The organism is Mycobacterium sp. MAC_080597_8934, from assembly GCF_000523975.1.
In the GTDB taxonomy this organism is placed as follows: domain Bacteria; phylum Actinomycetota; class Actinomycetes; order Mycobacteriales; family Mycobacteriaceae; genus Mycobacterium; species Mycobacterium avium.
Genome location: NZ_JAOS01000022.1, coordinates 56639 through 114309, shown reverse-complemented (window position 1 = coordinate 114309; position 57671 = coordinate 56639). Strand labels below are relative to the sequence as shown.

At 70.5% G+C, this 57671-nt stretch carries 51 protein-coding genes and 3 pseudogenes (1 of these 54 cut by a window edge); 30 read left to right on the top strand and 24 right to left on the bottom strand.

Annotation, left to right across the window (positions count from 1 at the left end; genetic code table 11):
• Positions 1-1024, bottom strand: the 5' portion of a protein-coding gene (locus NF20_RS12240; protein WP_033717295.1) for an iron-siderophore ABC transporter substrate-binding protein. It extends 41 nt beyond the left edge of the window; the window shows 1024 of its 1065 coding nt (coding positions 1-1024); its start codon is at positions 1022-1024; its stop codon lies beyond the left edge, outside the window.
• Positions 1025-1229: 205 nt separating this feature from the next.
• On the opposite strand from NF20_RS12240, the gene ctaD reads away from it, so the two are divergent.
• The 8 genes from ctaD (at position 1230) to NF20_RS12200 (ending at position 9645) form a co-directional block, all read left to right on the top strand.
• On the top strand, positions 1230-2975 hold the full coding sequence (ctaD, locus tag NF20_RS12235) for a cytochrome c oxidase subunit I (protein WP_003878775.1): 1746 nt from the start codon (positions 1230-1232) through the stop codon (positions 2973-2975).
• 24 nt (positions 2976-2999) lie between these two features.
• Positions 3000-4235, top strand: coding sequence for a phosphoserine phosphatase SerB (gene serB, locus NF20_RS12230; protein ID WP_003878774.1), 1236 nt, complete (start codon positions 3000-3002; stop codon positions 4233-4235).
• Between the two features lie 64 nt (positions 4236-4299).
• A complete protein-coding gene (locus NF20_RS12225) occupies positions 4300-5142 on the top strand; it encodes an ABC transporter ATP-binding protein (RefSeq protein ID WP_023896004.1) in 843 nt (280 codons plus the stop codon).
• Complete coding sequence (locus tag NF20_RS12220; protein ID WP_011725745.1) at positions 5139-5969, top strand: NUDIX hydrolase; 831 nt, start codon at positions 5139-5141, stop codon at positions 5967-5969. The genes NF20_RS12225 and NF20_RS12220 overlap by 4 nt, the downstream gene beginning before the upstream one ends.
• Positions 5966-6730 (top strand): enoyl-CoA hydratase, encoded by a 765-nt coding sequence (locus NF20_RS12215; RefSeq protein ID WP_042632829.1) that lies wholly within the window; start codon positions 5966-5968, stop codon positions 6728-6730. The genes NF20_RS12220 and NF20_RS12215 overlap by 4 nt, the downstream gene beginning before the upstream one ends.
• 11 nt (positions 6731-6741) lie before the next feature.
• Positions 6742-7713 (top strand): class I SAM-dependent methyltransferase, encoded by a 972-nt coding sequence (locus NF20_RS12210; protein ID WP_003874949.1) that lies wholly within the window; start codon positions 6742-6744, stop codon positions 7711-7713.
• Positions 7714-8889 carry a THUMP-like domain-containing protein gene (locus tag NF20_RS12205; protein ID WP_019732514.1) on the top strand — a complete coding sequence of 392 codons (1176 nt, stop codon included), beginning with the start codon at positions 7714-7716 and terminating at the stop codon, positions 8887-8889. It begins immediately after the preceding gene.
• Positions 8890-8961: 72 nt separating this feature from the next.
• Complete coding sequence (locus NF20_RS12200; protein WP_019732513.1) at positions 8962-9645, top strand: esterase; 684 nt, start codon at positions 8962-8964, stop codon at positions 9643-9645.
• 5 nt (positions 9646-9650) lie between these two features.
• Here the strand turns inward: NF20_RS12200 and NF20_RS12195 are convergent, their stop codons facing one another.
• Both NF20_RS12195 and NF20_RS12190 read right to left on the bottom strand, forming a co-directional pair.
• The gene (locus tag NF20_RS12195; RefSeq protein ID WP_019732512.1) at positions 9651-10028 is read right to left on the bottom strand and encodes a hypothetical protein; all 378 of its coding nucleotides are present in this window, start codon (positions 10026-10028) and stop codon (positions 9651-9653) included.
• 18 nt (positions 10029-10046) lie between these two features.
• Positions 10047-11317, bottom strand: a pseudogene (locus NF20_RS12190) (PQQ-binding-like beta-propeller repeat protein).
• 152 nt (positions 11318-11469) lie between these two features.
• On the opposite strand from NF20_RS12190, the gene NF20_RS12185 reads away from it, so the two are divergent.
• Positions 11470-12207 (top strand): acyltransferase, encoded by a 738-nt coding sequence (locus NF20_RS12185; RefSeq protein WP_003874955.1) that lies wholly within the window; start codon positions 11470-11472, stop codon positions 12205-12207.
• 86 nt (positions 12208-12293) lie between these two features.
• On the opposite strand, the gene NF20_RS12180 is transcribed toward NF20_RS12185, so the two are convergent.
• The 3 genes from NF20_RS12180 to NF20_RS12170 are packed head-to-tail and all read right to left on the bottom strand — an operon-like array spanning position 12294 to position 15967.
• Complete coding sequence (locus tag NF20_RS12180) at positions 12294-13622, bottom strand: cryptochrome/photolyase family protein (RefSeq protein WP_019732510.1); 1329 nt, start codon at positions 13620-13622, stop codon at positions 12294-12296.
• 12 nt (positions 13623-13634) lie between these two features.
• On the bottom strand, positions 13635-13907 hold the full coding sequence (locus NF20_RS12175) for a tryptophan-rich sensory protein (RefSeq protein ID WP_019732509.1): 273 nt from the start codon (positions 13905-13907) through the stop codon (positions 13635-13637).
• Positions 13904-15967 (bottom strand): MMPL family transporter, encoded by a 2064-nt coding sequence (locus NF20_RS12170; RefSeq protein WP_033712615.1) that lies wholly within the window; start codon positions 15965-15967, stop codon positions 13904-13906. The genes NF20_RS12175 and NF20_RS12170 overlap by 4 nt, the downstream gene beginning before the upstream one ends.
• A 121-nt stretch (positions 15968-16088) precedes the next feature.
• Between NF20_RS12170 and fni the strand changes: the two genes are divergently transcribed.
• The gene (gene fni, locus NF20_RS12165) at positions 16089-17123 is read left to right on the top strand and encodes a type 2 isopentenyl-diphosphate Delta-isomerase (protein WP_019732078.1); all 1035 of its coding nucleotides are present in this window, start codon (positions 16089-16091) and stop codon (positions 17121-17123) included.
• A gap of 41 nt (positions 17124-17164) precedes the next feature.
• On the opposite strand, the gene NF20_RS12160 is transcribed toward fni, so the two are convergent.
• From NF20_RS12160 to NF20_RS12115, 10 genes and pseudogenes are all read right to left on the bottom strand, one after another.
• A complete protein-coding gene (locus NF20_RS12160) occupies positions 17165-17731 on the bottom strand; it encodes a MarR family winged helix-turn-helix transcriptional regulator (RefSeq protein WP_009978296.1) in 567 nt (188 codons plus the stop codon).
• A gap of 394 nt (positions 17732-18125) precedes the next feature.
• On the bottom strand, positions 18126-19136 hold the full coding sequence (locus NF20_RS12155; RefSeq protein WP_019732079.1) for a DUF5914 domain-containing protein: 1011 nt from the start codon (positions 19134-19136) through the stop codon (positions 18126-18128).
• Positions 19133-20661 (bottom strand): annotated as a pseudogene (locus NF20_RS12150) (hydroxysqualene dehydroxylase). The gene NF20_RS12155 and the pseudogene NF20_RS12150 overlap by 4 nt, the downstream one beginning before the upstream one ends.
• Positions 20658-21383 (bottom strand): class I SAM-dependent methyltransferase, encoded by a 726-nt coding sequence (locus NF20_RS12145; protein ID WP_009978290.1) that lies wholly within the window; start codon positions 21381-21383, stop codon positions 20658-20660. The pseudogene NF20_RS12150 and the gene NF20_RS12145 overlap by 4 nt, the downstream one beginning before the upstream one ends.
• Entirely contained in the window at positions 21370-21681 is a 312-nt protein-coding gene (locus NF20_RS12140) for a lycopene cyclase domain-containing protein (RefSeq protein ID WP_003874966.1), read from the bottom strand. Before NF20_RS12140 ends, NF20_RS12145 begins: the two co-directional genes overlap by 14 nt.
• Positions 21678-22001, bottom strand: a complete 324-nt coding sequence (locus NF20_RS12135; protein ID WP_019732082.1) for a lycopene cyclase domain-containing protein — start codon at positions 21999-22001, stop codon at positions 21678-21680. The genes NF20_RS12140 and NF20_RS12135 overlap by 4 nt, the downstream gene beginning before the upstream one ends.
• A complete protein-coding gene (locus NF20_RS12130; protein ID WP_033712616.1) occupies positions 21998-22948 on the bottom strand; it encodes a phytoene/squalene synthase family protein in 951 nt (316 codons plus the stop codon). Before NF20_RS12130 ends, NF20_RS12135 begins: the two co-directional genes overlap by 4 nt.
• Positions 22945-24465: a phytoene desaturase family protein gene (gene crtI / locus NF20_RS12125; RefSeq protein WP_033712617.1), complete on the bottom strand. Its 1521-nt coding sequence runs from the start codon at positions 24463-24465 to the stop codon at positions 22945-22947. Before crtI ends, NF20_RS12130 begins: the two co-directional genes overlap by 4 nt.
• A 28-nt stretch (positions 24466-24493) precedes the next feature.
• Positions 24494-25672: a polyprenyl synthetase family protein gene (locus NF20_RS12120; protein ID WP_023896041.1), complete on the bottom strand. Its 1179-nt coding sequence runs from the start codon at positions 25670-25672 to the stop codon at positions 24494-24496.
• A 235-nt stretch (positions 25673-25907) separates the two neighbouring features.
• On the bottom strand, positions 25908-26339 hold the full coding sequence (locus NF20_RS12115; protein WP_033712619.1) for an STAS domain-containing protein: 432 nt from the start codon (positions 26337-26339) through the stop codon (positions 25908-25910).
• 367 nt (positions 26340-26706) lie between these two features.
• On the opposite strand from NF20_RS12115, the gene NF20_RS12110 reads away from it, so the two are divergent.
• A complete protein-coding gene (locus tag NF20_RS12110) occupies positions 26707-27441 on the top strand; it encodes a hypothetical protein (RefSeq protein WP_033712621.1) in 735 nt (244 codons plus the stop codon).
• 76 nt (positions 27442-27517) lie between these two features.
• Positions 27518-28189, top strand: coding sequence for a hypothetical protein (locus tag NF20_RS12105; RefSeq protein WP_033712622.1), 672 nt, complete (start codon positions 27518-27520; stop codon positions 28187-28189).
• Between the two features lie 51 nt (positions 28190-28240).
• Here NF20_RS12105 and NF20_RS12100 read toward each other — a convergent pair.
• The 4 genes and pseudogenes from NF20_RS12100 to NF20_RS12085 all read right to left on the bottom strand — a co-directional run bounded on the left by NF20_RS12100 (position 28241) and on the right by NF20_RS12085 (position 33314).
• Positions 28241-29595: pseudogene (locus NF20_RS12100) on the bottom strand (TIGR01777 family oxidoreductase).
• A gap of 20 nt (positions 29596-29615) precedes the next feature.
• Positions 29616-30872, bottom strand: coding sequence for a glycosyltransferase family 4 protein (locus NF20_RS12095; RefSeq protein ID WP_023884023.1), 1257 nt, complete (start codon positions 30870-30872; stop codon positions 29616-29618).
• A gap of 16 nt (positions 30873-30888) precedes the next feature.
• Entirely contained in the window at positions 30889-32493 is a 1605-nt protein-coding gene (locus tag NF20_RS12090) for a glycoside hydrolase family 57 protein (RefSeq protein WP_033712624.1), read from the bottom strand.
• Positions 32490-33314 carry a class I SAM-dependent methyltransferase gene (locus NF20_RS12085; RefSeq protein WP_023896088.1) on the bottom strand — a complete coding sequence of 275 codons (825 nt, stop codon included), beginning with the start codon at positions 33312-33314 and terminating at the stop codon, positions 32490-32492. The genes NF20_RS12090 and NF20_RS12085 overlap by 4 nt, the downstream gene beginning before the upstream one ends.
• Before the next feature lie 227 nt (positions 33315-33541).
• Between NF20_RS12085 and NF20_RS12080 the strand changes: the two genes are divergently transcribed.
• From NF20_RS12080 to mnmA, 6 genes are all read left to right on the top strand, one after another.
• Positions 33542-34333 (top strand): electron transfer flavoprotein subunit beta/FixA family protein, encoded by a 792-nt coding sequence (locus tag NF20_RS12080; protein ID WP_003878760.1) that lies wholly within the window; start codon positions 33542-33544, stop codon positions 34331-34333.
• 39 nt (positions 34334-34372) lie between these two features.
• Positions 34373-35329, top strand: a complete 957-nt coding sequence (locus NF20_RS12075; protein WP_003874979.1) for an electron transfer flavoprotein subunit alpha/FixB family protein — start codon at positions 34373-34375, stop codon at positions 35327-35329.
• 176 nt (positions 35330-35505) lie between these two features.
• Complete coding sequence (locus tag NF20_RS12070) at positions 35506-36351, top strand: GNAT family N-acetyltransferase (RefSeq protein WP_033717294.1); 846 nt, start codon at positions 35506-35508, stop codon at positions 36349-36351.
• The gene (locus NF20_RS12065; RefSeq protein WP_033712625.1) at positions 36351-37253 is read left to right on the top strand and encodes a lysophospholipid acyltransferase family protein; all 903 of its coding nucleotides are present in this window, start codon (positions 36351-36353) and stop codon (positions 37251-37253) included. Before NF20_RS12070 ends, NF20_RS12065 begins: the two co-directional genes overlap by 1 nt.
• Positions 37254-37286: 33 nt before the next feature.
• Entirely contained in the window at positions 37287-38465 is a 1179-nt protein-coding gene (locus NF20_RS12060; protein WP_033712627.1) for a cysteine desulfurase family protein, read from the top strand.
• Positions 38466-39542: a tRNA 2-thiouridine(34) synthase MnmA gene (gene mnmA / locus NF20_RS12055; protein WP_023896132.1), complete on the top strand. Its 1077-nt coding sequence runs from the start codon at positions 38466-38468 to the stop codon at positions 39540-39542.
• A gap of 7 nt (positions 39543-39549) precedes the next feature.
• On the opposite strand, the gene NF20_RS12050 is transcribed toward mnmA, so the two are convergent.
• Positions 39550-40194: a sensor domain-containing protein gene (locus NF20_RS12050; RefSeq protein ID WP_003874984.1), complete on the bottom strand. Its 645-nt coding sequence runs from the start codon at positions 40192-40194 to the stop codon at positions 39550-39552.
• Between the two features lie 98 nt (positions 40195-40292).
• Between NF20_RS12050 and NF20_RS12045 the strand changes: the two genes are divergently transcribed.
• The 4 genes from NF20_RS12045 (at position 40293) to NF20_RS12030 (ending at position 45250) form a co-directional block, all read left to right on the top strand.
• Positions 40293-41321 (top strand): methionine synthase, encoded by a 1029-nt coding sequence (locus tag NF20_RS12045; RefSeq protein ID WP_033712630.1) that lies wholly within the window; start codon positions 40293-40295, stop codon positions 41319-41321.
• A gap of 54 nt (positions 41322-41375) precedes the next feature.
• Positions 41376-43457, top strand: a complete 2082-nt coding sequence (gene ligA, locus NF20_RS12040; RefSeq protein ID WP_023900029.1) for an NAD-dependent DNA ligase LigA — start codon at positions 41376-41378, stop codon at positions 43455-43457.
• A gap of 4 nt (positions 43458-43461) precedes the next feature.
• Positions 43462-44574, top strand: coding sequence for a cystathionine gamma-lyase (locus tag NF20_RS12035; protein ID WP_033712633.1), 1113 nt, complete (start codon positions 43462-43464; stop codon positions 44572-44574).
• A 73-nt stretch (positions 44575-44647) separates the two neighbouring features.
• A complete protein-coding gene (locus NF20_RS12030) occupies positions 44648-45250 on the top strand; it encodes a TetR/AcrR family transcriptional regulator (protein ID WP_003874988.1) in 603 nt (200 codons plus the stop codon).
• Positions 45251-45260: 10 nt separating this feature from the next.
• Here the strand turns inward: NF20_RS12030 and NF20_RS12025 are convergent, their stop codons facing one another.
• Positions 45261-45779, bottom strand: a complete 519-nt coding sequence (locus tag NF20_RS12025) for a pyridoxamine 5'-phosphate oxidase family protein (protein ID WP_033712648.1) — start codon at positions 45777-45779, stop codon at positions 45261-45263.
• Positions 45780-45982: 203 nt separating this feature from the next.
• Between NF20_RS12025 and NF20_RS12020 the strand changes: the two genes are divergently transcribed.
• The 3 genes from NF20_RS12020 to NF20_RS12010 are packed head-to-tail and all read left to right on the top strand — an operon-like array spanning position 45983 to position 49827.
• Complete coding sequence (locus tag NF20_RS12020) at positions 45983-46429, top strand: MmpS family transport accessory protein (RefSeq protein ID WP_011725713.1); 447 nt, start codon at positions 45983-45985, stop codon at positions 46427-46429.
• On the top strand, positions 46426-49344 hold the full coding sequence (locus NF20_RS12015) for an RND family transporter (RefSeq protein WP_033712634.1): 2919 nt from the start codon (positions 46426-46428) through the stop codon (positions 49342-49344). The genes NF20_RS12020 and NF20_RS12015 overlap by 4 nt, the downstream gene beginning before the upstream one ends.
• A 48-nt stretch (positions 49345-49392) precedes the next feature.
• Positions 49393-49827 (top strand): hypothetical protein, encoded by a 435-nt coding sequence (locus NF20_RS12010; protein ID WP_023896143.1) that lies wholly within the window; start codon positions 49393-49395, stop codon positions 49825-49827.
• A gap of 32 nt (positions 49828-49859) precedes the next feature.
• Here the strand turns inward: NF20_RS12010 and NF20_RS12005 are convergent, their stop codons facing one another.
• On the bottom strand, positions 49860-50516 hold the full coding sequence (locus NF20_RS12005) for an amino acid-binding protein (protein WP_088294940.1): 657 nt from the start codon (positions 50514-50516) through the stop codon (positions 49860-49862).
• 126 nt (positions 50517-50642) lie between these two features.
• Here NF20_RS12005 and gatC point away from each other — a divergent pair, with 126 nt between their 5' ends.
• The 5 genes from gatC to gatB all read left to right on the top strand — a co-directional run bounded on the left by gatC (position 50643) and on the right by gatB (position 56280).
• Positions 50643-50939, top strand: coding sequence for an Asp-tRNA(Asn)/Glu-tRNA(Gln) amidotransferase subunit GatC (gene gatC, locus NF20_RS12000; protein WP_003874995.1), 297 nt, complete (start codon positions 50643-50645; stop codon positions 50937-50939).
• Positions 50936-52417 carry an Asp-tRNA(Asn)/Glu-tRNA(Gln) amidotransferase subunit GatA gene (gene gatA / locus NF20_RS11995; protein ID WP_033712638.1) on the top strand — a complete coding sequence of 494 codons (1482 nt, stop codon included), beginning with the start codon at positions 50936-50938 and terminating at the stop codon, positions 52415-52417. The genes gatC and gatA overlap by 4 nt, the downstream gene beginning before the upstream one ends.
• Positions 52418-52458: 41 nt before the next feature.
• The gene (locus NF20_RS11990; RefSeq protein WP_003874997.1) at positions 52459-53490 is read left to right on the top strand and encodes an ATP-dependent 6-phosphofructokinase; all 1032 of its coding nucleotides are present in this window, start codon (positions 52459-52461) and stop codon (positions 53488-53490) included.
• A 413-nt stretch (positions 53491-53903) separates the two neighbouring features.
• Positions 53904-54758 (top strand): MinD/ParA family ATP-binding protein, encoded by an 855-nt coding sequence (locus NF20_RS11985; RefSeq protein WP_255343459.1) that lies wholly within the window; start codon positions 53904-53906, stop codon positions 54756-54758.
• 10 nt (positions 54759-54768) lie between these two features.
• Positions 54769-56280 (top strand): Asp-tRNA(Asn)/Glu-tRNA(Gln) amidotransferase subunit GatB, encoded by a 1512-nt coding sequence (gene gatB / locus NF20_RS11980; RefSeq protein ID WP_023865123.1) that lies wholly within the window; start codon positions 54769-54771, stop codon positions 56278-56280.
• A gap of 90 nt (positions 56281-56370) precedes the next feature.
• On the opposite strand, the gene NF20_RS11975 is transcribed toward gatB, so the two are convergent.
• Positions 56371-57501 carry a PQQ-dependent sugar dehydrogenase gene (locus tag NF20_RS11975; protein ID WP_081231498.1) on the bottom strand — a complete coding sequence of 377 codons (1131 nt, stop codon included), beginning with the start codon at positions 57499-57501 and terminating at the stop codon, positions 56371-56373.
• Positions 57502-57671 lie beyond the last annotated feature (170 nt).

The window sequence follows — 57671 nt, the reverse complement described above, 5'->3', positions numbered from 1 at the left end:
TGCCGCGGGCCGCGATCAGGCCCTGGCCGGTCTGCCAGATCTCGTCGTTGACAACGTAGACGCGGTTGTCGCGGTTGGCGGACAGCTTGCGCCACGGGCCGCTGTCCAGGACGGTGGCGGCCCGGCCGGCCGCGGCCGGCGTGGCGCAGGACAGGTAGACGACGTCGGCGTCGGCGACCGAGAGGTCCGGATTCTTGGCCAGGTCCGCGTCGGTGGCGCCGATCTCGAGATAGGGCTTGTCGGTGAACCGCTGGGCGGCCGGCCGGTCCACCCCGACCGCGCCCAGCACGCTGGCCGGGAAGTTGTTGGCGCCGAACACCCGGATGCTGCCGGTCGTCAACTGCACGATCGACGCCTGGAAATGGGAGGCGTCATGGCGTGCGCCCACGTCGCCGGCCCGTTGCGAAAAGCCGCTGAGCAGCCCGTCGACCGCGCCGGCGCGGGCGGTCACGGCGCCGACGGCGCGCAGGTTGTCCCGCCACGCCGCGCCCGGCGCCGCGGTGAACACCGTGGGGGCGATCGCGGCCAGCTGCGGGTACAGCGCGGGCGTCAGCCCCTGCGAGCCCAGGATGAGATCGGGGTGGGCCGCCGCGATGGCCTTCACGTCGGGGTGCGATCGGCTGCCCACGCCGGGCACGCCGCGCACGGCGCCGCCGAGGTAGGCGGGCTGGCCCGAGGCGCCGTCCGGCAGGGCGGCGCCGACCACCCGCGACTGCAGACCCAGCGCGCACAGCGCGTCGAGCTGGTCACCGGCGAGCACCACGATGCGCTGCGGATCGGCGGACACCTGCACCGGCGCCGGGTCGCCGCCGGCCGCGTTGTGGACCTGCCGCTTCGCCGGACCCGGATCGGCCTCGGCGGCGTCGCGGGCGCACGACTCGTCGGGCCGGCGGTCGTTGCCCAACACTCCGGCGCCGGCGATCTGGGTGGTGGGAGTGACCAGCGAACGCGTCGTCGTCGCGGCGGGCCTGTCGGATCCGCAGCCGCCGCACGCCACCACCAGCGCCGCCGTCACCGCGGCCAGCCGGCCGGCCGGATCACGCCGAACAACACGGCTCAGACGCTAACATCCGGCCAGCGTGGTCCCGCCGCGCCGACGGACCCGGCGCGCCGGTCAGCCGTTTACGACAGTTTGTAGGACCAGCCCTGACGTCGTCATGATCGACGGCTAAGATTCCTTGGAATAGTGATGTTGGGCCAGTGTCCGATCCGGATGTTTGGAGAAGCTGTTGACAGCCGAAGCGCCCCCCTTGGGAGAACTCGAGGCCGTTCGTCCGTACCCGGACCGCACCGGTCCCAAAGGGAACCTCGTCTACAAACTGATCACGACGACCGATCACAAGATGATCGGCATCATGTACACCGTCACCTGCTTCGCCTTCTTCTTCATCGGCGGGCTGATGGCGTTGCTGATGCGCACCGAGCTGGCCGCGCCGGGGCTGCAGTTCCTGTCGAACGAGCAGTTCAACCAGCTGTTCACCATGCACGGCACGATCATGCTGCTGCTGTACGCCACCCCGGTGGTGTTCGGTTTCGCCAACCTGGTGCTGCCGCTGCAGATCGGCGCGCCCGACGTGGCCTTCCCGCGGCTCAACGCCTTCTCGTTCTGGCTGTTCCTGTTCGGCGGGCTGATCGCGGCGTCCGGCTTCATCGTGCCGGGCGGGGCCGCCGACTTCGGCTGGACCGCCTACACCCCGCTGTCTGACGCCGTGCACTCGCCCGGCGCCGGGGGAGACCTGTGGATCACCGGCCTGATCGTCGCCGGTCTGGGCACCATCCTGGGTGCGGTCAACATGATCACCACCGTGGTCTGCATGCGCGCGCCCGGCATGACGATGTTCCGGATGCCGATCTTCACCTGGAACATCCTGGTGACCTCGATCCTGATCCTGATCGCCTTCCCGATCCTGACCGCGGCGCTGTTCGGGCTGGCCGCCGACCGCCATCTGGGCGCCCATGTCTACGACGCCGCCAACGGCGGAGTTCTGTTGTGGCAGCACCTGTTCTGGTTCTTCGGCCATCCCGAGGTGTACATCATCGCGTTGCCGTTCTTCGGGATCATCACCGAGATCATCCCGGTGTTCGCGCGCAAGCCGGTGTTCGGCTACACCACGCTGGTGTACGCGACGCTGTCGATCGCGGCGCTGTCGGTCGCGGTGTGGGCGCACCACATGTTCGCCACCGGAGCCGTTCTGCTGCCGTTCTTTTCGTTCATGACGTACCTGATCGCGGTGCCGACCGGGATCAAGTTCTTCAACTGGATCGGCACGATGTGGAAGGGGCAGTTGACGTTTGAGACGCCGATGCTGTTCTGCGTCGGCTTCCTGCTCACCTTCCTGCTGGGTGGTCTGACCGGCGTGATGCTGGCCAGCCCGCCGCTGGACTTCCACGTCACCGACACCTATTTCGTGGTCGCGCACTTCCACTACGTGCTGTTCGGCACCATCGTGTTCGCCACCTTCGCGGGGGTCTACTTCTGGTTCCCGAAGATGACCGGCCGCCTGCTCGACGAGCGGCTGGGCAAGCTGCACTTCTGGTTGACGTTCATCGGGTTCCACACCACCTTCCTGGTGCAGCACTGGCTGGGCGATTTGGGCATGCCGCGCCGCTACGCCGACTACCTGCCCAGCGACGGCTTCCAGCCCTACAACGTCGCCTCCACGGTCGGGGCGTTCATCCTGGGCGCCTCGATGTTCCCGTTCGTCTGGAACGTCTTCAAGAGCTGGCGCTACGGCGAGGTCGTCACCGTCGACGACCCGTGGGGCTACGGCAACTCGCTGGAGTGGGCGACCAGCTGCCCGCCGCCGCGGCACAACTTCACCGAGCTGCCCCGAATCCGTTCGGAGCGGCCGGCATTCGAGTTGCACTACCCGCACATGGTGGAACGGCTGCGTGCCGAGGCGCACGTGGGTCGCGCGCACGGCCCGGCGGACAAGGACGTCACCCGGCTGGACGACGTCCAGGTCCGCAGCTGATGGCCTGACGGGCGGCTGCCGGGCGTGAACTCACCACCCAAGGTGTCGGTGCTGATCACCGTCACCGGCGTGGACCAGCCGGGCGTGACGGCGACCCTGTTCGAGGTGCTGTCGCGGCACGGGGTCGAGCTGCTCAACGTCGAACAGGTGGTGATCCGGCACCGGCTGACGCTGGGGGTGCTGGTGTGCTGCCCCGCCGACGTCGCCGACGGGCCCGCGCTGCGCCACGACGTGGAGGCGGCCATCCGCAAGGTCGGCCTGGATGTCAGCATCGAACGCAGCGACGACGTGCCGATCATCCGGGAGCCCTCGACGCACACCATCTTCGTGCTGGGCCGGCCCATCACCGCGGCCGCGTTCGGCGCGGTGGCCCGCGAGGTGGCCGCGCTGGGCGTCAACATCGACCTGATCCGCGGCGTGTCCGACTATCCGGTGATCGGGCTGGAGCTGCGGGTCTCGGTGCCGCCGGGGGCCGACGGGGCGCTGCGCACCGCGCTGAACCGGGTGTCCAGCGAGGAGCACGTCGACGTCGCCGTCGAGGACTACACCCTGGAACGGCGGGCCAAGCGGCTCATCGTGTTCGACGTGGACTCGACGCTGGTGCAGGGCGAGGTCATTGAGATGCTGGCGGCCAAGGCGGGCGCCGAGGGCCAGGTCGCCGCGATCACCGACGCCGCGATGCGTGGCGAGCTGGACTTCGCGCAGTCGCTGCAGCAGCGGGTGGCCACGCTCGCCGGCCTGCCCGCCACGGTGATCGACGAGGTGGCCGGCCAGCTGGAGCTGATGCCCGGCGCCCGGACCACGCTGCGCACGCTGCGCCGGCTGGGGTATGCCTGCGGCGTGGTGTCCGGGGGCTTCCGCCGGATCATCGAGCCGCTGGCCGAGGAGCTGATGCTGGACTACGTGGCGGCCAATGAGCTGGAGATCGTGGACGGCACACTCACCGGCCGGGTGGTCGGGCCGATCATCGATCGGGCCGGAAAGGCCACGGCGCTAAGGGAATTCGCGCAGCGGGCCGGGGTGCCCATGGCGCAGACCGTCGCCGTGGGCGACGGCGCCAACGACATCGACATGCTGGCCGCGGCCGGGCTGGGCATCGCGTTCAACGCCAAGCCGGCGCTGCGCGAGGTCGCCGACGCGTCGCTGAGCCACCCGTATCTGGACACGGTGCTGTTCCTGCTCGGGGTGACCCGCGGCGAGATCGAGGCCGCCGACGCGATCGACGGCGAAGTGCGCCGAGTCGAGATCCCGCCGGAGTAAGCACGGCGAGTAATCGCGGCGACCCGGCAGGTGTGCGGGCGTCGCGGTACGGCACGATGGTCGGGTGCCCGAAAACGACAGTGCGGCAGCCGACCCCGATCTGCTGATCGAGTTGCGCGACGTGTCGCTGCGGCGCGGCGGCAACGTCTTGGTCGGGCCGCTGGACTGGGCGGTCGAACTGGACGAGCGGTGGGTGATCGTCGGGCCCAACGGGGCCGGCAAGACCTCGCTGCTGCGGATCGCCGCGGCGGCCGAACACCCTTCGTCGGGCGTGGCTTTCGTGCTCGGCGAGCGGCTGGGCCGGGTCGACGTGACGGAGTTGCGGTCGCGGATCGGTCTGTCGTCCTCGGCGCTGGCGCAGCGGGTGCCCAGCGACGAGGTGGTGCGCAATCTGGTCGTGTCGGCCGGCTACGCGGTGCTGGGCCGGTGGCGGGAGCGCTACGAGGACATCGACTACCGCCGGGCCGTCGACATGCTCGAGAGCCTGGGCGCCGAGCACCTGGCCGACCGCAGCTACGGGACGCTGTCCGAAGGCGAGCGCAAGCGGGTGCTGATCGCCCGCGCGCTGATGACCGACCCCGAGCTGCTGCTGCTCGACGAGCCCGCCGCGGGCCTGGACCTGGGCGGCCGTGAGGAGCTGGTGGCGCGGCTGGCCGACCTGGCCGCCGACCCCGACGCACCCGCGCTGGTGCTGGTCACCCATCACGTCGAGGAGATACCGCCGGGTTTCAGTCACTGCATGCTGCTCTCGGAGGGTCGGGTGGTCGCCGCCGGACTGCTGACCGACGTGCTCACCTCGGAGAATCTGTCCACCGCGTTCGGCCAGGCGATCGCGCTCGACGTCGTCGACGGGCGCTACTTCGCGCGGCGCGTCCGCACCCGCGCAGCCCACCGGAGGCAGCTATGACCTCACCCGAGGAAGCCCCGCTCGTCCCGCGGCCTGCGGCCACCGTGATGCTGGTCCGCGAAGCCCCAACCGGCCTGAAGGTGTTCCTGATGCGACGGCACTCCCGGATGGAGTTCGCGGCCGGGGTGATGGTGTTTCCCGGCGGCGGCGTCGACGAGCGCGACCGCAACGCCGACCTGGGCGGGTTGGGGGCGTGGGCCGGACCGCCGCCGCAGTGGTGGGCGCAGCGCTTCGGCATCGAACCCGACCTGGCCGAGGCGCTGGTGTGCGCGGCGGCCCGCGAGACGTTCGAGGAGTCGGGGGTACTGTTCGCCGGGCCGGCCGGTGCGCCGGACAGCATCGTCGGCGACGCCTCGGTGTACCGCGACGCCCGCCGCGCGCTGGCCGACGGGACGCTGTCGTTCGCGGACTTCCTGCGCACCGAAAAGCTGGAGCTGCGTTCGGATCTGTTGCGGCCGTGGGCCAACTGGGTCACCCCGGAGGCCGAGCGCACCCGCCGCTACGACACCTACTTCTTCGTCGGGGCCCTGCCGCAGGGTCAGCGCGCCGACGGGCAGAACACCGAATCCGACCGGGCGGGCTGGACGACGCCGGAGGCCGCGCTCGAGGACTTCTCGGCCGGCCGCACCTTCCTGCTGCCGCCGACGTGGACACAGCTGGACTCGTTGGCCGGGCGGACCGTCGCGGACGTGCTGGCGGTGCAGCGCCAGATCGCTCCGGTGCAGCCGCATGTGGAGATCCGGGGCGACAACTGGGTGTTCGAGTTCTTCGACTCCGACCGCTACCACCGGGCGCGGGAGGCCGGCGGGCTGGGGTGGCGGCATTGAACGAGTTCGTCAGCGTCGTGGTCAGCGACGGCTCCCGGGACGCCGGGCTGGCGATGTTGCTGGTGTCGCGCCCGCCGACCAACGCGTTGAGCCGCCAGGTGTACCGCGAGGTGATCGCGGCGGCCGACGAGCTCGGGCGGCGCGACGACGTGGCCGCGGTGATCCTGTTCGGCGGCCACGAGATCTTCTCCGCCGGCGACGACATGCCCGAGCTGCGCACGCTGCGCGGCGCCGAGGCCGAGACCGCGGCCCGGGTCCGCCGCGACGCCATCGACGCCGTGGCGGCCATCCCCAAGCCGACCGTGGCCGCGATCACCGGCTACGCGTTGGGCGCCGGGCTCACCCTGGCGCTGGCCGCCGACTGGCGGATCAGCGGCGACAACGTCAAATTCGGCGCGACCGAGATCCTGGCCGGCCTGGTGCCCGGCGGTGACGCGCTGGCCCGCCTGACCCGGGTGGCCGGCGCGAGCAAGGCCAAGGAGCTGGTGTTCAGCGGCCGGTTCTTTGACGCCGAGGAGGCCCTGGCGCTGGGGCTGATCGACGAAATGGTGGCCCCCGACGACGTGTACGACGCCGCCGCGGCGTGGGCGCGCCGGTTTCTGGACGGCCCGCGGCACGCGCTGGCCGCCGCCAAGGCCGGTGTCGACGCCGTGTTCGAGCTGCCCCGCGCCGAGCGGCTCGCCGCCGAACAGCGGCGCTACGTGGAGGTGTTCTCCGCTGGTCAGGGCGGCGACGCGGGGGCGGATCCGCACGGCGGTTAGGCTTGCCCTTCATGACCAGATCGACCGACGCCGTTCCGACGCCGCACGCCACCGCCGAACAGGTGGAAGCCGCCCGGCACGACAGCAAGCTGGCCCAGGTGCTCTACCACGACTGGGAAGCCGAGACCTACGACGAGAAGTGGTCGATCTCCTATGACCAGCGCTGCATCGACTACGCGCGCGGCCGCTTCGACGCCATCGTCCCCGAGCACGTGCTGCGCGAGCTGCCCTACGACCGAGCACTCGAATTGGGTTGTGGCACAGGGTTTTTCCTGCTCAACCTGATCCAGTCCGGGGTGGCGCGGCGCGGGTCGGTGACCGACCTTTCGCCGGGCATGGTCAAGGTCGCCACCCGCAACGGGCAGTCGCTGGGCCTGGACATCGACGGCCGGGTCGCCGACGCCGAGGGCATCCCCTACGAGGACGACACCTTCGACCTGGTCGTCGGCCACGCCGTGCTGCACCACATCCCCGACGTCGAGCTGTCGCTGCGGGAGGTGATCCGGGTGCTGCGCCCGGGCGGCCGGTTCGTCTTCGCCGGCGAGCCGACCAGCGCCGGCGACGTCTACGCCCGCGAGCTGTCCACGCTGACCTGGCGGATCGCCACCAACGTCACCAAGCTTCCCGGGCTGGGCAGCTGGCGGCGCCCGCAGGCCGAACTCGACGAATCCTCCCGGGCCGCCGCGCTGGAGGCCATCGTCGACCTGCACACCTTCACCCCCGGCGACCTGGAGCGGATGGCGGCCAACGCCGGCGCCACCGAGGTGCGCACCGTCAGCGAGGAGTTCACCGCCGCGATGTTCGGCTGGCCGGTGCGCACCTTCGAGGCCTCGGTGCCGCCCGGGCGGTTGGGCTGGGGCTGGGCGAAATTCGCGTTCAACGGCTGGAAGACGCTGAGCTGGGTGGACGCCAACATCTGGCGCCGGGTGGTCCCGAAGGGCTGGTTCTACAACGTGATGGTGACCGGGGTCAAACCCACCTGAGTGTTCAGCCTCCCCGACGTCGCTTACCTGCGGTCCGATGCGGGTGTGGGCGCCCTGGCGGCCGTCGCCGAACTCGAGCTGAGCGACGCGACCCGGATCGCTGACATCGCGGCCGCCCGCGCCCGATTCGGCGAGCGGACCCCGCTGCTGGTGGAGACCGTGCTGTTGCGCCGCCGCGCCTCGGAGAAACTGGGCGAGCTAGGCGTGTCGGACTGGCTGTTCACCGACGAGGCGTTGCAGCAGGCCACCGCGGCGCCGGTGGCGGTGCACCGGGCCGGGCGGCTGGCCGGGCCGGGCGTCGTTGTGCACGACGTGACCTGTTCGATTGGCACCGAACTGGCCGCGCTGCGCGCCCGTGGGGTGACGGCGGTGGGCAGCGACATCGATCCGGTGCGGCTGGCGATGGCGCGCCACAACATCGGCTCGGCGGCCTGGCTGTGCCGCGCCGACGCGCTGCACCCGGTCACCCGCGACGCCGTGCTCATCGTCGACCCCGCGCGACGCGTTGACGGTCGGCGGCGGTTGCGCATCGATGACTACCAGCCCGGCCTCAGCCCGCTGCTGGACAGCTACCGCGGCCGGGATTTCGTCGTAAAGTGTGCTCCCGGAATCGATTTCGAACAGGTGCGACGGCTCGGCTTCGCCGGGGAGATCGAGGTGACGTCGTATCGCGGTTCGGTCCGGGAGGCGTGCCTGTGGTCGGCGAGGTTGACCGAGTCCGGGGTGCGGCGGCGGGCGACGGTGCTCGATCGCGGCGAACAGATCACCGACGCCGACCCGGACGACTGCCCGGTGCGCCCGGTCGGGCGCTGGATCGTCGACCCGGACGGCGCCGTGGTGCGGGCCGGGCTGGTGCGCCACTACGGCGCCCGGCACGGGCTGTGGCAGCTCGACCCCGACATCGCCTACCTCTCCGGCGATCGGCTGCCCGCGACGGTGCGCGGGTTGCGGGTGCTCGAGCAGCTGGCCTTCGACGAACGACGGCTTCGGCAGGCGTTGACGGCCTCGGACTGCGGGGCGCTGGAGGTGTTGGTGCGCGGGGTGCGGGTGGACCCCGACGCGCTGCGCAAACGGATGCGGCTGCGCGGGAGTCGCCCGCTGTCGGTGGTGATCACCCGGATCGGCGCGCGGACCTCCGGGCAGGTGACGGCGTTCGTCTGCCAACCCTCCCGGTAGCGCCCGGGTACGCTGGCGGCGGTCCCATTTCCGCCGCCCCCGCCCTGGCATGTCTGCGAGGACAAATCCACGATGCGTTATCTGCTAGCCGCTGCGTTGCTCGCGCCGGCGGTCTTGTTGGGCTGGCCGGCCGCCGCCGAGCCCCCGTCGTGCGCCGCCCTCGGCGGCAGCCTCGAGGACGGGCAGATGTGCCGGCTGCGCGCCGCCGGGCCCAACTACACCATCAACATGGTGTTTCCCGCCGACTACCCCGACGAGCAGGCCCTGACCGACTACATCACCCAGAACCGGGACGGCTTCGTCAACGTCGCGCAGAGTTCCGGCGGGCGGGATCAGCCCTACCAGTTGGAGGCCACCACCGAGCAGCACAGCGCCGGGCAGCCGCCGCACAACACCCGCAGCGTCGTGCTCAAGTTCTTCCAGGACGTCGGGGGAACCCGGTCGTCGATCTGGTACAAGGCGTTCAACTACAACCTGGGCACCAAGCAGCCGCTGACCTTCGACAATCTGTTTGCGCCCAACGCCGCCCCGCTGGACGCGATCTTCCCGATCGTGCAGCGCGACCTGGAACGCCAAACCCCGTTGGGCGCCGCGATTTTGCCCTCCACCGGGCATGACCCGTCGCACTACCAGAACTTCGCCATCACCGACGACCAGCTGATCTTCTACTTCGCCCCCGGCGAGATGCTGCCGGCGTTCGGCGGGCCGGTGCAGGCCCAGGTGCCGCGCAACGCGATCCCACCGCTGGCGATCTAACCGGCTCAGACCGGTCCGGCCCGCAGCTCCATCGCCGCGGCGGCGACCGCCAGCGCCACCTGCGCCAGGCAGCCGATGATCGGGACGAAAAACGCCCGCTTGCGGCGCACCAGCAAGACCACCGCGACCGCGATGTCGATGACCAGCAGGGTCGCGCCGGCCCAGATGTTCAGGTTCATGGCCCGGTCGATCCAGGCGGGGTCGCCGCACTTCTGATAGCCGCACGGGTCGGTGCTCATCACCAGCAGTCCCAGCAGCACGTAGGTCGCCGCGAACAGGCCGCCGTGCACGACCAGCAACACCAGCGTGGCCACCAGGTCGGCGGTGTTGGTGGTGGCGACGTCACCGGTCCGGGGGCTGGTCGTTGGGTCGTCGATCGGCACGCCAACAGTATGGCCGGCTCAGGCCGGTGCGAAACCGTAAACCTGACCGTCGCTGATCGCGGCCACCACCCGGCGATCGCTGCCGACCGAAACGCCCAGCGGATAGCCGGTCGCCGCCGGCAGCGGATAGCTGTTCAGCGTGTGGCCGTCACCGGGATCGAAAACCAGCACCGACATCCCGGCGCGCCGTTGGCCGGCGGCCCGCTGACCACCGTGTAGCCGACACCCGCCAGGCTGGACGACGACAGCGGGATCAGGTCGTCGCGGCGCCACACCTGGTCGGCGTGGTCGCCGGCGTCCCGGAACGCCGCCAGCCGGGTGTCCGGGCCGCCGCCCGCCACGATCAGCCCCTGCGGGGTGACCGCCGGCGGCGTCTGCGCCAAAAATCCCAGCGGCGCCGACCACTTCACCTTCGCGTCCGCCGCGCGCAGCGCCCACAGCCGCTGGTCGCGCCCGTTGACGTAGACCGTCGACCCGTCCGCGGACAGCACCGGGCTGGCGATGACACCGGCGCCCACCGCGTCGCTGGTCCACTCCCGGGTCAGCAGCGGGGACTGCCCGGGGTGATACTTCAGCCCCACCAGGCCCGCGCTGGGCGCGCCCGGCTGCCAGACGCCGAGCACCACCATCCCGGTGGCCGCCGAGAAGGCGGGGGCGGCGGGCACCGGGCAATCCGGGCGGGCCGGCGCGCAATCGGCCAGCCCGCGCGTCGCGTCGGTGGGATCGACGCCGTCCACCAGATCCAGCGGGCTGCCGGCCACCTGGCCGCGATGGGAGTCGAAGACCAGCACCTGTCCCAGATGCGTGACCACCAGCAACTGGCCGTGCCCGAGGAACCGCGGGGTGGTGGGCATGCCGATCACCGGCTGGCGCCAGCGGGTCCACTGGGTCACCGGAAACGACAGGAACGCCCCGGGCTGGCCGACGTAGAGGTTGTCGAAGCCGTCGAGCAGCGGACCGGCGAAGCCGCCGCCCTGGACCAGCCGCACGCACCACCGCTGCCGGCCGTTGTCGGTGTTCTCCCACTCCATCAGCGAACAGCCGGCCGGGGTCTGGGCGTTGAGGCCCAGGTAACCGCGGGCGCTCAGCGCCGGCCCGGCGGCCAGGCTGCCCTTGACCGAGCGGGTCCACTGCAACGCGAGCTTGCTGGCCCCGCCGGTGCTGGTGTAGCCGCTGTTGGCGGCGTCGGCGTACTGGGCGGGCCAGCCTTGCGCGGCCGACGCTTCCACCCACGAGTCGGTGTTGCCGCACGCGCCGGCCCCCGTCGTGACGACCGCCGCCAGCAGCATCGATGACCATCGCCGAAGACGGCTGAGGAGTTGTCGGGCAAGCACCTCGATTTCCCAAATCCTTCCGCGGCCGTCGGCTTGACTCGCCTCGATGAGCAGCGATCGAGTACAGGTGAGGGTAACCCGTGGCTGCTTCGATAGGCTGTCCGGCCATGACGACCATGTGGGGCGCTCCACTCCATCGCCGTTGGCGTGGATCGAATCTGCGCGACCCGCGCCAGGCCAAGTTCCTCACCCTGGCCTCGCTGAAATGGGTGCTGCGCAACCGCGCCTACACCCCCTGGTACCTGGTGCGGTATTGGCGGCTGCTGAAGTTCAAGCTGGCCAACCCGCACATCATTACCCGCGGCATGGTGTTTCTGGGCAAGGGCGTGGAGATCCATGCCACGCCCGAGCTCGCGCAGCTTGAGATCGGCCGCTGGGTGCACATCGGCGACAAGAACACCATCCGCGCGCACGAGGGCTCGCTGCGGTTCGGTGACAAGGTGGTGCTGGGCCGCGACAACGTGATCAACGCCTACCTGGACATCGAGCTCGGCGATTCGGTGTTGATGGCCGACTGGTGCTACGTCTGCGATTTCGACCACCGCATGGACGACATCAACGTCCCGATCAAGGACCAGGGGATCGTCAAGTCCCCGGTCCGCATCGGGCCGGACACCTGGGTGGGGGTGAAGGTGACGGTGCTGCGCGGCACTTCCATCGGGCGCGGCTGCGTGCTCGGCTCGCACGCGGTGGTCCGCGGTGTCATCCCGGACTACTCGATCGCGGTCGGCGCACCGGCCAAGGTGGTCAAGAATCGTCAGCTGTCCTGGGAGAGTTCGGCCGCGCAGCGGGCCGAGCTGGCCGCCGCGCTGGCCGACATCGAACGAAAGAAGGCCTCCCGCTAGCTTTTTGGTTGCGGCTGCGCGTCCACCTTGAAATGGAAGTTGACGTCGCCCGCGTCGACGTCGGTGACGGTCACCAGCACGGCGGTTCACATGCTCCGATAGCGGCGCAGCGCTTCGGCGCGTTCGGTCGCGTGGTCGACGATCGGCGCCGGGTAACCGGGCGGTCGCTCGCCGGTGCGCAGGTGTGGGTCGTCGGCGCACCGCAATTCGGGCACCCAGCGGCGGATGTAGTCGCCGGAGGGATCGAATTTTTCGCCCTGGGCGGCGGGGTTGAACACCCGGAAGTAGGGTGCGGCGTCGGTGCCGCAGCCCGCACACCATTGCCAGCCATGCTGGTTGTTCGCCAGGTCGCCGTCCACCAACTGCTGCAGAAACCAGTGCGCGCCCCACTGCCAGGGCAGGTGAAGGTCCTTCACCAGGAAAGAGGCAACGGTCATGCGCACCCGGTTGTGCATGAATCCGGTCTGGCGCAGCTGGCGCATTCCGGCGTCGACGAACGGAAAACCGGTTTCGCCGGCCTTCCAGGCCTCGAAGCGGCGGCCGGCCCCGGCGCCGGTGTCGGTGCGGATGGCGTCGAAGGCGCTGTTCCAGTTGCGCCACGCGCTGGCCGGCCGGTGATGCAGCACGTCGGCATAGAAGTCGCGAAAGGCCAACTCCCGCAGGTACGCTCGCGCTCCGGCGGCACGTAGGTCGAGATCGGCGACCAGCGTGCGCGGATGGATGGTGCCGAACTTCAGGTGCGCCGACATCCGGCTGGTGCCCTCGATGTCGGGCCGGTGGCGATCGTCGGCGTAGTTCGCTAACCCGTTGTCCACGAAGGACTTCCACTGGTTTCGCGCCGCCGCCTCACCGGCCGCCAAGTCGAGCGTGGCGCCGGGGTCGGGGATTTCGCAGTCGGTGATGCCCAGCCGCGCCGGATCCAGCCAGCGCGCGGATGCGGCGCCGGTTTTCGCCGGTGGTCGCCAGCCGGTGTCGCGCCACCGCCGCAGAAACGGGGTGAACACCTGGTAGGGCGAGCCGTCCGGCTTGGTGACGCGGCCCGGCGCAACGAGATACGGCGATCCGGTCGCTACCAGCGGGACCGACGCCAGCGCCGCGCGCACCCGGGCGTCCCGGCGCTTCCCGAACGGCGTGAAGTCCTCCGAGACGTGCACCGACGAGGCGCCGATTGCCTTGGCGATTCCGGGAATTCGGATGTCGGGCCGCCCGCGGGTGACAAGCAGCCGACCGTCCAGCTCGTCGCGCAGCACCCGCAGCGAGTCGCCCAGGAACTGCAGCCGGCGCGGCCCGGACGACCTCTGCAGCCGCGGATCGAGCACGAAGCAGGCGAGCACCTCGTCACTGTCCGCCGCGGCCGACAGCGCCGGATGATCGTGCAGGCGAAGGTCGCGGCGGAACCACAACAGCGCGGGCATCGGCGGTGCGGGCTAACGGTTGAGGCGCCAGATGTGGGTGGACAACACGGTGGCGAAGCCGCACCACAACGGATAGGGCGACAACGCCAGGGCGCCGCGCGACGTGGCCGCGATATCGGCGTACAGCGTGGTCCACGCGAGGGGAAACGCGGCGCGGGGCGGTTGATAGGCGGGCTGGCGCAGCCGCGCATACCACCGCGGGTCGGCCTTGGCGCCGGCCAGGCTTCCGGCGCCGGCGTCCGCGGCGACGGCCAGGCTGGTTGCGCCGAGTATCGACCTGTTCACGGCGTGCTCCGTTCGTGTCGAGAGGGGTTGTTGGGCCACCAGATTCGGTCGCCGACGAGGGTGAACAACGCCGGGATCACCAGGGTGCGCACCACGAAGGTGTCCAGCAGAATGCCGAGGCCGACGATGATGCCCAACTGCGTCAGGACCATCAGCGGCAACACCGCGAGCACGCAGAACACCGCGGCCAAAACGATTCCGGCGCTGGTGATCACACCACCGGTGGCCGCCACCGCCTCGACCATGCCCTGCCGGGTCCCGTGCCGGGCGGCTTCCTCGCGGGCGCGGGTGACCAGGAAGATGGTGTAGTCCACGCCGAGGGCGGCCAGGAACAGGAATGCGAACAGCGGCGTGGTGTAGTCCAGCGCCGGAAAACCGAACAGGTGCAGGCTGACCCAGCCGCCCAGGCCGAGTGCGCCCAGCGCGCCCAGCATCGTCGCGACCAGCAGGACCGGCGGCGCCATCACCGACCGCAGCAGCACGGCGAGGACGATCAGGATGACGGCCAGGATCGCGGGGATCATCAGCACCCGGTCGTGGGTGGCGGCATCGCGAACATCGAGGGCCGCCGCGTCGGCCCCGCCCACCAGCGCGCCGGAGTCGGCGGCTCGCATCGAATTCCGCAGCGCGGCAACGATATCGAACGCGCGAACCGACGACGGTGGCGCGTCGATCACCACCGACCACTGCGTCAACCCGGAGGGCGAACGGCCGGACTCGGTCGCCGAGACCACACCGGGGGTGGCCGCGATCGCCTGGTGCACGGCCGCAGCATGGCCGGTGTCGGCGACGACCAGCGTCGGGTTGGCCAAACCGGCCGGAAAGTGCTGGGCCAGCACGTGATAACCGGCCACCGAATCCGCCCGGACACGGAACTGTTCGGTCTGTGACAACCCGATCCGGGTCCCCCACAATCCACCACCCAGGGCCGCCAGCACCGCGACCGCGGCCACCGCGACCAGCGCGGGACGCCCGGCCACCCATTCCGCGACCCGGCGCCACGCCCCGGACTCGGTCGCCGGCCGGTCCACCGGAATGAACGGCCAGAACAACCGCCGGCCGCACACCGCCAACAGCGGGGGCAGGACCACCAGCACCGAAACCGCGGCGATCATCAGACCGCACGCCGCCAGCGCGCCCAGACTGCGGGTGCTGGGGGTGGCCGCGAGCAGCAGGGTGAGCAGCGCCAGCACCACGGTCGCGTTGCTGGCGACGATGGCCGGTCCCGCCCGGTGCACGGCCCGGCGCAGGGCGTCACGATGGCCGGCATGGCGGTGCAGTTCCTGGCGGTAGCGCGAAATCAGCAACAGTGCGTAATTGGTGCCGGCGCCGAAAACCAGCACGCTGGTGATCCCGGAGGTGGCGCCGTCGAAGCTCAACCCGGTGAGCGACGCCACCGCGGTGCCAACTGCCGCGGCCACCCGGTCGGCGAAGGCGACCACCAGCAGCGGGACCAGCCACAGCACGGGGGAGCGGTAGGTGGCGATCAGCAGCAGCGCCACCACCGAGGCGGTCACCGCGAGCAGGGTGACGTTGGCGTGCGTGAACGCGCCGGCGATGTCGGCGCCGAACGCCGGCCCGCCGGTGACGTGCACCTGCAAATCCGCCGCCAGCCCCCTCGCGGCGGCCGTGCGCAGCGCGCTGACCGCATCGTTGAGGGCCAGACCCGACAAGGTGGTGCTCAGCGGCACGATGCCCAGGGCGGCCTTGCCGTCTTGCGAGGGCGTCAGCGGCTGCGCCGGTGCGGCGCCGGGTTGCGCGGCGGCCTGGGCGCGGTCACGGGCCGCCCGGGCCGCGCCGAGATCGGCGGGGCCGAGCACGGCGCCGTCGGCGCGGCTGACCACCACGATCAGCGGGGTCCGGTCGCCGCCGGGGAACTGCCCGGCCAGCGCGGTGACCCGGGCGGACGGCGAGTGCTGCGGCAGTGACTGCGGCGCCTGGCCCGCCGCCGTGTTCGGCCCGACCAGAGCCATCACGCCGACGCCGGCCAGCACCGCGACCGCGGCCAGCAGCCAGGAACGCGGACCGGTCACGGCGGCGGCCACGCGTTCCCACACCACGAAATCAAGCCTTTCAGTTTATTAAACATTAATCAACTGAAATGACGCGTCGTACGCCGATGCGTTGGCGGCACTCGAAAAGGGGCACTATGGACATTATGGACACCCGGCGGGGGCCCCGATGGACGCGATGACACACCGGAAACGACGGCACATCGACGTGTGTCTGAGCGACCCGGTGGAATTCGACGGCGTCACAACCGGGTTGGACCGCTACCGATTGCCCTACCACGCACTGACACAGACCAGTCTGGGCGACATCGACGTGTCCACCTCGTTCTTCGGGGCGAACCTGCGGGCGCCGATCCTCATCGGCGCCATGACCGGGGGCGCCGAGATGTCGAAGACGATCAACCGGAATCTGGCCGCAGCCGCTCAGCAGCTGGGAATCGGCATGATGCTGGGGTCGCAACGGATCATGCTCGACAGCGCGCTGGGCGAACGCGCCGCGGACAGCTTCGCGGTTCGCGATGTGGCCCCGGATGTCTTGCTGTTCGGCAACATCGGTTTGTCGCAGCTGGCGAAGACGGCGGTTCCTCATCTGGTGAAGGCGCTCGATCGGGTGGGTGCGGACGCCTTGGCCGTGCACACCAATCCGTTGCAGGAGGCGATGCAGCACAACGGGGACACCGACTTCTCCGGCTCGCTGAGCAGGCTGCGCGAAGCCGCCGCCGCGCTCGATTATCCGGTGCTGCTCAAAGAGGTCGGCCACGGCATCGGCGGTGCGGCCGCCGCGGAACTTGTTGGGGGAGAAGGACAACCGCCGGTCGCCGGTATTGATGTGGCGGGTGCCGGAGGCACTTCCTGGTCGCGCGTCGAACAGTTCGTGCGGTACGGCGAGCTACGCTATCCGGACCTGGCGGACTGGGGTGTGCCCACCGCGCGCGCGATCGTCGAGGTGCGCCGGCTGCTGCCGGAGATCCCCTTGGTGGCCTCCGGTGGTATTCGGACGGGCATGGACGCGGCCAAGGCGATCGCGTTGGGTGCCGACGTGGTGGCGGTAGCGCGGCCACTGTTGCCGGCGGCGATCGAATCCTCTGCCGCCGTGGTCGATTGGCTGCAGCCGTTCATCGACGAGTTGCGGGTGTGTCTGCACGGCTGTGGTGTCGCCGACCTGGCGGGCTTGCGTGCCGTCGAGCTGATCCGCCTCGCCTAGGGCCGGCGACGTGGCGGTCGAAGGTGCAGTAGCGACCGTGCTCAGCGTGGCGCGCCGCGACGTCCCGCGGTCGTCGCACGCTTGCGGCCGGGAGCGGCGGGCGGTTTGGAAGTCGATGCGGCCAGCCGGGATTCGAAGGCGGACATCGCCTCGATCATCGCGGTGAAGACCCGATGTGCTGCCGCCAAGTCACGGTCGGACAGATGGGCCAGGGCGTCGCGCAGCTCGGCGCCCAGCGGGGTGAAGAACGAATGCGCCAGCGCCATGCCCGGTTTCTCGTAGCGCAGCAGCGTCTTGCGGCGGTCCTGCGGGTCGGGTTCGCGGCGGATGTGCCCGGCATCGATCATGCGATCCACCAGGTAGGTGATGGCCGCCGGCGACACGTCCATCCGCTGGCGCAGCTGGGCCGGCGTCAACGGCGTTCCCGCGGTTTCGGCGACCATGATATGCAGCAACGCGTGGAAGTCCGTGCCGCTGACGTTGTTCTGGCGAGCGAAGTGCCGGCCGATGCGGTCGGACTGCGCAGTGATCGCACGCATGTCGGCCGACATCAACTTCTCGAGTTCGGTCCGATCCAGTCGCCGATCAGCGGCGCCGCGCTTGGTCACTTACCCGCATCCTTCCGGCCCGACACGCTGACCAGCGTATCGGCGACCGCCACCGGCGACCCCCGAACCACGCGGGCGTTTTCGGACCCCGGGCAAACCCGCAGCGTTGTGGGCCCAGGCGGTGGACATTACCCTACGGCGGTTTCGCCTTTCTCGCGTTAATCGTCCGGGGGCGGCGGTGTGCGCCGGGTGGCCGCCGGTTCGCCGCCGCTCTTTCAACGCCGTCTCGTGACGGTGCCGCTGCCCGTCGGCAAGCCGGCCGCGCACCAGCTGCTCGATCTCTTGGAAACAGTGGTAGTAGCCGTCGTCGTCTTTGGCATGCGGCACGGAATTTCCGCTGAGCAACTACGCACCATGACCCGGCGGCGACGGCGAATACCTCCCTCGACGCGTCCTAACGGTTCTGGCTGCGGACCTCGTAGCGGCGTTCGGCGTAGGCCAGATCGTCCCGCCACAGCCGGCCGGCCGCATAGCGCATCACCGGGGTGAGCAGCGGCGCCGCCCGCAAGGCGCGCGCGAACCCGGGCCGGTCCGAATGCGCGATGACCGCTTCCAACACCGCGGTGCGGGGACGGCCGTCCGGGCCGGAACCTATTGGGGTCGCGTGGGTTTCGACGACACTCCCGGTCCCTTCGCCGTCCACGATGCGCATCACGATGGTGCGCGCCTCCGGGCAATCGAACTCCGCGACCACCGGCACACCCAGCCGTCCGATCCGGAAGGTCACCGCCACCAGGAAGCGGTCGGCGTCTTCGGTGGGCGTGGCCAGCACCTCCAGCCGGGCGAACGAGTAGGGGTGAAACCATGCGCCGTGCCAGGGGTCGAGCCGGTTGGCGATGATGTCGGCAGGTTCGCACACGCCCACCAGGTGAGCGACCGAGGCCAGCGTGTGGCCGGCCGGCCTCGGCGGTATCACCGGTCGAGGTGACGGCGTCTCGCCTCCCACCGCATCGAGGCGCACCCAGGCCAGGGTGCCGTCGTCGTGACTGGGCAGTGGCGCCCAACCGAATTCGCGTGCGCGGCCGTCCAGGGGCAGCCCGTGCCACCGACAGATCAGCGTGCCCCCACACACGGTCCCGGTGGCCAGGTCGGCCCCCAGGTGGGGGCAACTGCGCGGCCCGACGCACAGCGCACCGCGGGCGTCGCGCCAGGCGACGAGATCGACGCCGGCGACGCGCGCCCCCAACGGCCGCCCGCGCTCGACGTGCGTGCTGGCGGCGAACGCGTACCAGTTCCCGGTGGGTTGCCGGCGGCAGCGCTGCAGCGCGGCGTCGATGACGGCGGGTTGCGCCTCGCGAAAGGTCGGACGCTGATCGGCCCAGGGTGTGCGCGGAATGACCTGCAGCGGCCAGTCTTTGGCGCGGACGGACGGTCGCAAGTGTCGCAGCTGTGCGCGGATGTTCATGATCGGGTGGCCCCTTCGCGGTTGGCCAGCCAGCGCAGCAGGCGTGACCGGCCTTCGGTGGGGACGGTGACCAGCGGGTGCCCGGCCAATCCCCAGCGCTTGAGCAGATGGTTGGCCGCGCACCAACCCGTGGTCGCGGCGCGCTCCATGAGGGCCACCGGCAGGTCGATCCGTACGGCGTCACCGGCCAGCAGCAGGCCCGGGGTGGGCGTCACCACCGTGGGCCGGTGCGGGTAGCCGCCCGGGCGAACAGCGGACAGTCGCTGCGGTGCAACAGCGTCTCGTGCACGATCTGCGCGGCGGCGGTCTCGGGATAGATCCGCCTCAGTTCGCGTAGCGCCGCCGCCCCCGACGGCGCCGAATCCAAGGCGTAGGAATGCAATTCGACGACCGAACCATGATGCGCTCCGGCCCAGGCGCGCGCTTCGCGTTCATACCGGTCCAGCACGCTGATGTTGTCCAGCGGCTTGTGCCCGGCGGTGCCCAGAAACGCCGGGCGCCGCGGCGAGACCGGGCGGTCGAGCCAGAACCGATGGACGGCGAACGGCGGCGCGGTGCGCAACCCCGCGATCCGATCGCGCCACTCCCCGTTGGCCAGGCCGCGCGAGGCGGCGACGATCCGCTGCAGGCCGGCGACGTCTGTGGCCAGCACCACGGCGTCCACCTCCAGCTCCTCATCGGTATCGGTATGCACGGCAAAGCGATTCGCCGCGTCGATGCTTCCGACGCTGGTGCCAAGCCGGAACCGGACGTGGCGTTGTTCGAGATAGCTGCGCAACGGCTGCCACAGTGCGCTGTCGTAGTTGGCGTTCGGAACGTCGAAGATGAGGCCCTCGGCCGACCCCAGGAAATAGATGTGGAACATTGTCGCCAACTCGGCGGCCGACAGTTTGGCCGGGTCGGCGAAGAAGCTGCGGGAGAACACCTCGAATGCCAGATGCCGTGCGGCCTCGGGGAATCGGATGTCCTCGAGGAACGTCGCGGCATCGATGTGGTCCAGGCGCCGGTAGGTTCCGGGCACCGACACCGCGGCCAGTGGCGCGGCGGCACGAGCGTCGATGCGGGCGAAGTCACGCAGCCGGAAGGTGGGACTGCGCACGGCGAAGGCCATGGCGTTCAGCGGCGGGGTACGCGGCAGGCCGCGGAAGCTGTCTCGTCGTCCCGCCGCGTCGATGAGCGGGTAATCGTTGACCGGCACCAGCATTCGCAGGCGCGGATCGAGGCGCGCGAGCAACGCGCGCAGGTTGTAGTACTGCCGGAAGAACGCGTGGAAGCCGCGGTTCATCGCGAGGTCGGTTCCGTCGTGGTGTTCGGTCCAGCCGCCGACCCGGCCGCCGAGGTAGTGCTCACGTTCGATGACCTCGACGGCGACGCCGCGCTCGGCGAGCCCGGTGGCGGCGGTCAGGCCCGCGATCCCGCCGCCCACCACCGCCACCCGTGGGCGGGACGGCAGCGCACCGGCATCCGGCAATCCGGTTGGCGCGGGCAGTATCCGACGGCGGCGGTCGGTGGCACGCGCGGTCATGAGGGTGCGTCCGCGAGGAAGGTGTGCACGATGCCGGCTTCCCAGCCGGGCATAGTCTCGCTGTGGACGGCGGTGAAGCCGGCGTCGGCCAGTCGGGCCCGGAACCGGGTGGCGCCGTCGAATGCGAGCACGCTGCGCCACAGGTAGCGGTACAGCGCGGTATCCCCGCTGCGCCACCACCCGGCGGGAATGATGATGCCCCAGCAGAGGGCGTGCCAGGCAAGCGTGGCGGCGGCGGAGTCGCGCACCGAATATTCGTGCACCGCAAGGGTTGCGCCGGGCCGCAGCAGGGTGCGGAACCGCCGTAGCTGCTCGTCGCGGTCGGCGACGTTGCGGATCAGGTAGGCGGCCAGCACGCCGTCGAACGGCCCGGTGATCCCGTGTTCTGCCAGTCGCTGGACGGGAGCGTGCACGAACCGGACCGAGGCCGGCCACCGTTTGGCCAGCGCCACGTCCAGCATGCCGCGCGACGCGTCGACCGCGACGATGTCGGCCGCCGGCGCGACGGCGAGCAGCGCGGCCGTCGACGCACCGGTTCCGCAGCCAGCGTCGAGCAGGCGTAAGCCCTTGCCGTCGTGCGGGATTCGCATCCTGCGCGCCGACAGCAGCAGCTGCGCATGGTAGCCCGGGCTGGCGCCGACCAGCCGGTCGTAGGTCGCGGCGCCGGCGTCGAACGCGGCCGCCAGGTTGCCCGGGGCGGGGCGCGTGTCACCGGCGCGCACGTCGTCGTTCCCAGAGCAGCAGCACCGCGGTGACCATCGCGAAGCCGAACAGAAAATCCTCCACCGGGATGTCGAACGGGAAACGCAACCCGCTGATCTGCCGGTCGTCGTAGATCACCACGGGCGAGCTGCGTTTGGTCAGCCAGCCGTCCACCGGCACCTGGAATCCCAGCACGATAAGCATCGACAGCCAGTAGGCCGGCCGGCGAAAGAGCCCGGTCCGCAGCACCGTCAACTCCGCGGCGCACACGATCACCACCGCCAGTGCGGCCGGCAGGGTGTAGCCCAGGCCGGTCATCGGCGGCGCACCTTGTCCAGGATGGTGCTCACCGCGTTGTAGGTCAGCACCGCACACACCGGGATGATGAGAAAGAACAGCAACTCTTCGATCGGCACCCGAACGGGGATGCTCAGCCCGCACAGGTAGGCGTGGTCGTACGTCCACACCCGCGCGGCCACGGCGATCTCATCCCAGAGCAAGAACACCGCGGCCACCGGCAGCACCGCCGCGGCGAGCCGTCGCCACCTCCGGTAGACGCCCGCACCCGCGATCTCCAGCGGCGCGGTGACCACCAGACAGGCCGTGAGCACCACCAGGTATTGCCACCGATCGCTCATGCGGCCCCCGACCGAATATCCCGACCGCTGTTGCGCGCCCGCCACGAGCGGATCAGCCCCACCGCGCCGACCCGCAGCCGTCGCGCTGTGCCCACGGTGGCCCGGTGGTCGAAGACCGCAAAATCGCTTTTCTCGATGCAGTCCAGGATCTCCGAATACAACGCCGCCGCGGCCGCCACGCACGGCCGTGAGCGGTGCTGCAGGACCGCGATCCCGGCGGTGGCGAATCGGTATGTCTGACGGGCGATGTGGTGCTGTGCGATCAGCGCCCGGCGCACCCGCGGATCGGTGCGGCGGTGCTCGTGGCACCACATCAGCAGCGCCCGGTCGACGCCGTCGGCGGCGAGTTCGTCCGCAGGCAGGTACACCCGGCCGCGCGCCAGGTCTTCGTCGACGTCGCGCAGGAAGTTGGTGAGCTGGAACGCCCGGCCCAGGGCCGCCGCATAGGGTGCGGCCTCGTCCACCGGCGTCACGGTACCCAGTATCGGGAGCACTTGCAGCCCAATGGCTTCCGCGGATCCGCGCATGTAGCGGTTGAGCGCTTCCCGGTCCGGATAGTCGGTGACGGTCAGGTCCATGCGCATCGAGGCCAAAAAGTCCGCGAACAGTTGGGAGCTGATCCGGTAGCGCCGCGCGGTGTGGGTGACCGCGGCCACCAACGGATCGTCGGCGTGCGCACCGCCGGAGAAGAGACGCTCCGACAGCCGTTGCAGCCGCCGGGCGCGCACCGCGGGGCCCACCCGCGGGTCGAGGTCGTCGAGGATGTCGTCGGCGTAGCGGGCGAAGCCGTACAGTGCGTGCACGGGCGGGCGCTGGTCGGGTGCGAGCAACCTGGTGGCCAGGAAGAAGGTGCGGCCGTGCGCGGCGTTGAGCTCGCGGCATCGGCGATACCCCTCGCGCAGCAGCGGATCCTCGATTCCGGCCGCGGCCCATTCGCTGCGCATCATGGCGAACCGGCTTTCATGTCGATGCGCGCGGGCGTTCGCTTGCTGACGCCGGTGATGCGGTCCGCGGCGAGTCGCCCGGAGATCAGGGTGGTCGGCACCCCGACCCCGGGCACCGTGGAGGATCCGGCGAGCACCGCGTTGTCGATGCCGCGCACCATGTTGGCCGGGCGGAACGGGCCGGTTTGGGCGAACGTGTGCGCGAGCGCGAACGGACTGCCCGCGGCCATGCCCCGGCGCGCCCAGTCCGCGGGCGTGACGACATCCAAAACCGTTGCGCTGCCTGGTAAACCGGGAAGAAGCCGCTGACCGACGAGCGCGATGAGGTCGTCGACGTAGCCGCGCCCGACGCTGTCCCAGTCGATGCCGCCCGATTCCAGGTTCGGCGCCGGGGCGAGCACATAGAGCAGGTCGCGTCCTCGCGGAGCCAGCGTCGGGTCGCTGGCCGTCGGCCGGGTGACCAGCAGCGACGGATCCCGCATGAGTTGGCCGGCGCCGATGATGTCGGCGAACGTGTGATCCCAGGCGTCGCCGAACAAGATGGTGTGGTGCGCGGTCTGCGATGCCACCGCGGGACAACCCACATGCGCCACCACCGCCGAGGGGGAGTGCCGCAACCGCAGCGCGCGACGCGGTGTGCGGCCCAGCAGCGCATAGGTTTGCGGCAGCTCGGTGGTCAGCACCACCGCGTCGCAGGAGATGCGTCCGGCCTGTTCGGTGAGTACGGCGCCGACCCGCCCACCGGTCTTCTCGAGCGCGGTAACCGTTGTGCCATAACGGAACTGAACCCCAGCGTCGGAGGCGGCGGCGGCCAGCGCGTCGGGCAGCGCCCGCACGCCGCCGCGCGGAAACACCACGCCCGAGACCGTGTCCATGTAGGCGATCACCGCGTACACCGCCAGGGTATCGCGCGGGGCCACGCCGGCATACAGCGATTGAAAGGTGAAGATGCGCTGCAGCCGCGGATCACTGAGATAGCGCTTGACCATGCGGTCCCAGTTGCGGAAACCGCCGATCGCGATCAGCTGGGCCAGCCGGGGGGTGAGCAGCGACAGCGGTGAATCGAAATTGGCGGCGATGAATCCGTCGAACTCGGTGCGGTACAGCCGTGTCAGCCATGCCCGCAGCCGCCGGTAGCCCGTCGCCTGCTCGCGGCCGGCGAACTCGGCGACGGCGTCGGCCATCCGGTCCGGATCGCGGTGGACGTCGAGGCTGCTGCCGTCGGCGAACACGGCGCGGTACGCGGGATCCAGCGTGCACAGCTCCAGTCGCCGGGCCAGGGTGTCGCCGACGGCGGCGAAGGTGTCCTCGATGATGTCCGGCATGGTGAGCACTGTGGGGCCGGTGTCGATCCGATACCCGTCGATGTCGCGCCGGCCCGCCCGGCCGCCCGGCCATGCTTCGCGCTCCACGACCGTGACCGCCCGCCCTCGACCGGCCAGGTGCAGCGCCGCGGACAGGCCGGCCAGACCGGCCCCGATCACCACGACGTGATCGGCGGAGCCCTCGATGGCCCGCATGCTCACCGAACTCCCGTCCCGGCGGCGGTCATTCGGCGCGATCCGTACAGACGGCCGCCATCTCGGCCAGCGCGGCGCGCACCGATTCGTCGACGGGTAGGCCGCACAGCTGCTCGCGTGCCGACGCGACGCGGTCGCTGATCATCCGCTCGATCAGCCGCACCGCTCCGGTCTCGACGATCAGCGCTTTCCACCTCTCGATCGCGGCCGCGTCCAGCACGTCACGAGTGGCGAGCTCGGTGAGTTCACGCCGGACCGGCGGATCGGCGAGTTGGTGGGCGCTCACCACCACGGCGGTGGCCTTGCGCTCGAAAAGATCTGCGGCGCAGGGCTTCCCGGTGACCGCCGGCGAGCCGAAGACGCCCAGCACGTCGTCGCGCAGCTGGAAGGCTTCACCCACCGCCGCGCCGTAGCGGCTCAGCCGGGCCACCGTCCGGTCGTCACACCCGGCCATCGTCGCGCCGATTTCCAGCGGCCGGCGCACCGTGTAGTTACCCGATTTGCGGCGCGCCACCTCCAGCACGGCGTCCAGCCCCGGTGACTGCCGGATGTCGTTGGTCAGGTCGGCGAACTGGCCCACCGCGAGCTCGGCGCGCATGGCGTCATAGCGTGGCCACGCGCGCTGCAGGCGGCGCGCTTCGAGTCCGCTGTCGCGCAGCATCTGTTCGGCCCAGATCAGGCAGAGATCGCCCAACAGGATGGCGGCCGATTCACCGAATCGCCGTGGCGAGCCGGACAATCCGCGGTCCCGATGCCACCGGCCGAACTGCAGATGCGCGGCCGGACGGCCCCGCCGTTCCTGCGCACCGTCCATCACATCGTCTTGCAGCAGTGCGAAGGCGTGCAGCAGCTCGAAACTGGCGGCGGCCCGCAGCGCCGCCCGGTCGCGCGGTGCCCCGCACAGCCAGCCCAGGTAGACGAACGTCGACCGCAGGCACTTGCCGCCGGAGACGAACTGAACCAGGATGTCGCCCGCGGTCCCGATCCCCGCCCGGTCGAGTTCGTCGGCGCGTCGCACTCCGACGAAGTCGGCGACCTCGTCCAACACCATCGCCCGAACGTGTGCCCGCCACCCGCCGAAGTCGTCGATGCGCGTCCAGGCCGGCGCCGCCGCCGTGGTGGTGGGCGAAAACGACAAAGCTCCCATGGTGTCCCAGCGCTCCCTCCCGGACGGCACGGCCTGCCCAGTCCCGCCCGGGCCGAACACCGCCGGTCATACCCTCGATGACGCGGACAAAACCACAGCCCTGACGTCAGGCCCGCTCGGCGCGGTCCGCTATCAGATACCATCTAGTTCAGTAACTTAAACATTAACTTAATGAACTTGACTGGTTTGCGCCAGACGAAGCGGTGAATCGGCGCGCGCTTGGCCCGCCAACTGACCGTGTGAGGCCCGGTGGCGCGGCGAAAAGCCAACGCCGCTAACGCTTCACGCGCCGCGATCAGGATGCCGCGCTGCTGCCCGCATGGGTGCGGGCCGGCCGGGGCCGGGCCAGGTCGGACAGGAACTCCCGCCGGGCCCGCACAATGTCTTCGATGTTCTGGAACGCCTCCGGCACCGAATCGGCGAGGGCCAACCCGTTGTCGTGCACGAGGCGCAGCAGGGCCCGGATGGCCGCGCCGGGCACCACGCAGCAGTGCACCCGCGATTTGCGCAGCTCGTCGTTGAGCAGCAGCAGCGCGCGGAAGCCCTCGACGCTGATGAAGCGCAGCCGGCTCAGGTCGAGTACCAACGGAGTCTTGAGCCGGCCGAAGCGGCGGATGGTCGCGGTGAGGTCCCGCGCATTCGACGCGTCGACCTCGCCCTCCACCCGCAACACCGTGCCGAGGCTGCGCGCGTAGACGAACAGGTGGGCCCGGGCGAAGTCGGCCATGTACCGGCAGTCCGCCGGGTCGAATCGGTCCGCGGACCGTGCGGGATGAAGAACAGCCATGAAAGCGCCTATCGATTGGTGATGAGAAAGGGAGTGAACAGTGTCCGAACACCGCTCCCGTTAGACACGTAGCTGTGAACTCAACCTGAGCAGCAGCCTACCGCGGTTGCCGGCTCCCGGCGCCGCCCGTGGTGGCCCGGCCGCCCGGCGGGCGGGGAAGTGTTCGTTTGCCGGCCAGTGCGAACAGCGCTTCTTCGCTAAACGGCCAGCGCCGACCAGGAGTTTGCCGGTCCGCCCGCGGGGTATACCCGTGTTCAGTGACGTGCGCGTTCGATCCCCTGAGGAACACGAGGGGTGGTGCGGCCCAATGGAAAAGCTCGGCCGGCGGTGCGGGCGGTTGGCGGGCGCGTCGGCCCTCGCGGTGATACTGCTCTGGGCGGCGCCCGGCCACGCGACCGCCGACCCGGCCGTCACCGCGTCGCCCGGCATGGAAATCCATCAGGGCCACGCCGTCTGCATGGTGGGACTGGTGGAGCCGCGACTGCGGGTCGCCATCACCAGCGGGCAGTGCGACGGCGGGCAGTCGGCGGTGACCGACCGTGATCATCACCCGATCGGCGAGGTGGTGCTCGGCCGTCGCCAGCTCGACACCGACTCCGCCGACGCCTCGACGCTGCCGGTGGAATACGAAGTCATCGCTCTGGCAAGGGATGTGACGGCCTCGGACCTGCTGCCGACGGGCCGCCGGCTGCTGGCCGCGCCCGGGCTGCGCGCCGTGCCGGGGCTGCCGGTGTGTCAGCTGCGCCGATCGACCGGCCAGCACTGTGGTTCCGTCGGCACGGTCACCGGCGGTCGTTTCGCCATCGCCGACATGGTGGTGGACGGTCGCGACGTCGGCGGTCCGGTCTACGCCCTGACCGACGACGGCAACGCCGTCATCGTGGGCCTGTTCGAGGGCATGGTCCGGTCGTCACCCCAGTTCGAGTCGTGGCAGGCGGTCATGGCTCAGGTCTCCGTCGACGGCCGCTTGCCCGGGGCCCAGCAACAGCTGCCCGCTCTACGCATGATCAGTTGGCGCACCGGTTCGTTTGCGGCAGCGTAAGTTTCGTGCCTGCGGCCGGCCGAAGGTCGTGCGCGCGGGCGGGTTTCCGTCGACCCAGAACGGGAATCCGCGGCCGGTGAACGTTTTCGAGCTGGCGACGGCGCCGTTTGGCTGGGGCTCCGCGATCCGCGGCAAGCGGTTCTTCCATCCCGACGGGGTGCTTGCCGGAGGCGTCGTCGAACGCGTCGCCCCGGCGGGCCGGGGCCTGCCGATCCCGCCGTCGCGCATCGTCGCCCGGCTGTCCAAGGCCACCGGCACACCGGGCGCGCTGCCGGACTTCATCGGCCTGGCCCTGCGGGTGAGCGCACCGCAGCCGGCGGGCACGCCGTGGGACATCCTGCTGGTCTCTGCCGGGTCGGGCGTGCTGTCGCGCGCGGTGGCGCTGCGGCCGGCCACCTCGTGGAACGCGCAGACGCTGACCACCCTGATGCCGTTGCGCTATCAGGACGCCAACTGGTGGCTGCGGGCCCGCACCGCGGGCGACATCGGCGGCGCCGGCCTGGCGCTGGACGACGTCCGCCGCCGTCTGGCACGCGGCGGCATCGAGGTGTCGCTCGACCAAGCCTGCGGCAGAGGCGATTTCACGCCTTTGGCCCGCGTCAGCCTGACCGCCGTGATCGACGACGACGTGTCGTTCGATCCCGTCGTCAACACGGCGCCGGGCGTGTCCCTGCATCCGCGGTGGCTGGCCGATCTGCGCGCCCGCGCCTACCGGCACAGCCGCGACGGCCGAGATGCCGACCAGTAGCCGAACACGGTGAGGAGGTAGTGTTGCGGTCCCGGTCGTTCGTCCAAGCCGTCAGCCGCCGCGGCCCAACAGGTGACGCAGCGCCCGCTCGATGTCGGGGTGACGAAACCGGTGCCCGGCCGCGGCGAGCTTGGCCGGGGCCACCCGCTGACTCGCGCCCGCGAGTTCGCGGGCGCCCTGACCGCCCAGCAACAGCCGCGGCCCCAGGGACGGCACCGGCAGCACGGCGGGCCGGTGCAACACCGCGGCCAGCGCGGTCGTGTACTCGCTGTTTCGGACCGGTTGCGGCGCAACGGCATTGACCGGACCGTTGAGTCTGCTGTCCCACAACGCCCGGTGGTAGACGTCGATCAGATCGTCGATGCCGATCCAGGACAGCCATTGCCGCCCGTCGCCCAGTCGGCCGCCGAGACCGGCGCTGAACAACGGGCGCATCAGCTTCAGCGTGCCGCCGCGCGGTGACTGCACGATCCCGGTGCGCACCTGCACCACCCGCACGCCCGCATCCAGCGCCGGCGTGGTCGCCTGTTCCCAGTCGGCCACCACATCGGCCAGGAACCCGTCGCCGCGGTCGCTGTCCTCGGTGAGGGTTTCGTCGCCCCGGTCGTACCCGTAGTAGCCGATCGCCGACGCCGAGATCAGCGCGGCGGGCCGGGGCCGGCCGCGGCCCAGCAGTTCGGCCAGCCGCCGGGTGGGCCCGATCCTGCTGTCCCGGACGGCTTCTCGATGCCGGTCGGTGAACCGCCCGGCGATCGAGGCGCCGGCCAGGTGGATCACCGCGTCGACACCGTCGCACAGCCCGGGTCGGGATCCTCGGGGTCCCACCGCCGCTCGTCGTCCCCGCGCGCGGCGCGCCGCACCAGCCGGATGACCCGGTGCCCGCCGGTCCGCAGGAACGCGGTCAACGCCGAACCGACCAGACCCGACGATCCCGTGACCGCGACCGTCAGTGGCCGCAACCCGTGCTCGGCGGCCAGCCGGTGGGCGGCCAGGTCGCCGGCGAGTTGGCGGTGCCGGTAGTCGAACATGGGGCGCAGCAGCGACGCGGGCACCGGCGTCTCGACCCGGTCGATCACCCGGGTGCGGTCGCCGCCGACGTCCTCGAATTCGTGAATATGCCGCCAGCGCACCGCGATTCGCGCCGGAAGCGCGGCCAGGCCGTCGCCGCCGATGCTGTCGACGAAACGTCGCGGCGGGTCGTAGCCGTCCGGCTGGTGCACCGCCACCCAACGCAGACCGCCGGGCAGCGCCAGGGTGGCGCGCCCGTCCTTGAGCGAGGCGGCCTCGGTGAGCAGCCGTATCGGCGACCACGGCGGCGAGAGCCGCTCGAACGCGCCCGGCCTGGCGTGCCAGTCGAAGACCTCGGTGATGGCGGCGTCCACGACGCTCGCGTAGTGCAGCCCCATCCCTCGACGGTAGGGACGGGCTACCGGTCGGGCAAGGCGTGTTCGACGATGGGAAGCCGGGCCTGCGGCTGCCGTTCCGCCCGCTTGGCGGACAGGTACACCTGCGCGGTCTTGTCCGCCACCGTGTGCCAGTCGAAGTCCGAGGTGAGCCGTTCCCGGGCGGCGCAGGCGCGCCGCTGCGCGGCCTCCGGATCGTCGAGCACGGTGCGGATCGCCGCGGCCAGCGCGGGCACGTCGCGGGGCGGGCAGGAGACGCCGGTCTGGCCGTCGATCACCGCCTCGCCCAGGCCGCCGATGTTCGACGTGACCAGGGGAGTGCCGGCCGCGGCCGCCTCGAGCGCCACGATGCCGAACGGCTCGTAGTGGCTGGGCAGCACCGCGGCGTCGGCGCGGTGCAGCATCGCCAGCAGCTCGGAGTGTTCGAGGTGGCCGACGAATCGGATTGCCTTGAGCACCCGGTGTTTTCGCGCCTGTTCGACCAGCCAGCCCTGCTGCGTGCCCTCGCCGGCGATGGTCAGCGTGGTGCCCGGGTGGGTGCGCCGGATGCGCGGCAGCGCGGCGATGACATCGTGCACGCCCTTCTCGTACTCGAGCCGTCCCAGATACAGCAGCTCGGCCGGCCCGGTGCGCGGCCGGCGCGGCGCGAACGGCCAGCGGGCGGTCTCGATACCGTTGCGGATCACCGTGATCTCGGCCAGCCCGGGGCCGAACAGTTCGGTGATCTCGTCGGCCATCGACGCCGAACAGGTGATCAGCGAATCGGATTCGCGCACCAGCCACGACTCGATCGCGTGCACCTGACGGCTGATCGGCCCGCTGACCCAACCCGAATGCCGACCCGCTTCGGTGGCGTGGATGGTGGAAACCATTGGCACGTCGTAGAATTGGGCGAGCGCGATCGCGGGATGGGCCACCAGCCAGTCGTGCGCGTGCACGACGTCGGGACGCCAGGGGCGGTTGCCGCCGGGCTTCTTGTCGTGCAGTTTGGGGGGCAGCCCGGCGCGGATCATGGCGTGCCCCATCGCCAACGTCCAGGCCATCATGTCGGTGCCGAAGGTGAATTCGTGCGGGTCCTGCGCGGCCGCGATCACCCGGACGCCCTCGCTGATCTGGTCGGTCGACGGGTGGGTGCGCGGGTCGGTCCCGGTGGGGCGGCGGGACAGCACGACGACGTCGTGGCCGGCCGCGGCCAGCGCGGTGGACAGGTGATGCACGTGCCGGCCCAGCCCGCCGATGACCACCGGCGGGTACTCCCACGACACCATCAGGATCTTCATGCGACGGCCCGCCTCCTCATCGCGGCAGCCTGCGCGCATCCAGCGCCCCGAACAGCCCGTCGGCGCGGTTCCACCCGTCGGCCAGCCGCTGCGCGGTGTCGCGCCGGCCGGACGCCAGCGCGCCCGCGATCTCCCGGGTGGCGTGTGCGTGCAGGTGGGCGCGGTAGCGGGCGTAGTCGGCGGCCGAGTCCTTGCTCACCATGAACGGCCAGTCGCTGGAGACGGTGAGCAGGGTCTCGCGCAGGATCTGGTCCGCCACGCGGTCGCGGGGGACCGGCCCGTCCAGCGCGGCGGGCTGCGACCCGGCTTGTGAGAGGGCCTTGTCGACGGTGCTCAGCGCGGTGTCGACCACCTCGGAGTTGAGCTGGACCAGGTCGGCGACCTGGTCCCCGGCCCACACCTGCCAGTCCTTGCCCGACCCCCAGGAGCTGGGCGGCAGGTCCACCGGGTCGCCGACGAAGCCGCCGGCGATCGCGTCGTGCAGGGTACCCACCCGGACCCCGGCCTCGGGCAGGGCGCGCAGCACCCGCGCCAACCACGTCGGGCCCTCGTACCACCAGTGCCCGAACAGCTCGGTGTCGAACGCGGCCACCACGTGCGCCGGACGCCCGATCCGCTCCGACTCGCTGGTCAGGCGGTTGCGCACCACGTCGACGAAGTCGGCGACGTGCAGGTCGACCGCGTGGTCGGCGCGGTCGGGATCGTAGGGCGCCTTGCCCTCCGAGGGCACGTTGCGGCCCGTCACCCGGGCCGGCTTGAGACCGGTGAGGTGGTCGTAGGTGTGGAAGTCGCGATACGCCGGGTGGCCGGGATAGCCGGACTTCGGTGACCACACCCGGTAGCTGACCTGCAGGTCGCGCCCGAACGCCACCACGTCGGTGTCGCCGACGGGCCGGCCCAGCGCGGTGTCGCCGTGCAGCGACGGGCCGTCGACCATGAAATGGGTGACGCCGGCCGCGGCGTAGTCGTGCTCGAGGCCGGGCGCGTAGGCGCATTCGGGCGCCCAGATCCCGCCGGGGCCCCGGCCTTTTCGCGCCCCGAGCCGCAACGCCGCGTCGGCCAGCCCCTCGCGCAGCGCGAACTCACGCAGCCGCGGTGCCAGCAGCGGCTGGAACGGGTGGGCCAGCGGGCCGCCCAGCAACTCGACCGTGCCGGCGTCCAGCAGCCGGCGCAGCAGCGGGCTGCCGCCGTGCCGCCACCGCGTGGCGAAATCGTCCAGGGCTCGTTCCGCCTCGGCCGATTCGCGAATACCCAAGGCGCGCAACGCTTCCGGTGTGCACGCCTGGTATCCGGCCGACTTGGACCGGGGCGCCGAGCGGACACTGGCAGCTTCCATCGCGCGCAGCCGCCAGTTGGCCAGCCAATGATGCATGCCGTCAAGGCAATACGGGTCGTCGAGCTGCGCGTTGACCACCGGTGTGACGCCGAGCGTGAGCAGTCCCGTGCGGTCTTCGCCGGCCAGCGTGTCCAGCACCCTCAGCAGCGGCAGGTAGGCCGCCGCCCAGGATTGATACAGCCATTCCTCGCCGACCGGCCAGCGGCCGTGGTGGGCCAGCCACGGCAGGTGGGTGTGCAAAACCAGGGTGAACAGGCCGGGAACCCGGTCGTGCGAGGAATTCACGGTGCTACCGCGATCGCGATCAGGTCCAGGCTGTCGTCGATGTGGTGGCCGGAGGCGGCGTCGGCGCCGCTGGGCACCAGCTCGAAGTCGTCGACGGTGACCGCGGCGACGTCGGCCGCCAGCTGCGGCGGCCACGGGTCGTCGGCGACCGCGCGGGCGATCTGGGCGTCGATGATCGAGCCGCCGTGCCGGGCGTCCATCTCGCGCAGCCGCGGGCCGTGGAACAGGCCGCTGATCGACACGTCGCGGAATCCGCCGCCGACAAGCAGTTCGGTGAGCTCGACGGCGTTGAGTTCGCGGGTGTGGAACGGGTTGATCGGGGTGTCGCGGCCCGGCGAAAAGGTGATCCGGTTGGGCGTGGACATCAAGAGCAGCCCGGACGGGCGCAGCACCCGCGCGCACTCGACGACGAATTGTGTTTGGTCCCACAGATGCTCGATCACCTGGAAGTTGACCACAACATCGACCGACGAGTCCGGCAACGGCAGCTGCGCGAGGTTGGCCTGCAGGACATCCACCCGGGGGTAGCGGCCGCGGACGTGGGCCACGGCGGCCTCGTCGTAGTCCACGGCGATCACGCGTCGGGCGACGCCGGCGATCAGGTCCGCGCCGTATCCCTCGCCGCAGCCGGCCTCGAGCACGTCGCGGCCAGCGCAATGCCGGGCGAGCCGCTGGTAGACCACCTCGTGGCGGCGGAACCAGTAGTTTTCGATGTCCAGGCCCGGGATGGTGCGCTCGCCCGTCAGCATCATCACCGCGTCGCCGGCCGGTGCGGCGCCGGCGGGCGGGTGCGGGGGAACGTCGGGAACCAGTGCGCTCATTGCATAGGCAGGCTAACGCGAAGTGTCGGATTCGCGAACCGGGGAAAGTCTGGCCCCGCTGCGCAGGGGCGGACGGGCTGCAGGAACCTGCACTACTACCAGCTATGGTGTGAAGGCATACCGCACGAAGTTACCGGGTAGTAACACCGCTGTGCGTTGCGAAAAACGCGTACCGAGGTCTGGCAGTCGATCGCTGCGGACCCCTTCGAGGAGGACGAACCACACTCATGACGAACATCGTGGTCCTGATAAAGCAGGTCCCAGACACCTGGTCGGAGCGCAAGCTGACAGACGGCGACTGGACGCTCGACCGCGAGGCAGCCGACGCGGTGCTGGACGAGATCAACGAACGCGCGGTGGAAGAGGCCCTGCAGATCCGCGAGCGCGAGGGCGGCGAGGGCTCGGTCACCGTGCTGACCGCGGGCCCCGAGCGGGCCACCGAGGCGATCCGCAAGGCGCTGTCCATGGGTGCCGACAAGGCCGTCCACCTCAAGGACGACGGCATGCACGGCTCCGACGTGGTGCAGACCGGCTGGGCGCTGGCGCGCGCGCTGGGCACCATCGAGGGCACCGAGCTGGTGATCGCCGGTAACGAGTCCACCGACGGCACGGGCGGGGCGGTGCCCGCCATCATCGCCGAGTACCTGGGCCTGCCGCAGCTCACCCACCTGCGCAAGCTGTCCATCGAGAACGGCAAGGTCACCGGCGAGCGGGAGACCGACGACGGCGTCTTCAACCTGGAGGCCACGCTGCCCGCGGTGGTGAGCGTCACCGAGAAGATCAACGAGCCGCGCTTCCCCTCGTTCAAGGGCATCATGGCCGCCAAGAAGAAAGAGGTCACGGTGCTGACGCTGGCCGAGATCGGGGTCGAGCCCGACGAGGTCGGGCTGGCCAACGCCGGTTCCAGCGTGCTGTCCTCGACGCCGAAGCCGCCGAAGACCGCGGGTGAGAAGGTCACCGACGAGGGCGAGGGCGGCAACCAGATCGCCCAGTACCTGGTCGGCCAGAAGATCATCTAAGACGAGCCCACATCCCACAGACGAGAAGAGCGATAAACCATGGCTGAAGTATTGGTGCTCGTGGAGCACGCCGAGGGTGCACTGAAGAAAGTCACCTCCGAACTGATCACCGCCGCCCGGGCGCTGGGCGAGCCGTCGGCCGTCGTGGTCGGCACGCCGGGAACGGCCGCGCCGCTGGTCGACGGGCTGAAGGAGGCAGGCGCTGCCAAGATCTACGTCGCCGAGTCCGACGACGTCGACAAGTACCTGATCACCCCGGTGGTCGACGTGCTGGCATCGCTGGCCGAGTCGAACGCCCCGGCCGCCGTGCTGCTGGCCGCCAACGCCGACGGCAAGGAGATCGCCGGCCGGCTCGCCGCCCGGATCGGCTCCGGGCTGCTGGTCGACGTGGTCGAGGTCAAGGAGGGCGCCAAGGCCGTGCACTCCATCTTCGGTGGCGCGTTCACCGTCGAGGCGCAGGCCAACGGCGACACCCCGGTGATCACGCTGCGCGCCGGTGCCGTCGACGCCGAGCCGGCCGCCGGCGCGGGCGAGCAGGTCACCGTCGAGGTCCCGGCCGCCGCCGAGAACGCCACCAAGATCACCGCCCGCGAGCCCGCGGTCGCCGGTGACCGCCCCGAGTTGACCGAGGCCAGCATCGTGGTCTCCGGTGGCCGCGGCGTGGGCAGCGCGGAGAACTTCAAGGTGGTCGAGGAGCTGGCCGACGCGCTCGGCGCGGCCGTCGGCGCCTCGCGTGCCGCCGTCGACTCCGGCTACTACCCGGGCCAGTTCCAGGTGGGCCAGACCGGTAAGACGGTGTCGCCGCAGCTCTACATCGCGCTGGGCATCTCCGGCGCGATCCAGCACCGCGCGGGCATGCAGACGTCCAAGACCATCGTCGCGGTCAACAAGGACGAAGAGGCGCCGATCTTCGAGATCGCCGACTACGGCGTGGTGGGCGACCTGTTCAAGGTCGCCCCGCAGCTGACCGAGGCGATCAAGGCCCGCAAGGGCTGATAGCCGCGCGAGCAGACGCAAAAGCCCCCGACACCCCGGCGTGTCGGGGGCTTTTGCGTCTGCTGGGCCCGAGGTAACGGCGGTCACGCTTTTCGCCACAGTTCGTCATCTGACGTGCACCGACACGTCACAGCGTCGATGCCGACTCGCTCATCGGCTGCGCCACGTTGGGTGCCATGAGCATTGCTTCGGTCCTCATACCCAGCGACCACCCCAGCGGTCCGGCGACCGGGTCGTCGGCCGCGCCGCGCTACTCCCTGCTGCTGTCGGCCGACCCCGCCATGATCGAGGCGGCGCAGCGGCTCCGCTACGAGGTGTTCACCAGCACGCCGGGCTTCGCCCTGCCGTCGGCCGACGCGTCCGGCCGCGACGTCGACCGGTTCGACGAATTCTGCGACCACCTGCTGGTCCGCGACGACGACACCGGCGAGCTGGTGGGCTGCTACCGGATGCTGGCGCCCGCGGGCGCCATCGCGGCCGGCGGGCTCTACACCGCCACCGAGTTCGACATCCGCGCCTTCGACCCGCTGCGGCCGTCGCTGGTGGAGATGGGCCGCGCCGTGGTGCGCGACGGGCACCGCAACGGCGGCGTGGTGCTGCTGATGTGGGCGGGCATCCTTGCCTACCTGGACCGCTACGGCTACGACTACGTGACCGGATGCGTGTCGGTGCCCATCGGGGACGCCGATGATGCGCCCCCGGGCAGCCGGCTGCGGGGCGTGCGTGACTTCGTCGTCAGCCGGCACGGCGCGCCGGCGCGGTACCGGGTGCGGCCGCACCGGCCGGTCGTCGTCGACGGCACCGCCCTGGACGACATCCCGCCGCCCGCACGGCCGTCGGTTCCGGCGCTGATGCGCGGCTACCTGCGGTTGGGCGCCCAGGTGTGCGGCGAGCCCGCACACGACCCCGACTTCGGGGTCGGCGACTTCTGCGTGCTGCTGGGCAAGCAGGACGCCGACACCCGGTACCTGAAGCGACTGAGATCGGTGTCGGCGGTCGCGGAACTGGCGGGCGGCCGGTGATGCAGGCCCCCGCGGGCGGCGGGCACTCCTGGCTGCCGCGCGCCTCGTGTGACGCCCGCTGCGTGGCCGCCGGCCGGCCGGCGGCCGAGCGGCGGCTGCGGGTGGTGGTGCGGGTGACGCTGCGGCTGCTGCTGGCCGTGCTGCTGGCACCGGGCTGGCCGCTGCTGGCGGTGCCGCTGCCGGGGCGCACCCGCGTGCAGCGCATCTACTGCCGGCTGGTGCTGCGCTGCTTCGGTGTCCGGATCACGGTGTCGGGCAACCCGATTCGCAATCTGCGCGGGGTGCTGGTGGTGAGCCCGCACACGTCATGGCTGGACGTCTTCGCCATCGGCGCGGTGCTGCCCGGGTCGTTCGTCGCGCGCGCCGACATGTTCAGCGGGCCGGCGACCGGGGTGGTGGCCCGGATTCTGAAGATCATCCCGATCGAGCGGTCCAGCTTGCGGCGGCTGCCCGGCGTGGTGGACGCCGTCGCCCACCGGCTGCGGGCCGGCCAGACGGTGGTGGCCTTCCCGGAGGGCACCACCTGGTGCGGTCGCGACGGCGACGATGCCGGCCGGGGAGCGGCCGGAGGAGGAGGCGGACCATCGCACACGGGCCGCGGCGCCTTCTATCCGGCCATGTTCCAGGCGGCGATCGACGCCGGGCGGCCGGTGCAGCCGCTGCGGCTGACCTACCAGCACGTGGACGGCAGCACCTCCACCGCGCCCGCCTTTGTCGGCGACGAGACGCTGCTGGGCTCGATCCGCCGGCTGCTCACCGTGCGGCGCACGCTGGCGCGGGTGCAGGTCGAGTCGCTGCAGCTGCCCGGGACCGACCGGCGCGCCCTGGCCGGGCGCTGCCAGTCCGCGGTGGGCGTGGCGGCGGCCCGGCGCGCTGGTCACGGGCGCGTGCTGGTGGCCTGAGCCCGCCGGCCGGCCGGTATCGTGGGTCGGGTCATGGTCTACCTGGATCACGCCGCCACTACCCCGATGCACCCCGCCGCCGTCGAGGCGATGACGGCTGTGCTCGGCACGGTCGGCAACGCCTCTTCGCTGCACACCAGCGGCCGGGCGGCGCGGCGGCGCATCGAGGAGTCCCGCGAGCTGATCGCCAACAAGCTGGGCGCGCGCCCCTCGGAGGTGATCTTCACCGCGGGCGGCACCGAGAGCGACAACCTGGCGGTCAAGGGCATCTACTGGGCCCGCCGCGACGCCGAGCCGCGGCACCGGCGCATCGTGACCAGCGAGGTGGAACACCACGCCGTGCTGGACTCGGTGAACTGGCTCGTCGAACACGAAGGCGCCGAGGTGACCTGGCTGCCGACCGCCGCCGACGGCTCGGTGAGCCCCGCCGCGCTGCGCGAGGTGCTCACCCGTCACGACGACGTCGCCCTGGTCTCGGTGATGTGGGCCAACAACGAGGTCGGCACCGTGCAGCCGGTCGCGGAATTGGCTGCTGTCGCAGCGGAATTCGGTGTCCCGATGCACAGCGATGCGGTCCAGGCGGTGGGCCAGCTGCCGGTCGACTTCACCGCCAGCGGGTTGTCGGCGATGAGCGTGACCGCGCACAAGTTCGGCGGCCCGCCGGCCGTGGGCGCGCTGCTGCTGCGCCGCGACGTCGCGTGCGTGCCGCTGGCGCACGGCGGCGGGCAGGAACGCGACATCCGTTCGGGCACAGCCGATGTCGCCGGGGCGGTCGGAATGGCGGCGGCGGCCCGGATCTCGGTCGACGGGCTGGAAACCAACAGCGCCCGGCTGCGCGCCTTGCGGGACCGGCTGGTCGACGGGGTGCTGGGCGGCATCGAGGACGTCACCCTCAACGGCGCCCGCGATCCGTTGCGCCTTCCCGGCAACGCGCACTTCACCTTCCGCGGCTGCGAGGGCGATGCGCTGTTGATGTTGTTGGACGCCAACGGGATCGAGTGTTCAACCGGTTCGGCGTGCACCGCCGGTGTGGCGCAGCCGTCGCACGTGCTGGTGGCGATGGGCGTGGACCCGGCCAGCGCCCGCGGCTCGTTGCGACTGTCGTTGGGGCACACCAGCATCGACGCGGACGTCGACGCCGTGCTGCGGGTGTTGCCCGGGGCGGTGGAACGCGCTCGCCGGGCCGCGCTGGCCGCAGCGGGGGCTTCGTAAGTGAGAGTGCTTGCCGCCATGAGCGGCGGCGTCGACTCGTCGGTCGCCGCCGCCCGGATGGTCGACGCCGGACACGACGTGGTGGGCGTGCACCTGGCGCTGTCCACCGCCCCGGGCACGCTGCGCACCGGGTCGCGGGGATGCTGCTCGAAGGAGGACGCCTCCGACGCGCGCCGGGTCGCCGATGTGCTCGGAATCCCGTTCTACGTCTGGGATTTCGCGGAGAAGTTCCAAGCCGACGTGATCGACGAGTTCGTGTCGGCCTACGCCCGCGGCGAAACACCCAACCCCTGCGTGACGTGCAACCAGAAGATCAAGTTCTCGGCGCTGTCGGCCAAAGCCGTTGCGCTCGGGTTCGACGCGGTGGCCACCGGGCACTATGCCCGGCTGTCCGGTGGGCGGCTGCGCCGCGCCGTCGACAAGGACAAGGACCAGTCCTACGTGCTGGCCGTGCTCAGCGCCGAGCAGTTGCGGCACGCGGCGTTCCCCATCGGTGACACCCCCAAGCCGCAGATCCGCGAAGAGGCCGCGCGGCGCGGGCTGGCCGTCGCCGAAAAGCCGGACAGCCACGACATCTGCTTCATCCCCTCCGGCAACACCCGCGCCTTTTTGGGTGAGCGCATCGGGGTCCGACGCGGCGCCGTCGTCGACGCCGACGGCACGGTGCTCGCCGAGCACGACGGCGTGCACGGCTTCACCATCGGGCAGCGCAAAGGGCTCGGCATCGCCGGGCCGGGCCCCGACGGGCGGCCGCGCTACGTGACGGCGATCGACGCCGACACCGCGACCGTGCGGGTGGGGGAGGCAGCCGACCTCGACGTGCGCGAAATGCTCGGGCGCGCAGTGGTATTCACCTCGGGCACGGCTCCGTCCGGGCCGTTCGAGTGCGCGGTTCAGGTGCGTGCCCACGGTGAAACCGCGGACGCGGTGGCCGAACTGGTCGGCGACGAGCTGGTGGTGCGCCTGCGCGCCCCGCTGCGCGGCGTCGCACCGGGCCAGACCCTGGCGCTCTACCGGCGCGACCCCGACGGCGACGAGGTGCTCGGCAGCGCGACCATTGCCGGCACGTCGCGCTGAGCCGCGCCTAACGCGGCACGTTCGCGGCGATGTTCGTCATCACGATGTCGGACACCGATTGCGCGAAGCCGCAGAAGGTGACTTCCAGCATGGCCACCGACAGGATCCGGTAGTCGCGCCCGCAGCCGCCGGGCCGCAGGTGCAGCGAGCCGGCGTCGGCGTTCCAGTCGCCGACGTAGAGCTGACCGCCCGAGCCGTTCGCGCAGTCCGTGACCGCACCCACCAGGGAGCCGAAGGCGCGCCGCGCGGTGTCGGCGTCGCGATAGGCCGCCGCGCCCTCGGAGATCAACGCCCCGTCGGGCGGGTCCTGGAAGGTGGTCTTGTGAAACGCCTCGAGATCGCGCCCGAACGTTGCCGTCTCGGCGTAGATGAACCGGCACTCCGGCGGCGCGGTCTGCGCCAGCGCCTCGATGTCCACCGGGCTGGTGCCGTCCATCGAGGGAATGATGCTCAGGTGCTCCCCGGCGCCGGTGATCGCCCGCATCCGCGACTGGTCCAGCAGGATGGCGTCGACGTCGACGCCCTGCACCACCCGGTGGTTGGCGCCGGGTCCCGGCACCGCCGCCCCGTCCACCACCCGGCTGCACGCCGCGGCCAGCAGCACCACCGCGCCCAGCAGCGGCAGCCACCGACCATTCGCCTTCTGCGACACCGTTTCGCACCCCTTCGGCTCGAACCTACCCGCGCCGCGCCCGGGCCCCCAGCCCCCTGCCGGCCGTCGGATCGGCCGACGTCGAATACGGTTGCTCGGTGAGTGCTTTCGCCCGCCCCTTCGCAACGGCCAGCGGCGTCGGATCGTGGCCCGGCACGGTCGCGCGGGAGGCCGCCGAGGTCGTCGTCGGGGAATTGGCGGGCGCGCTGGCCCACATCGTCGAGTTGCCCGCCCGCGGGGTGGGCGCCGACATGCTCGGCCGGGCCGGGGCGCTGCTGGTCGACGTGGCCATCGACACCGTGCCGCGCGGCTACCGCCTGGTGGCCCGGCCGGGCGCGGTCACCCGCCGCGCCATCAGCTTGCTCGACGAGGACATGGACGCGCTGGAGGAGGCCTGGGAGGCCGCCGGCCTGCGCAACGACGGCCGGGTGGTCAAGGTGCAGGCCCCGGGGCCGGTCACGCTGGCCGCCGAGATCGAGCTGGCCAACGGGCACCGGGCGATCACCGACCCCGGGGCGCTGCGCGATCTGGCGGCCTCGCTGGGCGAGGGCGTGGCCGCGCACCGCGCGCGGCTGTCCCGCCGCCTCGAGACGCCGGTGGTGGTCCAGTTCGACGAGCCGTCGCTGCCGGCGGCGTTGGGCGGCGGGCTGCCCGGGGTGACCGCGCTCAGTCCGGTGCCGCCGCTCGATGAGGCCCTGGCGCGCGGCCTGCTCGACGGCTGCGTCCACACCGTCGGCGGTGAGGTGCTGTTGCACTGCTGCGGCCCCGACATTCCATGGAACCTGTTGCAGGACAGCGCGTTCAGCGCGGTGTCGGTGGATGCGAGCGCGTTGGGCGCCGCGGACCTCGACGGGATGGCCGCGTTCGTGGAGTCGGGCCGGGCGGTGGCGTTGGGCGTCGTCGCCGTCGGCGTCCCGCCGCGGCGGCCGTCGGCCGAGCAGGTGGCCGGCGCCGTGGTCGCGGTGACCGATCGGCTCGGCTTCACCCGCTCGGCTCTGCGCGACCGGATCGGCGTCACCCCGGCGTGCGGCCTGGCCGGCGCCACGCCCGAGTGGGCGCGCACCGCGATCGGGCTCGCCCGCCGGGCGGCCGAACTGTTCGCCGAGGACCCCGACGCCATCGAATAGGCAACCCGCAAGGTTGCCGGGTTTTGCGTCGGTCGGCTCGGATAGCCTGCCAAGGTGAGCTCGGCAGAGGCTGATTCGGTACCGCCCGAGGTGCGGCGGCAGTGGCAGGAGCTGGCCGAAACGGTCCGCGAACACCAGTTCCGCTACTACATCAAGGACGCGCCGATCATCTCGGACGCCGAGTTCGACGCGCTGTTCAACGAGCTGCTCGCCCTGGAGGAGCGTCACCCCGAGCTGCGGGTGGCCGATTCGCCCACGCAGCTGGTCGGCGGGGCGGGTTTCGCCACCGACTTCGCCGAGGCGGCGCACCTGGAGCGGATGCTGAGCCTCGACGACGTCTTCGACACCGACGAGCTAATCGCCTGGAGCAATCGCGTCGAGAACGAGATCGGCAAGGACCCGCACTACCTGTGCGAGCTCAAGATCGACGGGGTGGCCCTGTCGCTGGTCTACCGCGACGGCCGGCTGGAACGCGCCGCCACCCGGGGCGACGGCCGGGTCGGCGAGGACGTGACGCTCAACGCCCGCACCATCGACGACGTGCCCGAACGCCTCTCGCCCAGCGACGACTTCCCGGTTCCGGCGCTGCTCGAGGTGCGCGGTGAGGTGTTCTTCCTGCTCGCCGACTTCGAGGCGCTCAACGCCAGCCTGGTCGAAGACGGCAAGGCGCCGTTCGCCAATCCGCGCAACAGCGCGGCCGGGTCGCTGCGCCAGAAGAACCCGGCCGTCACCGCGCGGCGCAAGCTGCGGATGATCTGCCACGGCATCGGCCGTACCGAGGGGTTTTCGCCCAAAACCCAGCACGAGGCCTACACCGCGCTGAGCGTGTGGGGGCTGCCGGTGGCCGAACAGACCGCGCGGGTGCGCGGGCTGGCCGCGGTGCAGGAGCGGATCGGCTACTGGGGCGAGCACCGCTACGACCTGCAACACGAGATCGACGGTGTGGTGGTCAAAGTCGACGACGTCGCGTTGCAGCGCCGGCTCGGCGCCACCTCGCGCGCGCCGCGGTGGGCGGTCGCCTACAAGTACCCGCCCCAGGAGGCGCAGACCAAGCTCCTCGACATCCGCGTCAACGTCGGGCGCACCGGGCGCGTCACCCCGTTTGCGTTCATGACCCCGGTCAAGGTGGCCGGGTCGACGGTGGGGCTGGCCACCCTGCACAACGCCGCCGAGGTCAAGCGCAAGGGCGTGCTGATCGGCGACACCGTGATGATCCGCAAGGCCGGGGACGTGATCCCCGAGGTGCTGGGCCCGGTCGTCGACCTGCGCGACGGCACCGAACGCGAATTCGTCATGCCCACAACGTGTCCCGAGTGCGGCACCCCGCTGGCGCCGGCCAAGGAGGGCGACGCCGACATCCGCTGCCCCAACGCCCGGTCCTGCCCGGCGCAGCTGCGAGAGCGGGTGTTTCACGTCGCCGGCCGCGGCGCACTCGACATCGAGGGGCTGGGCTACGAGGCGGCCACCGCGCTGCTCAAGGCCGGGGTGATCGCCGACGAGGGCGACTTGTTCGCGCTCACCGAGGACGACCTGCTGCGCACCGAGCTGTTCCGGACCAAGGCCGGCACGTTGTCCGCGAACGGCACACGGCTGCTGCAGAACCTGCAGAAGGCGAAAAAGGTTGCGCTGTGGCGTGTTTTGGTGGCGTTGTCGATCCGGCACGTGGGGCCGACGGCGGCGCGCGCCCTGGCGACCGAGTTCGGCGATCTGGACTCGATCATGTCGGCGTCCACCGAGCGGCTCGCCGCGGTGGAGGGGGTCGGCCCGACGATCGCGGCGGCGCTCACCGAATGGTTCACCGTCGACTGGCACCGCGCGATCGTGGACAAGTGGCGGGCCGCCGGCGTGCGGATGGCCGACGAGCGCGACGCCAGCGTGCCGCGCACGCTGGAGGGGCTGACGGTGGTGGTCACCGGGTCGCTGGCCGGTTTCTCCCGCGACGACGCCAAGGAGGCGATCCTGGCGCGCGGCGGCAAGGCCGCCCGTTCGGTGTCGAAGAAGACCGACTACGTGGTGGCCGGCGATTCGCCGGGCTCCAAGTACGACAAGGCGGTCGAGCTCGGCGTGCCCATCCTGGACGAGGACGGCTTCCGCAAGCTGCTGGCCGAGGGCCCGCCCGAAACCCCGGCGGACTGAGCCGATGAGCGGCAACTACGGTGACTCCACCCGTAGCCTCAAAGCTGTTGATCCTCAAGCTGTTTCGGGCCAACCGGTGGCGCCGCAGCCGGTGCTGGCCGCCACCTATCACCTCTCCGGCGACGAAACCGCGGGCGTGGACAGCTATGGCCGCAACTCCAATCCGACCTGGCGGCAACTGGAGTCGGCGCTCGCCGAGCTCGAGGGTGCCGGCGGCGCGCTGGTGTTCGGTTCCGGCATGGCGGCCCTCAGCGCCGTGCTGCGCGCGCTCGCCCCGCCCGGGTCGACAATGGTGGTGCCGGCCGACGGCTATTACCAGGTGCGCCGCCACGCCGCCGAAGACCTGGCGCCCGCGGGTGTGACGGTCATCGAGGCGTCGAGTGCGCAGATCTACGACGCCGCCGCGAACGCCGACGTGGTGCTGGCCGAGACGCCGACCAATCCGGCGCTGGACGTGGTCGATCTGCACCGGCTGGCCACCGTCTGTCACGGTCGGGGAGCGCGGCTGGTGGTCGACAACACCGCGGCCACGCCGTTGGGTCAGCAGCCGCTGTCGCTGGGCGCCGACGCAGTGGTGGCCAGCGCCACCAAGGCGTTGTCCGGTCACAGCGACCTGCTGGCCGGCTACGTCGCCACCAGCCGGCCCGAGTTGCTGGCCGCGGTGGAACGCCAACGGCTGCTCGCCGGGGCAATCCTGGGCGGGTTCGAGGCGTGGCTTCTGTTGCGCAGCTTGGGAACCGCCGGACTGCGCTTCGAGCGCCAGTGCCAGAACGCGCGGGCGGTGGCGACGCTGCTGGCCCGCCACCCGGCGGTGCGTGCGGTGCGCTATCCCGGGCTGGCCGAGCACCCGGGGCACGCGGTGGCCAGGGCCCAGATGCGCCGGTTCGGTGGCCTGGTCGCCGTCGAACTGGCCGACGCCGCCGCGGTGCGCGCTCTCCTCGACGGCAGCGAGCTGCTGATCGCCTCCACCAGCTTCGGCGGTTTGCACACCTCGGTGGACCGGCGGGCCCGCTGGGGAGACGCGGTCCCCGACGGGTTCGCGCGCATCTCGTTGGGCATCGAGGACACCGACGACCTGCTCGCCGACATCGAGCGGGCCCTGCTGACCCTGCGCTGACGGACCTTTGCAGCCGTGGCCATCCGGCGAGGTTCGCGGCGCCGAAATTCGTCGGCACCGGCCGAGCACATCTATGGTGGGCGCTATGACCCAGACGGCCGACCGCTGCGAGCAGGCCTCGCCGTGGTCGCCGCGCGAGGCCGAGATCCTGGCGGTGACCCTGCGGTTGCTGCAGGAACACGGCTATGACCAGTTGACGGTGGACGCCGTCGCCGGCGCCGCCCACGCCAGCAAGGCCACCGTGTACCGGCGCTGGCCCTCCAAGGCCGAACTGGTGCTGGCCGCCTTCATCGAGGGCGTGCGCCAGGTGGCCGTCCCGCCGAACACCGGCACGCTGCGCGGCGACCTGCTGGCCCTGGGGGAGACGGTCTGCGAGCAGGTCGGCCACCACGCCAGCACCATCCGCGCGGTGATGTTCGAGGTGTCGCGGCACCCGGCGCTCAACGACGCGCTGCAGCACCAATTCCTGGACCAGCGCCGGGCTTTGATCGAGCACGTGCTGCATCAGGCCGTCGACCGCGGCGAGATCAGCGCCGACGCCATCTCCGACGAACTCTGGGACCTGCTGCCCGGCTACCTGATCTTCCGGTCGATCGTGCCCACCCGGCCGCCCAGCCGCCGCACCGTGCAGGCGCTGGTCGACGGGTTCCTCATCCCCGGCCTGACCGCTCGCTGACCCGGCGCGGCTACGGGGAGAATGCCCAGCGCGTCGCGCCGTGCGGTTCGGTGAGCGCGACCCCGACCGCGGCGCGCAGCACGAATCGGTACAGATGCCACGGCGGCGGCCCGGCGCTCTGGGCGCTGTAGGGGGCGACGACGGCGTCGCCGTCGCGCTCGCAGGGCCAGCCGGCGTCGCGGAACAGCGCGGTGACCGCGTCGAGCTCACCGGCGTCGGTGGTGCGGTGCGCGTCGCCCTGCAGGATCAGGTCGACCCCGGGCAGCCGCACCGACAGGGTGCAGGCCGGATTGCCGGCCAGGTTGCGGGACTTCAGCGCCGCCGGCCCGCTGGTGAAATAGATGTTGCCGGCATGCTCGATCGAGCCGACGCCGGCCGCGTGCGGACTGCCGTCGGGTCGCACCGTGCCGAGGAACTGCGGCGTCTCGGGGGAGGGCAGGGCCCGCATCGCCTCGAGGACCCGGCTCCATGGCAGCTCCGCGTCGCCGTAGATGTTCAGGTCCGTCGCCGAAATCGGGGTGGGCAGCATCAATACTCCTCGCAGTTGGCCGGGCGGATACAGCTATCGACCCGGGGCGGCACCGGAATTCATCGCCCGCCACTGCCCGCCGCGGCCCTCTTGTACAGTACGGTCCCGTACCGTACTGTGATACCTGTCGATCCCGCTGATGACGTTGGCAGCCGCGCTCGCCCTAGGGCGTGAGCCGTCACCCGAATTCGAAAGGCTAACGGGTGAAAGGCTTTTCGATAGCGTCGCTGGTCAAGCGAGGGTGGATGGTGCTGGTCGTCGTCGTGGTGGTCGGCGTCGCCGGGTTCTGCGTTTACCGGCTGCACGGCATCTTCGGCTCGCACAACAACACGTCGGCCGCCGGCGGCATCTCCGACCAGACCGAGCCGTTCAGCCCCAAGCACATCACCCTCGAGGTGTTCGGCAACCCGGGGGCGGTGGCGACCATCAACTACGTGGACATCAATGTCCAGCCGCGGCAGGTGCTCAACGCGGCCCTGCCGTGGTCGTTGACCATGGTGACGACCCAGCCCGGGGCCTTCAGCAACCTGGTGGCGCAGGGCAACAGTGATTCGCTCGGCTGTCGCATCACGGTGGACGGTGACGTCAAGGACGAAAGGATCGTCAACCAGGTGAACGCCTACACCTTCTGTCTGGTGAAGTCCGCATGACCACGGATCAGGCCACCAGATCCGTTGTGGCGCAGACGATTCGTCGTCTCTCGGTACCGATACTGCTGGTGTGGGTGGCGGTGGCCGCCATCTCCAACATCGCCGTGCCGAACCTGGAGGATGTGGCCAAGGCCCACAACGTGTCCCTGAACACCCCGGCCGCGCCGTCGTTTCAGGCGATGCAGCACATCGGCAAGGTGTTCCACGAATACGATTCCGACAGTGCGGCGATGATCGTGTTGGAGGGCGACAAGCCGCTGGGCGACGACGCCCACCGGTTCTACGACGCGTTGGTCGGCAAGCTCGAACACGACACCAAACACGTCGAGCACGTACAGAACTTCTGGGGCGATCCGCTGACCGCGGCGGGCTCGCAAAGCAAGGACGGCAAGGCCGCCTACGTGCAGGTCTATCTCGCCGGCAACCAGGGCGATGCGTTGGCCAATGAGTCCGTCGACGCCATCCGCAATATCGTGGAGCACACGCCGCCGCCACCGGGGGTCAACGCGTACGTGACCGGGGCGGCGCCGCTGGTCACCGATCAGTTCGAGGTGGGCAGCAAGGGCATCTTCAAGGTCACCGTGATCACCGTGCTGGTGATCCTGGCCATGCTGCTATGGGTTTACCGTTCCGTCACAGCGGTTTTCGTGTTGGTCACCGTGATCGTCGAAATGGCCGCCGCCCGGGGCATCGTGGCGTTTCTGGGCAGCGTCGGGTTGATCGGGCTGTCGACGTATGCGACGAACCTGCTCACGCTGCTCGTCATCGCCGCCGGCACCGACTACGCGATCTTCTTCGTCGGCCGTTACCACGAGGCACGCCACGAAGGGCAGGATCGCGAAACCGCCTACTACACCATGTATCGCGGAACCACCCATGTCGTGCTGGGGTCGGGGCTGACGGTGGCGGGTGCGGTGTTGTGTCTGCGCTTCACGCGGCTGAATTACTTTCAGAGCCTGGGGATTCCGGCCGCGATAGGCATCGGGGTCGCCCTGGCGGCCGCGCTCAGCCTGACGCCCGCGGTGATCACGGTGGGCAGCCTGTTCGGGCTGTTCGACCCCAAGCGCCAGATGGCGACGCGGGGGTGGCGGCGCATCGGCACCGCGATCGTGCGCTGGCCGGGCCCGATCCTGGTGGTGGCCACCGGGGTTGCCCTCGTGGGACTGCTCGCCCTGCCCGGCTATCGGACGAACTACGACGCCCGCCCCTACATGCCGGCCAGCGCCCCGGCGAACACCGGCTACACGGCCGCCGAGCGGCACTTCTCGCAGGCCCGGCTCAATCCCGAGCTGTTGATGATCGAGACCGATCACGACATGCGCAATCCGGCCGACATGATCAACTTGGAGCGCGTCGCCAAAGCGATCGCGCACCTTCCCGGCATCGCCCAGGTCCAGTCCATGACCCGGCCCCTGGGTACCCCGATCGAACACACCTCGTTGGCATTCCAGATCAGCGCGGCCAGCATCGGCAGCATCGAAAACCTGCAATACCAGAAGGAGCGCGCCGAGGATCTGCTCAAACAGGCCGACAACCTCAAAGACACGATCGGCATTCTCAACCAGCAGTATGCGCTGCAAAAGCAGCTCGCGGCCTCCACCCACGATGAGACGCAGAGCTTTCACGACACCATCGCCATCATCAACGACCTGCGGGACAAGATCGCGAACTTCGACGATTTCTTCCGGCCGGTGCGCAGCTATTTCTATTGGGAGAAGCACTGTTTCGACATTCCGGCGTGCTTCGCGTTCCGATCCGTCTTCGACGCGCTCGACGGTATCGACGAGCTGAGCGCGCAGTTTGAAAAGCTCACCGCCAGCCTGGACAAGCTGGACGCGGGCCAACAAAAACTGGTGACCCTGTTGCCGCCCCAGATCGCCGATCAGGAGAAGAACCTCGCGCTGACGCTGTCCAACTACGCCACCAACCTCGGGATCAACGCCCAGACCCGGGCGAACACCGACACCGCCACCGCACTGGGCCAGGCGTACGACGCCGCGAAGAACGACGATTCGTTCTATTTGCCGCCGGAGGCCTTCACCAACCCCGAATTCAAACGGGGACTGAAACTGTTCTTCTCGCCGGACGGCAAGGCCGCCCGCATGATCATCTCGCACGAGGGCGATCCGGCCACCCCCGAAGGCATTTCGCACATCGAGCCGATTCGCAACGCCGCCAAACAGGCCGTCAAGAACACGCCGCTGGGGGACTCCAACATCTATCTCGCCGGCACCGCCGCAACGTACAAGGACATCGCCGAGGGCGCCAAATACGACCTGCTGATCGCGGGGATCGCCGCGCTGAGCCTCATCCTGCTGATCATGGTGCTCATCACCCGAAGCCTGGTCGCCGCGATCGTCATCGTCGGCACGGTGGCGCTGTCGTTGGGCGCCTCGTTCGGCCTGTCCGTGCTGGTTTGGCAGGACATCCTCGGCATCAAGCTGTACTGGATCTGCCTGGCGCTGTCCGTCATCATCCTGCTGGCGGTGGGATCCGACTACAACCTGCTGCTGATCTCCCGGTTCAGGGAGGAGATCCACGCCGGCTTGAACACGGGCATCATCCGGTCCATGGCGGGCAGCGGGGCGGTGGTGACCTCCGCCGGGCTGGTGTTCGCCTTCACCATGGCCTCCTTCGTCTCCGCCTCGCTGTTGGTGCTGGGTCAGATCGGGACGACGATCGCGCTGGGGCTGTTGTTCGACACGTTGATCGTGCGGTCGTTCATGACGCCGTCGGTCGCCGCGCTGCTGGGCCGGTGGTTCTGGTGGCCCCAGCGGGTGCGTCCCCGGCCGGCCAGCACGATGCTGCGGCCCTACGGTCCGCGGCCGGCGGTTCGCCAGCTGCTGCTCTGGGAAGACGGCGACCCTGCCGTCGTGCCCGAGACACCGTCAGCAGCAAGGCATTCCCGCGGCTAGTTCTCCGGCGATGCCACACCGCCTTGTCCGACAAAGGAGTGAAGGAACTTGGGCCTGTTTGGTTATCTGGCGGTGCTCGCCGGCGTGACCGAATTGGTGCTCGCCGTCTTCGTCTTCGCCTTCGTGAAGCGGCTGCTGGGGCGCCAGCCCACCCCGATCGGTGAGGAGATCGGCGGCACCAGAAGGGTTTTGGACAAATTGCGCAAAGGCGAACCGATGTCGCAGGAGGAATTCGATTGCGCGGCGCAGACCATCGCCGATCGCAGTTCCCCGCTGGCCTTTTCGATCCCGGCCGCCGTGTTCACCATCGGATGCTTCATCGTGTTCAGCACCCTCGAACTGCACGGGGTCAGATCGTTGCGCATCTACATCGGGTTGTTCCCGATACTGGGAGCCACCAACCTGACCGTTCAGCTACTGCGGGTCGCCGCCCTGAAAAGGCGTCTGCCGAGGGCCAACGTGGTGACGGCGAGTAAAACCTAAGTAGCACAACATCATTCGGGCGTGCGCCGGAATCAGCGCAGCATCGTGGCCACGATCCCGGCCAGATAGCCCAGCCGGGCGACCTCCGACGGCCGGAATTCCGGGCCCGGCCGGCCCAGCACCACCGCGGTGTGCGGGTCACCCAGCGGCGCCGCGACCATCGTCATGTCCATATCGCGCCACGCCTTAGGCACCCAGTCCCCGCTGCTGTCCAGCGTCATCGCCCGCTCCAACGGCAGCCAGGGAGCCGAATCCGCCTTGGTCTCCGGAGCGCCCGAACTGCCGGCCAGGCGGTGCAGCTCGCCACCGGCGCTGCGCAACACCGTGCACCAGCTGACCCGCAGCACCTTGGGCGCCTCGTCGACCAGCACCTGCAGCCTGGCCGTCTTGTCGTCGGCCGCGGCGACGTGGTCGAGCAGTTCCAGCTCGCGGTGGGCCTCCAGCAGACCGGTGTGCGGACGCACACTGTCCACCCGCACCCCCGACAGTGACTCGGCGGCGGTGATCAACGTGTCGGGCATGGCCCCGGCCGGCAGCTCGATCACCAGGTCGTCGATCGCATAACCCGAGCCGCGGTCCACCACGTCCAGCGAGAGGATGTCGGCTCCCACCGAACCGAGCGCCACCGCCAGCGACCCCAGGCTGCCCGGACGGTCGAGGAGCTCGATGCGCAACAGATAGGACGGCACGGCCAACACTGTTGCACAGCCCAGGGTGTTCTGCCCGCCGGGCGTAACCGGGCGTAACGCCAGCGTGGCGGTGGCCGCCGAACGTCACGCCAGCGCGGCGGACGCGGCGGGCTAGGCTTTCCGATCGTGTCCCAGATCTCCCGCGATGAGGTGGCGCACCTGGCCCGGCTGTCCCGGCTGGCGCTGACGGACGCCGAGCTCGACAGCTTCGCCGGCCAGCTCGACGCCATCCTCACCCACGTCAGCCAGGTGCAGGCGGTCGACGTCACCGGCGTCGAACCGACCGACAACCCGCTGAAGGACCTCAACGTCACCCGCCCGGACGAGCCGATGCCCTGCCTGACGCAGGCCGAAGCGCTGGCCGAAGCGCCAGAAGCCGTCGACGGCCGGTTCGCCGTCCCGCAGATCCTGGGGGACGAGTGAACGAGATCATCCGATCGGACGCCGCGACGCTGGCCGCCCGCATCGCCGCCAAGGAGCTGTCCTCGGTCGAGGTCACCCAGGCCTGTTTGGACCAGATCGCGGCGACCGACGAGCGCTACCACGCCTTTTTGCACGTGGCCGCCGACGAGGCGCTGGGCGCGGCCGCGGTCGTCGACGAGGCGGTGGCCGCGGGCGAGCGGCTGCCCTCGCCGCTGGCCGGGGTGCCGCTGGCGCTCAAGGACGTCTTCACCACCATCGACATGCCAACCACCTGCGGGTCCAAGATTCTGCAGGGCTGGCGTTCGCCGTACGACGCCACCGTCACCACCAAGCTGCGGGCCGCCGGCATCCCGATCCTGGGCAAGACCAACATGGACGAGTTCGCGATGGGCTCCTCGACCGAGAACTCGGCCTACGGCCCGACCCGCAATCCGTGGAATGTCGAGCGGGTGCCCGGCGGTTCCGGCGGCGGCAGCGCGGCCGCGCTGGCGGCGTTCCAGGCGCCGCTGGCGATCGGCTCCGACACCGGCGGCTCGATCCGGCAGCCCGCCGCGCTCACCGCGACCGTCGGGGTCAAGCCCACCTACGGCACGGTGTCCCGGTACGGCCTGGTGGCCTGCGCGTCATCGCTGGATCAGGGCGGCCCGTGCGCGCGCACCGTACTCGACACCGCGCTGCTGCACCAGGTGATCGCCGGCCACGACATCCGCGACTCCACCTCCGTCGACGCGCCGGTGCCCGACGTCGTCGGCGCCGCCCGGGCCGGCGCGGCCGGTGACCTCAAGGGTGTTCGGGTCGGGGTGGTCAGGCAGCTGCGCGGCGAGGGATATCAGCCCGGCGTGCTGGCCTCCTTCGAGGCCGCCGTCGAGCAGTTGACCGCGCTGGGCGCCGAGGTCAGCGAGGTCGACTGCCCGCACTTCGAGTACGCGCTGGCCGCCTACTACCTGATTTTGCCCTCGGAGGTGTCCAGCAACCTGGCCCGCTTCGACGCGATGCGCTACGGGCTGCGCATCGGCGACGACGGCAGCCACAGCGCCGAGGAGGTGATGGCGCTGACCCGGGCCGCCGGTTTCGGCCCGGAGGTCAAGCGGCGCATCATGATCGGCACCTACGCGCTGTCGGCCGGCTACTACGACGCCTATTACAACCAGGCCCAGAAAGTGCGCACGCTGATCGCCCGCGACCTCGACGCCGCCTACGAGTCCGTCGACGTGGTGGTCTCGCCGGCCACCCCGACCACCGCGTTCGGGCTGGGCGAGAAGGTCGACGACCCGCTGGCCATGTATCTGTTCGACCTGTGCACCCTGCCGCTGAACCTGGCCGGGCACTGCGGCATGTCGGTGCCATCCGGTCTGTCGCCCGACGACGACCTGCCGGTGGGGTTGCAGATCATGGCGCCCGCGCTGGCCGACGACCGGTTGTACCGGGTCGGCGCCGCCTACGAGGCCGCGCGCGGCCCGCTGCGCAGCGCGATCTAAGCCGCTCGCCATGAAGCCGCCGCCCCAGGCAAGATGAGGTCATGCGGATCGGAGTGCTCACCGGAGGCGGCGACTGCCCCGGGCTCAACGCCGTCATCCGGGCGGTGGTGCGGACCTGCGACTCCCGGTACGGCTCGTCGGTGGTCGGATTCCAGGACGGCTGGCGCGGGTTGCTGGAGAACCGGCGCATCCAGTTGCACAACGACGACCGCAACGACCGGCTGCTGGCCAAGGGCGGGACCATGCTGGGCACCGCCCGCGTGCACCCGGACAAGTTGCGGGCCGGGCTGAACCAGATCAAGCAGACCCTCGACGACAACGGGATCGACGTCCTCATCCCGATCGGCGGCGAAGGGACGCTGACGGCCGCGCACTGGCTCTCCGAGGAGAATGTTCCCGTGGTCGGGGTGCCGAAGACCATCGACAACGACATCGATTGCACCGACGTGACTTTCGGCCACGACACCGCCTTGACCGTCGCCACCGACGCGATCGACCGCCTGCACAGCACGGCCGAATCGCATCAACGGGTGATGCTGGTGGAGGTGATGGGCCGGCACGCCGGCTGGATCGCGCTCAACGCCGGACTGGCCTCCGGCGCGCACATGACCCTGATCCCCGAGCAGCCCTTCGACGTCGAAGAAGTCTGCCGGCTCGTCAAACGTCGCTTCCAGCGCGGGGATTCGCATTTCATCTGCGTCGTCGCCGAGGGTGCCAAACCCATACCCGGTTCGATTTCCTTGCGGGAAGGCGGGATTGACGAATTCGGCCATGAGCGCTTCACCGGGGTGGCCGCGCAGCTGGGTGCCGAGGTGGAGAAGCGGATCAACAAGGAGGTCCGGGTGACGGTGCTGGGCCACGTGCAGCGCGGCGGCACCCCGACCGCCTACGACCGGGTGCTGGCCACCCGATTCGGTGTGAACGCGGCCGACGCCGCGCACGCCGGGGAGTACGGCCAGATGGTGTCGCTGCGCGGGCAGGACATCGGACGGGTGCCGCTGGCCGACGCGGTGCGTCAGCTCAAGCTGGTGCCCGAAAGCCGCTACGACGACGCCGCCGCGTTCTTCGGTTAGGCGGTCGGGCCCGCGGTCCGGGCAAACAATCGGTGGCGACGAGTCAACCGCGGCTTGAATTCGCCGGCGAACGGTCCAGGTTGACGCATTGACCGCCTATTTGTGGTTTCCGGACCCGGTCATAAGGGTTATACCGGGGGTATGCGCAACCGCGGTGCGATTCGCGGAGCCGTTCAGCAGCCCGCTGCATCGGCGGGCCGCCGGGCGCGCCGCGCTCGCTCGGATGGCGCCCCGGCAACGACCCCGCGGCCGCCACCGTCCCGCAACCGCACGGTCCGGCCGGTCGCCGGCCGCCCGCGCCGTCCCAGCGGGTTTCGCCGCCCGCTCGGCCGACGCCGACGCTGGGCGCCACCGCGCTGGACCGCTTCGACCAGCGGGAGGACGAGGCGGCCCGGTTCGACTGGCGGGGCCTGGTGCATCGCCTCACCGGAATCGACCTCGGCCCGGGCAAGGAAGCCACCTACGAAAACGAACTCCGGGCCCGCATTCGGGCGGCCGTCGGCGCCGCCTTTCCCATCGCCGTGCTCAACCTCAAGGGCGGAGTGGGCAAGACGGCGGTGGTGGAGGCGCTCGGTTCCACCTTCGCCGCCGTGCGCGACGACCGGGTGCTCGCCCTGGACATCGACGCCGGCGATCTGGCGGAGCGGCACGGCCGGCACAACCCGCACAGCATGGCCGACCTGCTGCGCGGCGGCCCGGCGACCCGGTACGAGGACATCCGGGCGCTGACCTATATGAACGGCTTCGGGCTGGAAGTGCTCGGGTTGCCGGACTATGCGCGCACCGACTGGCGACTGGAGCGCCAGGACGTCGTCAAGGCGTTTTCGATGCTGCGCAACCACTACTCGGTGGTGTTGGTCGATTGTGTCAAGGCGCTCAATTCCAGTGTGATGGAAGCGGTTCTGCCGGAGTCGCGGGCGCTGGTGGTGGTCACCAGCCCGGCGATCGACGCCATCCGCAAGACCCAGACCACGCTGGAGTGGTTGCGCCACAACGGGTATCAGCGACTGATGCGCTCGACCGTGCTGGCCGTCAACCATGTCGAGCCGGCCAAGGTGGACGCGGTGGCCGTCACCGAACTCGACCGGCTGTCCGCCCGGGTCGGCGCCACCGTGGTGTTGCCGTTCGACCGGCACGTGCACGAGGGCAGAACGATCGCGCTGGACCGGTTGAGCAAGGAAAGCCGGCGCAGCTACCTCGAGATGGCGGCCGCACTGGCCGATATGTTCCCGGGCAGGGGAGAGCAGCGCGGTCGCGGTCCCCACTAGGATCGACGCCATGAGTGTTGCCGCCAACGCCGAGCTTATGGACTACGACGACGTCATCGCGCGTTTCGATCCGGTGCTCGGCCTCGAGGTGCACGTCGAGCTGTCCACGGTGACCAAGATGTTCTGCGGCTGCACCACCGCGTTCGGCGCCGAACCCAATACCCAGGTGTGCCCCGTGTGCCTGGGGCTGCCCGGCTCGCTGCCGGTGCTCAACCAGGCAGCGGTCGAGTCGGCCATCCGGATCGGGCTGGCACTCAATTGCGAGATCGTGCCCTGGTGCCGGTTCGCCCGGAAGAACTACTTCTACCCGGACATGCCGAAGAACTACCAGATTTCGCAGTACGACGAGCCCATCGCCATCAACGGCTACCTGGAGGCGCCGCTGGACGACGGCACCACCTGGCGGGTGGAAATCGAACGCGCGCACATGGAGGAGGACACCGGCAAGCTTACCCACATCGGCAGCGAGACGGGCCGCATTCACGGCGCGACGACGTCGCTGATCGACTACAACCGTGCCGGTGTGCCGTTGATCGAGATCGTCACCAAACCCATCGTCGGCGCGGGAGAGCGCGCACCGCAGATCGCCCGGGCGTATGTGACGGCTTTACGAGACCTGTTGCGCGCCTTGGGTGTATCCGACGTCCGGATGGATCAGGGCTCCATGCGCTGCGACGCCAACGTGTCGCTGAAACCGATCGGCACCGCCGAGTTCGGAACCCGCACAGAAACCAAGAACGTCAACTCGCTCAAGAGCGTCGAGGTGGCGGTGCGTTACGAAATGCAGCGCCAGGCCGCGGTTCTGGCCTCGGGCGGCCGGATCACCCAGGAAACCCGCCACTTTCACGAAGCGGGCTACACCAGCCCCGGGCGTGTCAAGGAGACCGCCGAGGACTACCGCTATTTCCCCGAGCCCGACCTGGAGCCCGTGGCGCCCAGCCGCGAACTGGTGGAGCGGCTGCGGTTGACCATCCCCGAGCTACCGTGGTTGAGCCGCAAGCGGATTCAGCAGGAGTGGGGCGTTTCCGACGAGGTGATGCGCGATCTGGTCAACGCCGGCGCGGTGGACCTGGTCATCGAGACCGTCAAGCACGGCGCACCCAGTGAGCAGGCCCGCGCCTGGTGGGGAAACTTCTTGGTGCAAAAGGCCAATGAGGCCAACATCGGGCTGGACGAACTGAACATCAGCCCCGCCCAGGTGGCCGCGGTGATCGCCCTGGTCGACGAGGGCAAACTCTCGAACAAGCTGGCCCGCCAGGTCGTGGAAGGCGTGCTGGCCGGGGAGGGCGAACCCGACCAGGTGATGAACGCCCGAGGCCTCGAGCTGGTGCGCGACGACTCGGTCACCCAGGCCGCGGTCGACGAGGCGTTGGCCGCCAATCCCGATGTGGCGGAGAAGATCCGCGGCGGCAAGATCGCGGCGGCCGGCGCGATCGTCGGGGCGGTGATGAAGGCCACCCGCGGGCAGGCCGACGCCGCGCGGGTGCGCGAACTGGTGCTGGCCGCCTGCGGCCAAGGCTAGGCTGAGCACCCGCAGCTCGCCGAGCGTGTGGGAAAAGGCCCACTAATCAACAAATTTCGTACCCAGGGCCCACGCTCGACGCGTCGACAGTTAGGTCTTGTCGTCGTTGTTGCGCGGGAAGCCGCCGCCCTGCGGGAACAGCGGGAACACCACGTCGTCCAGCTTCTCGGCGTCCCCGGCCGTCTTGTTGACCGTTGCGCCCCAGACGTTTCCGTCCGGCGACATGCGCAGCGCCCAGGCGTGCGCGTGGGTGTCCTTGCGCACCACGTCGGGTTCGCCGGTGACCGCGCCGGTGTTCGGCGCCAGCCGCACCGCGACCGTCATCTTGGTGTTGATCAGGTTCACCAGCACGGTCCCGTCCATCGCCGCGCACCCGGCCACGCCGGGTTTGTCCGGCCAGGTCCACACCGTGGAGACGTCCGAGGTCTTGGTGATGCGCTGCAACCGGTCCGCCGTCGGGGTGCGGTCGGCGACGTACAGCGAGCCGTCGACCGGGTCCGTGCACAGGCCGCCGCCGGAGCCGACCCCGGACAGCGCGGTGGTCGGCGGCGCCTGCCCGACGGTGGTGGGCTGCTCGATGCGCAGCACCTTGCCGGCCAGCGACTTGGGATCGGCGGCCAGCGCGGGATTGCCCGCATCGCCGGTCAGCACCACCAGCGTGGTGGGGCTGGTGAACATCAGCGCGCCGGTGTTGCCGGTGGCGCCCTTGGGAATCCCGGTCAGGATGTCCTTGGGGATGTCGCCGTCGGCCACCCGGATGACCCGATTGTCGGTCGGCGTGCTGACGTAGGCGTACATCAGGCGGTCCTGCTGATACGTCGGCGACAGCACGATGTCCATCAACCCGCCGTCCCCGGACGGATCGACCGGGATGACCGTCTTCACCTTCGGCTCCGCGCTGACCGAGATCTCTTTGACCACGCCGGTGGTGCGCTCGGCGACCAGGGCGGTTTTGCTGTCGGGGCCCATGATCAGGCCGCTGGTGCTCTCCAGGCAGCCCTGCATCACCCCGGGAGCCGGACAGGCCTTGGGGAACGGGGTGGGCGGCAGCGGCGGCGGCGGGGGAGGCGTCGAGCTCGGCTGCGGCTTGAGCTCGGGGGCCGTGGTGAACGGCTGCGACTGCGCGTCGTTGAAGCGTGCGCACCCGCTCGTCAGCAGCACGAGGCCGCACAGCGCAGCGAGCCCGCGCCGCACCGACCGCCCTGATCGCCCTCCTCGCATGACCGTCAGGCTACGGACATTGCCGACCCCGCCGCCACACGCGTCCCGCATGTCCGGCCCCGAAAGCGGCATTGAGAGCGCGTTCGGCCCGCCCGGCACCGGCCCTCAAAACGGGCCGGCGGGCCGATTTCGGCCCGGCGGGCCCATTTGGCGGGCAAACCGCCGATTGC

Excerpts from the sequence above, each read along its gene's own strand:
- NF20_RS12220 (WP_011725745.1), top strand. The coding sequence starts at position 5,139 with ATGACCTCACCCGAGGAAGCCCCGCTCGTCCCGCGGCCTGCGGCCACC.
- NF20_RS12210 (WP_003874949.1), top strand. The coding sequence starts at position 6,742 with ATGACCAGATCGACCGACGCCGTTCCGACGCCGCACGCCACCGCCGAA.
- NF20_RS12200 (WP_019732513.1), top strand. The coding sequence starts at position 8,962 with ATGCGTTATCTGCTAGCCGCTGCGTTGCTCGCGCCGGCGGTCTTGTTG.
- NF20_RS12185 (WP_003874955.1), top strand. The coding sequence starts at position 11,470 with ATGACGACCATGTGGGGCGCTCCACTCCATCGCCGTTGGCGTGGATCG.
- NF20_RS12180 (WP_019732510.1), bottom strand. The coding sequence starts at position 13,622 with ATGCCCGCGCTGTTGTGGTTCCGCCGCGACCTTCGCCTGCACGATCAT.
- fni (WP_019732078.1), top strand. The coding sequence starts at position 16,089 with ATGGACGCGATGACACACCGGAAACGACGGCACATCGACGTGTGTCTG.
- NF20_RS12155 (WP_019732079.1), bottom strand. The coding sequence starts at position 19,136 with ATGAACATCCGCGCACAGCTGCGACACTTGCGACCGTCCGTCCGCGCC.
- NF20_RS12140 (WP_003874966.1), bottom strand. The coding sequence starts at position 21,681 with ATGACCGGCCTGGGCTACACCCTGCCGGCCGCACTGGCGGTGGTGATC.
- NF20_RS12135 (WP_019732082.1), bottom strand. The coding sequence starts at position 22,001 with ATGAGCGATCGGTGGCAATACCTGGTGGTGCTCACGGCCTGTCTGGTG.
- NF20_RS12130 (WP_033712616.1), bottom strand. The coding sequence starts at position 22,948 with ATGATGCGCAGCGAATGGGCCGCGGCCGGAATCGAGGATCCGCTGCTG.
- crtI (WP_033712617.1), bottom strand. The coding sequence starts at position 24,465 with ATGCGGGCCATCGAGGGCTCCGCCGATCACGTCGTGGTGATCGGGGCC.
- NF20_RS12115 (WP_033712619.1), bottom strand. The coding sequence starts at position 26,339 with ATGGCCGACTTCGCCCGGGCCCACCTGTTCGTCTACGCGCGCAGCCTC.
- NF20_RS12110 (WP_033712621.1), top strand. The coding sequence starts at position 26,707 with ATGGAAAAGCTCGGCCGGCGGTGCGGGCGGTTGGCGGGCGCGTCGGCC.
- NF20_RS12095 (WP_023884023.1), bottom strand. The coding sequence starts at position 30,872 with ATGAAGATCCTGATGGTGTCGTGGGAGTACCCGCCGGTGGTCATCGGC.
- NF20_RS12085 (WP_023896088.1), bottom strand. The coding sequence starts at position 33,314 with ATGAGCGCACTGGTTCCCGACGTTCCCCCGCACCCGCCCGCCGGCGCC.
- NF20_RS12080 (WP_003878760.1), top strand. The coding sequence starts at position 33,542 with ATGACGAACATCGTGGTCCTGATAAAGCAGGTCCCAGACACCTGGTCG.
- NF20_RS12075 (WP_003874979.1), top strand. The coding sequence starts at position 34,373 with ATGGCTGAAGTATTGGTGCTCGTGGAGCACGCCGAGGGTGCACTGAAG.
- NF20_RS12070 (WP_033717294.1), top strand. The coding sequence starts at position 35,506 with ATGAGCATTGCTTCGGTCCTCATACCCAGCGACCACCCCAGCGGTCCG.
- NF20_RS12065 (WP_033712625.1), top strand. The coding sequence starts at position 36,351 with ATGCAGGCCCCCGCGGGCGGCGGGCACTCCTGGCTGCCGCGCGCCTCG.
- NF20_RS12060 (WP_033712627.1), top strand. The coding sequence starts at position 37,287 with ATGGTCTACCTGGATCACGCCGCCACTACCCCGATGCACCCCGCCGCC.
- NF20_RS12035 (WP_033712633.1), top strand. The coding sequence starts at position 43,462 with ATGAGCGGCAACTACGGTGACTCCACCCGTAGCCTCAAAGCTGTTGAT.
- NF20_RS12030 (WP_003874988.1), top strand. The coding sequence starts at position 44,648 with ATGGTGGGCGCTATGACCCAGACGGCCGACCGCTGCGAGCAGGCCTCG.
- NF20_RS12025 (WP_033712648.1), bottom strand. The coding sequence starts at position 45,779 with ATGCTGCCCACCCCGATTTCGGCGACGGACCTGAACATCTACGGCGAC.
- NF20_RS12015 (WP_033712634.1), top strand. The coding sequence starts at position 46,426 with ATGACCACGGATCAGGCCACCAGATCCGTTGTGGCGCAGACGATTCGT.
- NF20_RS11990 (WP_003874997.1), top strand. The coding sequence starts at position 52,459 with ATGCGGATCGGAGTGCTCACCGGAGGCGGCGACTGCCCCGGGCTCAAC.
- gatB (WP_023865123.1), top strand. The coding sequence starts at position 54,769 with ATGAGTGTTGCCGCCAACGCCGAGCTTATGGACTACGACGACGTCATC.
- NF20_RS11975 (WP_081231498.1), bottom strand. The coding sequence starts at position 57,501 with ATGCGAGGAGGGCGATCAGGGCGGTCGGTGCGGCGCGGGCTCGCTGCG.